This window comes from Psychrobacter cibarius, assembly GCF_904845955.1.
GTDB lineage: Bacteria > Pseudomonadota > Gammaproteobacteria > Pseudomonadales > Moraxellaceae > Psychrobacter > Psychrobacter cibarius_B.
In genome coordinates, this window is the sequence record NZ_CAJGYX010000002.1 from 1 (window position 1) to 57,671 (window position 57,671).

General features: G+C 42.7%; 52 protein-coding genes, 1 tRNA gene and 1 pseudogene (1 of these 54 running past the window's edge). 33 read left to right on the top strand and 21 right to left on the bottom strand.

Annotated elements, in window-relative coordinates:
* The first annotated feature begins 471 nt into the window (after positions 1-471).
* The 4 genes from thrS (at position 472) to rnr (ending at position 6,944) form a co-directional block, all read left to right on the top strand.
* Positions 472-2,406, top strand: a complete 1,935-nt coding sequence (gene thrS, locus JMV76_RS03410) for a threonine--tRNA ligase (RefSeq protein ID WP_087815146.1) — start codon at positions 472-474, stop codon at positions 2,404-2,406.
* Between the two features lie 23 nt (positions 2,407-2,429).
* Positions 2,430-2,933 carry a translation initiation factor IF-3 gene (infC, locus tag JMV76_RS03415; RefSeq protein ID WP_045447656.1) on the top strand — a complete coding sequence of 168 codons (504 nt, stop codon included), beginning with the start codon at positions 2,430-2,432 and terminating at the stop codon, positions 2,931-2,933.
* Positions 2,934-3,262: 329 nt separating this feature from the next.
* Positions 3,263-4,507, top strand: a complete 1,245-nt coding sequence (locus JMV76_RS03420; protein ID WP_045453830.1) for a toxic anion resistance protein — start codon at positions 3,263-3,265, stop codon at positions 4,505-4,507.
* Between the two features lie 142 nt (positions 4,508-4,649).
* Complete coding sequence (gene rnr, locus JMV76_RS03425; protein WP_201501654.1) at positions 4,650-6,944, top strand: ribonuclease R; 2,295 nt, start codon at positions 4,650-4,652, stop codon at positions 6,942-6,944.
* A gap of 87 nt (positions 6,945-7,031) precedes the next feature.
* Here the strand turns inward: rnr and JMV76_RS03430 are convergent, their stop codons facing one another.
* From JMV76_RS03430 to hisA, 3 genes are all read right to left on the bottom strand, one after another.
* A complete protein-coding gene (locus JMV76_RS03430) occupies positions 7,032-7,334 on the bottom strand; it encodes a hypothetical protein (RefSeq protein ID WP_201501655.1) in 303 nt (100 codons plus the stop codon).
* Positions 7,335-7,417: 83 nt separating this feature from the next.
* Complete coding sequence (locus JMV76_RS03435) at positions 7,418-9,091, bottom strand: mechanosensitive ion channel family protein (RefSeq protein ID WP_201501656.1); 1,674 nt, start codon at positions 9,089-9,091, stop codon at positions 7,418-7,420.
* A 63-nt stretch (positions 9,092-9,154) separates the two neighbouring features.
* Positions 9,155-9,892, bottom strand: coding sequence for a 1-(5-phosphoribosyl)-5-[(5-phosphoribosylamino)methylideneamino]imidazole-4-carboxamide isomerase (gene hisA / locus JMV76_RS03440; RefSeq protein ID WP_045447648.1), 738 nt, complete (start codon positions 9,890-9,892; stop codon positions 9,155-9,157).
* 1,113 nt (positions 9,893-11,005) lie between these two features.
* On the opposite strand from hisA, the gene JMV76_RS03445 reads away from it, so the two are divergent.
* From JMV76_RS03445 to JMV76_RS03510, 15 genes are all read left to right on the top strand, one after another.
* Positions 11,006-12,358, top strand: coding sequence for a Na(+)-translocating NADH-quinone reductase subunit A (locus tag JMV76_RS03445; RefSeq protein ID WP_201501657.1), 1,353 nt, complete (start codon positions 11,006-11,008; stop codon positions 12,356-12,358).
* Between the two features lie 5 nt (positions 12,359-12,363).
* The gene (locus JMV76_RS03450) at positions 12,364-13,599 is read left to right on the top strand and encodes an NADH:ubiquinone reductase (Na(+)-transporting) subunit B (RefSeq protein WP_055125672.1); all 1,236 of its coding nucleotides are present in this window, start codon (positions 12,364-12,366) and stop codon (positions 13,597-13,599) included.
* Positions 13,580-14,485: a Na(+)-translocating NADH-quinone reductase subunit C gene (locus JMV76_RS03455; RefSeq protein WP_201501658.1), complete on the top strand. Its 906-nt coding sequence runs from the start codon at positions 13,580-13,582 to the stop codon at positions 14,483-14,485. Before JMV76_RS03450 ends, JMV76_RS03455 begins: the two co-directional genes overlap by 20 nt.
* A gap of 1 nt (position 14,486) precedes the next feature.
* Positions 14,487-15,158, top strand: coding sequence for an NADH:ubiquinone reductase (Na(+)-transporting) subunit D (locus JMV76_RS03460; protein WP_055125671.1), 672 nt, complete (start codon positions 14,487-14,489; stop codon positions 15,156-15,158).
* Entirely contained in the window at positions 15,158-15,766 is a 609-nt protein-coding gene (nqrE, locus tag JMV76_RS03465; protein WP_011281361.1) for an NADH:ubiquinone reductase (Na(+)-transporting) subunit E, read from the top strand. Before JMV76_RS03460 ends, nqrE begins: the two co-directional genes overlap by 1 nt.
* Positions 15,767-15,889: 123 nt before the next feature.
* Positions 15,890-17,125: an NADH:ubiquinone reductase (Na(+)-transporting) subunit F gene (gene nqrF, locus JMV76_RS03470; RefSeq protein ID WP_201501659.1), complete on the top strand. Its 1,236-nt coding sequence runs from the start codon at positions 15,890-15,892 to the stop codon at positions 17,123-17,125.
* 207 nt (positions 17,126-17,332) lie between these two features.
* Positions 17,333-17,560, top strand: a complete 228-nt coding sequence (locus JMV76_RS03475) for a hypothetical protein (protein WP_201501660.1) — start codon at positions 17,333-17,335, stop codon at positions 17,558-17,560.
* Between the two features lie 204 nt (positions 17,561-17,764).
* A complete protein-coding gene (locus JMV76_RS03480; RefSeq protein WP_201501661.1) occupies positions 17,765-18,565 on the top strand; it encodes an SDR family NAD(P)-dependent oxidoreductase in 801 nt (266 codons plus the stop codon).
* Positions 18,566-18,707: 142 nt separating this feature from the next.
* Complete coding sequence (locus JMV76_RS03485) at positions 18,708-19,838, top strand: FAD:protein FMN transferase (RefSeq protein WP_227690073.1); 1,131 nt, start codon at positions 18,708-18,710, stop codon at positions 19,836-19,838.
* A 153-nt stretch (positions 19,839-19,991) separates the two neighbouring features.
* Positions 19,992-20,237: a (Na+)-NQR maturation NqrM gene (gene nqrM / locus JMV76_RS03490; RefSeq protein WP_045453840.1), complete on the top strand. Its 246-nt coding sequence runs from the start codon at positions 19,992-19,994 to the stop codon at positions 20,235-20,237.
* A gap of 433 nt (positions 20,238-20,670) precedes the next feature.
* The gene (locus JMV76_RS03495; protein WP_227690075.1) at positions 20,671-21,939 is read left to right on the top strand and encodes an MFS transporter; all 1,269 of its coding nucleotides are present in this window, start codon (positions 20,671-20,673) and stop codon (positions 21,937-21,939) included.
* A gap of 87 nt (positions 21,940-22,026) precedes the next feature.
* Positions 22,027-22,191 (top strand): hypothetical protein, encoded by a 165-nt coding sequence (locus tag JMV76_RS14740; protein ID WP_227690077.1) that lies wholly within the window; start codon positions 22,027-22,029, stop codon positions 22,189-22,191.
* Between the two features lie 45 nt (positions 22,192-22,236).
* Positions 22,237-22,851: an arylesterase gene (locus JMV76_RS03500; RefSeq protein WP_227690079.1), complete on the top strand. Its 615-nt coding sequence runs from the start codon at positions 22,237-22,239 to the stop codon at positions 22,849-22,851.
* A 12-nt stretch (positions 22,852-22,863) separates the two neighbouring features.
* Entirely contained in the window at positions 22,864-23,583 is a 720-nt protein-coding gene (locus JMV76_RS03505) for an ABC transporter ATP-binding protein (protein ID WP_201501664.1), read from the top strand.
* 19 nt (positions 23,584-23,602) lie between these two features.
* Entirely contained in the window at positions 23,603-26,248 is a 2,646-nt protein-coding gene (locus tag JMV76_RS03510) for an ABC transporter permease (protein WP_201501665.1), read from the top strand.
* Positions 26,249-26,429: 181 nt separating this feature from the next.
* Here the strand turns inward: JMV76_RS03510 and JMV76_RS03515 are convergent, their stop codons facing one another.
* Both JMV76_RS03515 and JMV76_RS03520 read right to left on the bottom strand, forming a co-directional pair.
* Entirely contained in the window at positions 26,430-26,876 is a 447-nt protein-coding gene (locus tag JMV76_RS03515) for a transposase (RefSeq protein WP_265090270.1), read from the bottom strand.
* 86 nt (positions 26,877-26,962) lie between these two features.
* Positions 26,963-27,268, bottom strand: coding sequence for an IS630 transposase-related protein (locus JMV76_RS03520; protein WP_227690081.1), 306 nt, complete (start codon positions 27,266-27,268; stop codon positions 26,963-26,965).
* Between the two features lie 127 nt (positions 27,269-27,395).
* Here JMV76_RS03520 and JMV76_RS03525 point away from each other — a divergent pair, with 127 nt between their 5' ends.
* The gene (locus tag JMV76_RS03525; RefSeq protein WP_201501666.1) at positions 27,396-27,812 is read left to right on the top strand and encodes a Panacea domain-containing protein; all 417 of its coding nucleotides are present in this window, start codon (positions 27,396-27,398) and stop codon (positions 27,810-27,812) included.
* Positions 27,809-28,105 (top strand): hypothetical protein, encoded by a 297-nt coding sequence (locus tag JMV76_RS03530; protein ID WP_201501667.1) that lies wholly within the window; start codon positions 27,809-27,811, stop codon positions 28,103-28,105. Before JMV76_RS03525 ends, JMV76_RS03530 begins: the two co-directional genes overlap by 4 nt.
* Here the strand turns inward: JMV76_RS03530 and JMV76_RS03535 are convergent.
* Positions 28,095-28,925, bottom strand: a complete 831-nt coding sequence (locus JMV76_RS03535; RefSeq protein WP_201501564.1) for an IS5 family transposase — start codon at positions 28,923-28,925, stop codon at positions 28,095-28,097. The two genes, JMV76_RS03530 and JMV76_RS03535, sit on opposite strands and share 11 nt — an antisense overlap.
* Positions 28,926-29,095: 170 nt before the next feature.
* On the opposite strand from JMV76_RS03535, the gene JMV76_RS03540 reads away from it, so the two are divergent.
* The 3 genes from JMV76_RS03540 to JMV76_RS03550 all read left to right on the top strand — a co-directional run bounded on the left by JMV76_RS03540 (position 29,096) and on the right by JMV76_RS03550 (position 31,875).
* Positions 29,096-29,545 (top strand): hypothetical protein, encoded by a 450-nt coding sequence (locus JMV76_RS03540; RefSeq protein ID WP_227690083.1) that lies wholly within the window; start codon positions 29,096-29,098, stop codon positions 29,543-29,545.
* A 466-nt stretch (positions 29,546-30,011) separates the two neighbouring features.
* Positions 30,012-31,343, top strand: coding sequence for a valine--pyruvate transaminase (locus JMV76_RS03545; RefSeq protein ID WP_201501669.1), 1,332 nt, complete (start codon positions 30,012-30,014; stop codon positions 31,341-31,343).
* 109 nt (positions 31,344-31,452) lie between these two features.
* Positions 31,453-31,875 (top strand): hypothetical protein, encoded by a 423-nt coding sequence (locus tag JMV76_RS03550; RefSeq protein WP_201501670.1) that lies wholly within the window; start codon positions 31,453-31,455, stop codon positions 31,873-31,875.
* 15 nt (positions 31,876-31,890) lie between these two features.
* Here JMV76_RS03550 and JMV76_RS03555 read toward each other — a convergent pair whose 3' ends face one another.
* The 4 genes from JMV76_RS03555 to hisB all read right to left on the bottom strand — a co-directional run bounded on the left by JMV76_RS03555 (position 31,891) and on the right by hisB (position 34,969).
* Positions 31,891-33,003, bottom strand: a complete 1,113-nt coding sequence (locus JMV76_RS03555) for a hypothetical protein (protein WP_201501671.1) — start codon at positions 33,001-33,003, stop codon at positions 31,891-31,893.
* A 98-nt stretch (positions 33,004-33,101) separates the two neighbouring features.
* Positions 33,102-33,476 (bottom strand): hypothetical protein, encoded by a 375-nt coding sequence (locus JMV76_RS03560; RefSeq protein ID WP_193008881.1) that lies wholly within the window; start codon positions 33,474-33,476, stop codon positions 33,102-33,104.
* A gap of 183 nt (positions 33,477-33,659) precedes the next feature.
* Positions 33,660-34,304 (bottom strand): imidazole glycerol phosphate synthase subunit HisH, encoded by a 645-nt coding sequence (gene hisH, locus JMV76_RS03565; protein ID WP_201501672.1) that lies wholly within the window; start codon positions 34,302-34,304, stop codon positions 33,660-33,662.
* Positions 34,304-34,969 (bottom strand): imidazoleglycerol-phosphate dehydratase HisB, encoded by a 666-nt coding sequence (gene hisB, locus JMV76_RS03570; RefSeq protein ID WP_227690085.1) that lies wholly within the window; start codon positions 34,967-34,969, stop codon positions 34,304-34,306. The genes hisH and hisB overlap by 1 nt, the downstream gene beginning before the upstream one ends.
* Positions 34,970-35,370: 401 nt before the next feature.
* On the opposite strand from hisB, the gene JMV76_RS03575 reads away from it, so the two are divergent.
* Positions 35,371-35,793: a hypothetical protein gene (locus tag JMV76_RS03575; protein ID WP_201501673.1), complete on the top strand. Its 423-nt coding sequence runs from the start codon at positions 35,371-35,373 to the stop codon at positions 35,791-35,793.
* A gap of 122 nt (positions 35,794-35,915) precedes the next feature.
* Positions 35,916-35,991, top strand: a tRNA-Phe gene (locus tag JMV76_RS03580).
* Between the two features lie 87 nt (positions 35,992-36,078).
* Here JMV76_RS03580 and JMV76_RS03585 read toward each other — a convergent pair.
* The gene (locus JMV76_RS03585; protein WP_201501674.1) at positions 36,079-36,447 is read right to left on the bottom strand and encodes a hypothetical protein; all 369 of its coding nucleotides are present in this window, start codon (positions 36,445-36,447) and stop codon (positions 36,079-36,081) included.
* A gap of 173 nt (positions 36,448-36,620) precedes the next feature.
* Here JMV76_RS03585 and JMV76_RS03590 point away from each other — a divergent pair, with 173 nt between their 5' ends.
* A complete protein-coding gene (locus JMV76_RS03590) occupies positions 36,621-37,121 on the top strand; it encodes a DUF4385 domain-containing protein (protein WP_045447616.1) in 501 nt (166 codons plus the stop codon).
* Between the two features lie 164 nt (positions 37,122-37,285).
* Complete coding sequence (locus tag JMV76_RS03595) at positions 37,286-37,987, top strand: phosphoglycolate phosphatase (RefSeq protein WP_201501675.1); 702 nt, start codon at positions 37,286-37,288, stop codon at positions 37,985-37,987.
* A gap of 45 nt (positions 37,988-38,032) precedes the next feature.
* Here JMV76_RS03595 and JMV76_RS03600 read toward each other — a convergent pair whose 3' ends face one another.
* Entirely contained in the window at positions 38,033-39,610 is a 1,578-nt protein-coding gene (locus JMV76_RS03600; protein ID WP_201501676.1) for a YifB family Mg chelatase-like AAA ATPase, read from the bottom strand.
* A gap of 370 nt (positions 39,611-39,980) precedes the next feature.
* Here JMV76_RS03600 and JMV76_RS03605 point away from each other — a divergent pair, with 370 nt between their 5' ends.
* On the top strand, positions 39,981-42,464 hold the full coding sequence (locus JMV76_RS03605; protein WP_201501677.1) for a penicillin acylase family protein: 2,484 nt from the start codon (positions 39,981-39,983) through the stop codon (positions 42,462-42,464).
* Between the two features lie 438 nt (positions 42,465-42,902).
* On the top strand, positions 42,903-44,444 hold the full coding sequence (hemN, locus tag JMV76_RS03610; protein ID WP_374190039.1) for an oxygen-independent coproporphyrinogen III oxidase: 1,542 nt from the start codon (positions 42,903-42,905) through the stop codon (positions 44,442-44,444).
* 279 nt (positions 44,445-44,723) lie between these two features.
* Here hemN and JMV76_RS03615 read toward each other — a convergent pair whose 3' ends face one another.
* The 6 genes from JMV76_RS03615 to JMV76_RS03640 all read right to left on the bottom strand — a co-directional run bounded on the left by JMV76_RS03615 (position 44,724) and on the right by JMV76_RS03640 (position 49,794).
* Positions 44,724-46,115 carry an esterase-like activity of phytase family protein gene (locus JMV76_RS03615; protein WP_201501678.1) on the bottom strand — a complete coding sequence of 464 codons (1,392 nt, stop codon included), beginning with the start codon at positions 46,113-46,115 and terminating at the stop codon, positions 44,724-44,726.
* A 164-nt stretch (positions 46,116-46,279) separates the two neighbouring features.
* Positions 46,280-47,140 carry an SPFH domain-containing protein gene (locus tag JMV76_RS03620; RefSeq protein WP_045447605.1) on the bottom strand — a complete coding sequence of 287 codons (861 nt, stop codon included), beginning with the start codon at positions 47,138-47,140 and terminating at the stop codon, positions 46,280-46,282.
* A gap of 15 nt (positions 47,141-47,155) precedes the next feature.
* Entirely contained in the window at positions 47,156-47,653 is a 498-nt protein-coding gene (locus JMV76_RS03625; protein ID WP_201501679.1) for an NfeD family protein, read from the bottom strand.
* A 184-nt stretch (positions 47,654-47,837) separates the two neighbouring features.
* A complete protein-coding gene (locus tag JMV76_RS03630; RefSeq protein ID WP_087816351.1) occupies positions 47,838-48,386 on the bottom strand; it encodes a porin family protein in 549 nt (182 codons plus the stop codon).
* Positions 48,387-48,595: 209 nt separating this feature from the next.
* Positions 48,596-49,138 (bottom strand): porin family protein, encoded by a 543-nt coding sequence (locus tag JMV76_RS03635; protein ID WP_045447596.1) that lies wholly within the window; start codon positions 49,136-49,138, stop codon positions 48,596-48,598.
* A gap of 110 nt (positions 49,139-49,248) precedes the next feature.
* A complete protein-coding gene (locus tag JMV76_RS03640) occupies positions 49,249-49,794 on the bottom strand; it encodes a porin family protein (RefSeq protein ID WP_201501680.1) in 546 nt (181 codons plus the stop codon).
* A gap of 306 nt (positions 49,795-50,100) precedes the next feature.
* On the opposite strand from JMV76_RS03640, the pseudogene JMV76_RS03645 reads away from it, so the two are divergent.
* A pseudogene (locus tag JMV76_RS03645) lies at positions 50,101-51,333 on the top strand (8-amino-7-oxononanoate synthase).
* Between the two features lie 74 nt (positions 51,334-51,407).
* Positions 51,408-52,217 carry a methyltransferase domain-containing protein gene (locus JMV76_RS03650; protein WP_201501681.1) on the top strand — a complete coding sequence of 270 codons (810 nt, stop codon included), beginning with the start codon at positions 51,408-51,410 and terminating at the stop codon, positions 52,215-52,217.
* A gap of 108 nt (positions 52,218-52,325) precedes the next feature.
* On the opposite strand, the gene dnaK is transcribed toward JMV76_RS03650, so the two are convergent.
* Entirely contained in the window at positions 52,326-54,269 is a 1,944-nt protein-coding gene (gene dnaK, locus JMV76_RS03655; protein ID WP_045447587.1) for a molecular chaperone DnaK, read from the bottom strand.
* Positions 54,270-54,461: 192 nt separating this feature from the next.
* Complete coding sequence (gene grpE, locus JMV76_RS03660; protein WP_045453889.1) at positions 54,462-55,061, bottom strand: nucleotide exchange factor GrpE; 600 nt, start codon at positions 55,059-55,061, stop codon at positions 54,462-54,464.
* Positions 55,062-55,515: 454 nt separating this feature from the next.
* Here grpE and JMV76_RS03665 point away from each other — a divergent pair, with 454 nt between their 5' ends.
* Positions 55,516-56,919 (top strand): alpha/beta hydrolase, encoded by a 1,404-nt coding sequence (locus tag JMV76_RS03665; protein WP_201501682.1) that lies wholly within the window; start codon positions 55,516-55,518, stop codon positions 56,917-56,919.
* A gap of 124 nt (positions 56,920-57,043) precedes the next feature.
* On the opposite strand, the gene JMV76_RS03670 is transcribed toward JMV76_RS03665, so the two are convergent.
* Positions 57,044-57,671, bottom strand: partial view of a metallophosphoesterase gene (locus JMV76_RS03670; protein WP_201501683.1) — the 3' portion only. Its footprint extends 515 nt past the window's final position; the window shows 628 of its 1,143 coding nt (coding positions 516-1,143); its start codon lies beyond the right edge, outside the window; its stop codon occupies positions 57,044-57,046.

Below are 57,671 nucleotides of genomic sequence, written 5' to 3' on the forward strand. Positions count from 1 at the left end.
CGCTTAAATAATGACTCAGCTTTAAACAGTATCTATCGATATTCATTAATTGTCATCTATAGCGTTGCCATTAAGAACTTACTTTAAGCTAAAATTTTGAGGCTCTATACTGACTTTTTGGCATATTTATCTGTTTACTGATAATTGCCTTCGCTGTGTCCTTAGCTAACTATGATTTACACTTCTTGATATTCTTACAGATAGCATCTATATATAGAAGCCGACCTAATCCCTTACTATCTAGTGTTGATACACAGTTTTTGCTATAATAGCTGACTTTATAATATTGCTTAATGGCATTTCTTATTGACCTTGATTATTCAACGGTTGATTGTTTGAAATTTTGCCTTTAAGTGATATCTATCTCTTATAACATATCATAGCAGTTGGATATAATTGACGCAGTCTTGCGGTTATATGATTGATGGTTGCAATCATCACTGCCAACGGACGCAAAAAGGTGAATAGATTATGGTAGCGATTACTTTACCCGATGGTAGCGTAAAAAACTTCGAAGGTAGTACCACCGTCATGGAAGTGGCACAAAGCATTGGTGCAGGATTGGCTAAAGCGACGGTCGCCGGACGCGTAGATGGTCATCTAGTTGATGCGCACGACCCTATCGCTCATGATGCTAAGGTTGAAATCGTGACACCAAAAGATGATGACGGTGTCGATATCATTCGCCATTCTTGTGCTCACCTATTAGGTCATGCGGTTAAGCAGTTATATCCTGATGTAAAAATGGTGATTGGTCCCGTTATTGATGATGGTTTTTATTATGACATTTATAGCGAAACACCATTTACGCCTGAGCATATGGCAGCCATTGAAAAACGCATGATGGAGCTAATCAAGCAAGATTATGACGTTATCAAAAAAATAACGCCACGCGATGAAGTCATTAAAATCTTTGAAGAACGTGGTGAAGACTATAAGCTTAAGCTGATTAATGATATGCCAGGCGAAGAAGCCTTTGGTCTCTATCATCATCAAGAATATGTCGATATGTGCCGTGGTCCACACGTGCCGAACACCAGATTTTTGAAAGTATTCAAACTGACCAAAATGTCTGGTGCATATTGGCGCGGTGATGCCAAGAACGAGCAACTGCAACGTATCTATGGTACAGCATGGGCGGATAAAAAAGATTTAAAAGCCTATATTCAGCGTATCGAAGAAGCCGAAAAACGTGACCATCGTAAAATTGGTAAAGCGTTAAATCTGTTCCATATGCAAGAGCAAGCACCCGGTATGGTGTTTTGGCATGCGAATGGTTGGACGATATATCAAGTACTTGAGCAGTATATGCGTAAAGTACAGCATGATAATGGCTATGAAGAAATTAAAACGCCACAAATCGTTGATCGTAGCCTGTGGGAGCGTTCGGGACATTGGGGCAACTATGCTACCAATATGTTCACGACTGCCAGCGAAAATCGTGATTATGCGGTAAAACCAATGAACTGCCCGTGCCACGTGCAAGTCTTTAACCAAGGCTTGAAATCTTACCGTGATTTGCCATTACGTATGGCAGAGTTTGGCTCATGCCATCGAAACGAGCCATCAGGTTCACTACATGGTTTGATGCGTGTACGCGGCTTTACCCAAGATGATGCTCATATCTTCTGCACACAGTCGCAAATCCAGCAAGAAGTCGCTGACTTTATTAAGCTAACCCTTGCCGTTTATGAAGACTTTGGTTTTGACAATATCATTATGAAACTCTCGACTCGCCCTGAAAAACGGGTTGGTAGTGATGAGTCTTGGGATTTTGCCGAAAAAGCTTTGGCCGATGCATTAGATAGTTCAGGTCTTGATTGGGCTTATCTACCAGGTGAAGGTGCATTCTATGGTCCGAAGATTGAATTTAGTTTAAAAGATTCTTTAGGTCGCGTCTGGCAGTGCGGTACGATTCAGGTTGACCCAAACATGCCTGAACGCCTTGACGCAGAATTCGTCAATGAGCAAAACGAGCGCGAAGTACCTATTATGTTGCACCGTGCCATCTTAGGTTCATTCGAGCGCTTCATCGGTATATTGATTGAAAACTATGCTGGTTGGATGCCCGTTTGGCTAGCGCCGCAACAAGTGGTGGTGATGAATATCACTGATAAACAGGCAGATGCTTGTGAAAATGTGGTCAGCGAACTCAAAAAGTCAGGTTTGCGAGCTATTAGTGACTTGCGTAACGAAAAGATTGGATTTAAGATACGAGAGAAAACATTAGAACGCGTTCCCTATATGCTAGTATTAGGGGATAAAGAAGTCGAATCGGGCAGTGTCAATGTCCGTACTCGTGAAGGTGAAAACCTTGGCGTGATGAGTGTTCCAGAATTTATTACATTAGTACAGACCGCTGTCAGCGACAAAGGCCGACAGACCCCAAAAACAGATGAGGAGTAATACCTATTAAACAGTCAAACCGTTTGAACATCAACGAAGATATCACAGCCAAAGAAGTCCGTCTCGTTAAAGAAGACGGCGAACAGATGGGCGTGGTCGATATCGAAACCGCGATGAAAGCGGCACGTGAAGACAGTCTAGATTTGGTCGAATTGGTTCCTGAAGCCAAACCGCCAGTATGCAAAATCATGGATTATAAGCATTTCCTCTATGATCAAAAGCAAAAGGCGAAAGAAGCTAAAAAGAACCAAAAGCAAACTCAGCTAAAAGAGATGAAGCTGCGTCCTAGTACTGAAGAAGCTGATTATCAGGTTAAACTGAAAAAAATCGTCAGCTTTTTGGAAGACCAAGACAAAGTTAAAATCAGTATTCGCTTTCGTGGCCGTGAAATGGCGCACCAAGAGATTGGTCGCAAGCAGCTAGATCGTATTATCGAAGATACTGCTGAGATTGCTAACGTTGAGCAATATCCTAAGATGGAAGGTCGTCAGATGGGTATGCTGCTTGGGCCAACTAAGAAAAAGTAATCTGTTTATTAGATGGCTGTTAGTCAATATAGATATGTATAACCTTAACCATCAATATACTGCGGGATATTGATGGTTTTTTATTGTGTACATAGATACATAGATACATATCTCTTTTAAATATGTTTAGTCAGATATAATTGGCTGACTCTATTTTACAAAACCTACCTTCTCAACCATTTGATTACGCGGTAATCTAAAGGTCTGTTTTATATTTGCTAATCAGCATTTATTAAAAATTTCTAGTAAGTGTATAAAAATAACGTATATCACGACCATCAGAGTCGTTGACAAAAACACTACTTTTATCCAATATTGAAGGAAATTTCATGCAAGAATTGACCCCACCAGAAAATGCAACGACGCCAAGTATTTCTCTAACCGCGCCTGAACCTGTGAGAGAAATACAAAAAAGCGAAGCAGATCAAATGGTCAAATTGGATGACAGCCAAATCCCCGAGCTTGATGCCAAGGTCGATGCCTTTGTTGATCATGTGATTAACAATTCTGTACACAGCGCTGAATTTCAGCAAAATGTGCAATCGATTCACAATCTCGGCACCAAAGAGATTCGTGAATCAGCCCAAGTGTCTAATCGTATGCTTGATTTACCCGCCAAAAGTCTCAATGACAGCTTGTTTGATAATTCCCCTATCGCCAAGTCATTGACTGAGTTGCGCGGCATCGTCGAAGATTTAGATCCCAGTAAAAAAGAGCTGACCAGCTCGCGTAAGTTATTCGGTCTCATCCCATTTGGCAATAAAGTACAGGATTACTTCCGTCAATACGAATCTGCACAGTCGCATATTAATGCGGTTGTTACCAGTCTATATAATGGTAAGGATGAGCTGCTCAAAGACAATGCGATGATTGAGCAAGAAAAAGTCAATATGTGGGAGCTGATGCAATCCATACGCCAATACGTTTATGTCGGCAAAAAAATCGATGAGCAGTTAGAACAAAAGGTTTATGCGATAGAAGCGACCGATCCCGAAAAAGCACGCATTATTAAAGAAGAGATGTTGTTTTATGTGCGTCAAAAAAACACCGACTTTTTAACTCAGTTAGCCGTGAACGTGCAAGGCTATTTAGCGCTCGATACCATTCGCCGCAATAACTTAGAATTGATAAAAGGCGTTGATCGAGCCACCACAACCACCGTATCTGCATTACGTACAGCGGTCGTGGTTGCACAAGCAATGACCAATCAAAAACTGGTGCTTGATCAAATTACTGCTTTAAATAAAACCACCAGCAGCTTGATTGAATCGACCTCAGCGATGCTAAAACGTCAGTCAGGTGAAATCCATGAGCAAGCGACCAGTAGCAGCATTGAGCTTGATAAATTGCAAAACGCTTTCAATAACGTCTATGATACGATGGATATGATTAGCAATTATAAAATTGAAGCGCTAGAGAACATGAAACAGACGGTCAATACTTTGACTACTGAAGTCGATAAGGCTCAGAAATACTTGGATAAGTCTAATCAAACAACAGTACTAGAAGTGTCGAAAGAGATAGACAGTAAGAAGATAACCAATAGATCAAGTACAGTCGATATCGACATTTGATTTGTTTTTAATAGTTGTTGCCTATTACAGGTGGCCACTTCCTGCTACCAAATACACTTAAGACAATTGACGCAAGATATTGCAACGTCGTTCGTGTTAAGATAGTCATTATTAATAATTTTAAAAATAGATACGGTAATTTATGAGTTGGAACGATCCAAACGCCTCAAGTGAGGCAAAAAGATATGACAATCCTATCCCTAGTCGCGAACTGATACTCAGTACGATTAATGAGCATGGTGAAGTCACGCATCAACAATTGGCAAAAGCCTTTAATATTGATGACCCAGACCAGTTTGACGCTTTAGGCAATCGCCTAAAAGCCATGGCACGCGATGGACAAGTAAACCGCGACGGTCGTCCTTATCGCTATCGCACGGTGACCAAGCAAGATGTCGTCAGAGGTACAGTTTCTGCACATCCTAAAGGCTTTGGCTTTGTATTATTAAGCGATATGCCAGATTTGTTTTTGCATGAAAAGCAAATGCGCTGGGTTTTCAACGGTGATACCGTAGATGCAGTCGGTACATCGACAGACAATCGTGGGCGCATAGAAGGACGTATCGTCGATGTCGTTGAACGTCGCCAAAACAACTTCATTGGTACATTAGCGCGTGATGAAGATGGCTACTGTGTCGAGCTTGGTAGTCCAAATAATCACCAGCCGATTACCGTCACTGAAGAAAATGTACAAGCGATGAATGCCAAGCAAGGATCTCCTGTTAAGGTTGATGTTATTGATTGGCCAAATCAGCATGAATTTGCAACGGGTAAAATCACCGAAGTACTGTCTGATGACAATGATCGCGAACTGATTATCGAAACCACCTTACTCAATTATGACATCCCATCAGATTTTAGCGAAGCAGCACTGAAGCAAGCCAACGATTATCAAGAGCCGACTGAAAAAGATTTAAAAGGTCGTACAGATTTGCGTGATTTGCCGCTGGTGACTATCGACGGTGAAGATGCACGTGATTTTGATGATGCCGTATTTGCCGAAAAACGCTCTGGTGGCAACTATCGTGTCTTAGTGGCGATTGCTGATGTCAGTTATTACGTTACACCAAACTCGCCACTTGATAAAGATGCCTACGAGCGCGGTACGTCCGTATATTTCCCGCATCGCGTGATTCCAATGTTGCCAGAAGTACTCTCTAATGGTCTGTGCTCACTAAATCCTGACCGTGATCGTCTTTGTATGGTCGCTGATATCAAAATATCGCGGGCAGGCAAAGTGACTGGTTATGAGTTCTACCCTGCTGTCATGCACTCACAAGCACGCTTAACCTATAATCAAGTGAATGCTTATCTTGAGAATCCAGAAGATAAGAGCGTACCTACCTCTCTCACGGGTAATAAAGACGTCAAAAAATCTGTCGATACCTTACATCAATTGTATGAGCTACTGCTGAAAAAGCGTGAAGAGCGCCATGCAATGGAGTTTGAGACGGTTGAGACCTACATTAAGTTTAATGAGAAAGGTGGTATCGAAGCAATCCTACCGCGTACTCGCGGTGATGCTCAAAAACTCATTGAAGAATGTATGCTGCTGGCCAATACTTGTGCAGCGAACTTTGCACTCAAGCATGAGCTTCCTGTCTTATATCGTAACCATGACAAACCTGATGGCGAAAAATCAATGCGTATTCACGAATACGCAAAGAACTTTGGTTTAAGCTTCCCAGAAGAAAATCCAACGCAAGCCGATTATCAGCGCATTATTGAAGCCACCAAAGACAGACCCGATGCGATTAGTATCCACAGCATGCTGTTGCGTTCAATGATGCAAGCAAACTATGCACCTGACAATATCGGTCACTTTGGGCTAGCTTATGACGAATATAGCCACTTCACCTCGCCGATTCGTCGTTACCCTGATTTGATGCTGCATCGTGCCATCAAAGCAAAAGTGACCAATACTCAGCAGCCAGTGATGGACTTTTCTCTTGAAGCGGCTGGCACGCAAACCTCAGATACTGAGCGCCGTGCCGAAAAAGCCTCACGCTATGTAGAGTCTTGGCTCAAGTGTCACTATATGAAAGATCATGTTGGTGAAGAGTTCGAAGGTGTGGTTACTACAGTCACAAGCTTCGGTTTGTTTGTTACCTTGACTGACTTATATATCGATGGTTTGGTTCACATCTCTAATGTCGGTGATGACTTCTTTGTTTACGATGAACAGCAACAACAGCTGATCGGTAAAGACAAAGGGACATTGTTCGGACTGGGCGATCGCGTTAAAGTGAAAGTTGCTGGCGTCAATATGGATCTGCTACAAATTGACTTTGATTTAAAAGCTAAATTGCAATCTAGTGAAATGAATCAAACGAAGAGCGCGCCTTCTAAGAAAGGCACTGAGAAGAAAAGTACTGATAGAAGAAGCCCCGCTAAAAAGACTGGCAGCCGTAGTAAAGGTGCAAGTAAGAAAAGCTAGTGTTAGCAAACACTTCAAATAATAAAAAGGCCAACGATGACGTTGGCCTTTTTTGTGCGTGGTATTTTATAACAACTATTTAAATCATTATTGCGTATTACTCATCTGGTCTAGACGTTCCTTGTCTGCTTCCTGAGCCTGATCTATTTTCGCGGTAGCATTATCGAGAATGGCTTTAGGTTGTTTGCCAAGTGGCTGGCTTGCGACATCTACTGAGCCACTTTCTACATCATCCGTATTTGGTAACGCTGTATCGGGAGATTGCTCAGATCCTGCGTCACTTATGACTGCTTCTCTATCTTTCTCACGTTGATTGCCATTAATGAGGTTAAAACCTAGTAACGCAACCATGCCCACTAGGGCGAATATAATCAAGTGTTTCATTTGCATAAAAAATGTCTCGTATTTGAATGATAATCAGATATACGTTTCGTTGCATTTTTTATGCCTAGTTTTTGGCAGGTTTTTGCAAATTATTCTTGCGGGCTATTATTATTCAGTAAATCAGTCTCGTCAGAGCTTTCTGCAATTTCCTGTTCAACTTTTTCCATGAGTTTGTCGTCGGGACGAGCGTTAAGCACCTCATCAGCATTACGACCTTGTAAAATCAATTTGGCACGAGCCTTTGCTTGTTTTTTGTCCTTGTCATCAACGCTATTATCTTTATTCTGGTTTTTATCGGTCACTTTGGGCATGATTGGCGTAATTGTCATATCTGACTTAGCACTATCAGTGTTAGCGTTAGCGTTAGCGTTAGCGTTAGCGTTAGCGTTAGCCTGCATATTCTCAAATGCTTTTTCTAAGTTACTATTAAAACGCAAACGATAAATCGGTTCAGGCAAGCTGAAGCCTTCATTTTCTAACGCATGCTTGGTCTCACGAATGGCAATACTGCGTGCTTTTGAGAAATCCGTATCTGATTGATCCACCCAAATTTGAAATTCTAAAATAATATTAGAGTCGCCAACATTGGTAATGACAGCCACTGCTTTTGGCTCATCTAAAACGAATGCTAATGTATGTATCGCATCCAGTCCGACCTTGATAGCCGCTAATGGATCATCATTGGCATCAACGCCTAACTCAAAGGTAAATCGACGTTCTGGATTTTTGGTGTAATTTAAAATCGTTGCTTTAAATACTTCAGCATTAGGAATGCGCAACTGATTGCCATCTAAGGTCATTAGAATAGTCGCACGTGAGGTTAGCCGTACTACAATCCCCTCTTGATTATTAATCAAAATATGATCACGTGCGCGAAATGGTTGGCGAATACTGAGCATGAGCGAGGCAATGTAATTCTCAATAGTGTCTTTAACCGCAAAACCAACGGCAATACCGATAACGCCTGCACCGCCAAGCAAAGTGCCTAAAATGGTTTCGGCGCCTATCAAACTCAGTGCAAGAATCAAACCGAAAATAATAAAAATAACTTTAACGGTTTGTGACAGCAATTCGGCGACAAACGGATTGGGCGTGAGCCGTTGCCACATTTTTTTGCGATTAGACAGCCAACTACCAAACCATGTCACCAATGCAAATAGGACAATGCCGACCAATAGGAGTGGCAAGGCTTTGACCAGATTTTTGGCTTGTGCTTTAAGACCTTGATAAACGGTAGTGACATTGTCTTGAACATCAAGGGTACGATCAATTCGATCTTCGACAGTGACCACATCTGTCAGACGGTTGGTCAAATTAATGGCTTGTTGCGCTTTTTTCTCGTTCGGCGTCTCTCCGGTTAAGGTGACAACACCTTGCGTAACGCTGACATTGACAGCCTGCAGACCTTCTATTTCAGAAAAAATACCCTGAATACGTTGACGAATGTCATTGTCTTTTTGCGGAGTAGGAGTGGTTTCGATTTGCGCATTATTGGTGCCCTCACCACTGATTATGGGTGGTGGCGCTGGTTCAGGTATGACCACTGGAGATGCTGAAGCTTCCTCTTCTGATGTCGCATCAAGCAAAGGTTTATCAGCTGCCGGATTTTCTGCTGTATCTATCCCCAATGCAGTGGTGATACCAGTCACCTCTTCACCGGCCGCATACACTGGAAAGGCAAAAAGGATGCTTAGTAACAACAGCATTTGACCGCACGCTTTTATAAAATCGCGCATCGTTGAACGGTCAAAGTGAGTGTTCATAAGCATCCTTTGCTTTTTATAGATTTTCGTACTCATCTTTCTTTACTAAATGTTCAATAATCATTAACTGTCCAAATAAACTTGTGCCTCGCCCAAGTTTAACGTGCCTTCATAGATTGCGCGACCAGTAATGATACCTTCAATACAATCGCCATAAGGTTTCAGCAGTTCGATATCTTTCATATTGGTCACGCCGCCTGAGGCAATCACAGGCAAGCCGCCTTCACGTGCTAAATTGACAGTTTGTTCAACGTTGACGCCTTGCATCATGCCATCGCGGTTGATATCGGTGTATACAATCGACGATACGCCAACATCTGCAAAGCGCTTCGCAAGCTCGGTCGCCTTGGTATCCGTCACATTTGCCCAGCCATGAGTGGCAACCATGCCATCTTTAGCATCGATACCTACAATGATATGACCCGGAAATTCGCGGCAAGCTTCTGCGACAAACTCAGGATCTTCGACCGCTTTTGTACCAATGATGATATAAGTCAAACCAGCCGTAATATATTGCTCAATGGTGTTCATATTGCGCACACCGCCGCCCAACTGAATAGGCAGATTCGGATACGCTTTAGTAATATCATTCACCACTTGTCTATGAACGGGTACGCCGTCAAATGCCCCATTCAAATCAACCAAATGCAGTCGACGTGCACCTTCCTCTACCCAGCGTGCTGCCATGGCCACTGGATCATTAGAAAAAACCGTATCATCCTCCATACGGCCTTGTTTTAAGCGGACACATTTACCATCTTTTAAATCAATAGCCGGGATAATGACAGGCACAGCACACATATAGCATTCCTTATAAAGCACAACAATAAATATATTTAGAAAAGTAAATTTAAAAATCAGAGTGTATTGAACGTTCAACACCCTCTAAACACGCATAAAAACATCAGTCAAAAGTGACTTAATATATAGATAAATCAAAAGCTATCCATGATAGACCCGAAATCCACTTCGATAGATAGCAATGACCATAAAAAAACTGTCAATCATAACCATAAGTTTTAATACATTGAATCACTGGCAACATTAGATAAATTCAATTACTGACTGGCAATTTTAGGTCAATTTAGCGTATAATCCTAGGTAAATTTTTATTTGTTTCTATGTGATAGTAACCATGCGCTGCGCTTTTTATTGGGTCATTTATGGCTTAGTGTTGCATAGCGGTCAGGATGAGTCGAGCAGCAGTTCAGTGCATCTTTTTGATGTTGGCTGACATATTGCTAAGAAGGGTTATATTAGAAATTTCAACTGGTGGCCTCTAAACAGTCTACTCTACAGCACTAAACTCTAATGACGCCTCTTTCTTTTTTATAGTCTCTATCGTATCTCTATCACTAGCTAACTATTTTAGAACAGTCATTACTAGCTGTATAGCCGCTTATTGATGTGAGTGAAATCTACTTAATAATGGCTTCGCTAGTTTGTCTATCAACCAGTTTATCATCTATTTCGATAGATCATCTTTTGGCTATATTCTTATCTAATTGCGTATCTATTAACAAGATACCAAACCGATAAGGGTGGTCAATTGCGCTGGTGTTACAAGCTTTAATTTTCAATGAAACGTATGATAGAGCTATTGTCTACACAATCATTTTCGCTAAAGGCTTGAACGATTGCGTTTGATTTGATGGTTTTAACATACACCTTGGTAGCCAGTCGCCACTTTGGTCATTCGAATAAGACATTAACGTGTTGTTAAGGAGTCTAAGGTCAGCGTTAATACTCTTACTAGTAGTTATGATCATGCGTTATTTTTAGAGACCCTTTGTCACTATCCTACTATAGGAAGAGAGACGTGGGGGCTTTATTGAATGACGCAGATGTTCATGCTACCGATATACCAAACAGGACGTCTGGTATCGTTTTAGACTATGGACTAAGTTTTCGCTTATGATTACCATCAAAAAAGGTTTGGATTTGCCCATCACCGGTGAATCATCCCGCGAGATATCTGAGCACCAACCGACACATGTCGCCGTTATTGGCTATGATTATGTGGGCATGAAGCCCACGATGAATGTCAAAGAAGGTGATATCGTAGCAAAGGGTCAGCCCGTTTTTGAAGACAAAAAACGAGTTGGCGTTATCTATACTGCCCCTGCTGCTGGTAAAGTCGTCGCGATTAAACGCGGTGAACGTCGTGTGTTTGAGAGCCTTGTGATTGCGGTCGACCCAAACGGTGAAGAAGTAGACTTCGAGCGCTATGACTCCCAGCAACTTGCTGACCTAGACGCTGAAGTTGTTGAAACCCAACTGCTTGCCTCTGGCGAATGGACCGCGTTTCGCACGCGCCCTTATAGCCGTGCGCCAGAAATCGGTGCCCGTCCTCATGCTATTTTTGTCACCGCTATGGATACCAATCCATTAGCATTTGACCCAATGCTGCTGATTAACGATCAGTTGCAAGCGTTCAATGACGGACTTGCTGTCTTATCGACACTCAGCCCCAAGACCTTTGTTTGCCATCATGGTGATGCCCAGTTGACGCCAGTTGCCAAAACGGCGGCTAATAATGTCACTGAGTATCATAGCTTTGCTGGTAAGCATCCTGCTGGTCTGGCTGGCACGCACATTCACTTTTTGCACCCAATCATGCGCGGTGTGACCGTATGGACGATTGGCTATCAAGACGTGATTGCGATTGGTAAGCTATTCACCAGCGGTCGCTTATATACGCGCCGTATCATTAGTTTGGCAGGTCCTGCGGTCACCAAGCCACGTTTGGTGGCTACTGAGCGCGGTGCTGATATCGCTGCTCTGACCAAAGGACAGCTGGCGGCTAGCGAGAACCGTATTATTTCCGGTTCGGTGTTGTCAGGTCGCAAAGTGTTTGGCAATACGGCTTATCTTGGTCGCTTTCATAACCAAATCAGTGTGCTGCCTGAAGGGCGTGAACGTCCAGCGTTCCATTTCCTAAGTGTCGGCACTAACCGCTTCTCTAAGCTGCCTATTTATATTTCTAAGTTTTTTGGTAATAAGAAATATAACTTTACGACCACGAGTAATGGTTCACCGCGAGCGATGGTACCTATCGGGGTTTATGAAGAGGTCATGCCGCAAGATTATCTGCCGACACAGTTACTACGGGCATTAATTGTCGAAGACATGATTAGCGCCGTAGATTTGGGCGTGCTCGAATTGGACGAAGAAGATTTAGCATTATGCACCTTCGTATCTCCTGGCAAATATGAATTCGGTGATATTTTGCGTGATAACTTGACGCGCATTGAGCTGGAGGGCTAACCACGATGAAATTTTTACACAATATGTTCGATCGTATGGAGCCGTCTTTCACCAAGGGTGGCAAACACGAAAAATACTATGCTATCTTTGAGATGTTTGATACGTTTTTGCGTCAACCAAGCTCAACCACATACTCAGCATCACACGTACGCGACGGTATCGACCTAAAGCGTATTATGATTACCGTATGGTTATGTACTTTCCCAGCCATGTTTTGGGGTATGTACAACATCGGTCATCAAGCACTAACGGCGATTGCAACCCTTGGTTTGCAGCCTGAAGGCTGGCGTACCGTTATCACCAGTATGGCAGGCTATAACCCAGACAGTATCTGGGCAAGCTTCGTTTACGGGGCGATGCAATTTTTACCGATTTATATCGTCACCTTTGCGGTCGGTATTCTCTGTGAGATTATCTTTGCTGTAGTGCGCGGCCATGAAGTCAACGAAGGTTTCTTTGTGACCTCAGTGCTGTTTGCGCTTTGTTTACCACCAGATATTCCTTTATGGCAAGTTGCCCTCGGTATTATCTTTGGTGTCGTAGTCGCAAAAGAAGTGTTCGGTGGTACGGGTAAAAACTTCCTAAACCCTGCCCTATCGGGTCGCGCATTCTTATACTTTGCTTACCCTGCCTATATGTCTGGTGACTCAGTATGGACAGCTGTTGATGGTTTCTCTGGTGCGACGCCACTTGGTCTTGCCGCGTTAGGCGTAGTTCCTCAGGACTTCGTCGACGTCTATGGTAATGCAATCACTTGGGGTGATGCGTTCTTAGGTAATATGCAAGGCAGTATCGGTGAAGTATCAACACTGGCTATCCTAATGGGTGCCGTCGTTCTACTTTGGACGCGTATTGCTTCATGGCGTATTATGGCAGGTTGTGTGGTAGGTCTGATTGCTACTTCTCTTGTCTTTAATATGATTGGTTCTGAAGACAATATGATGATGAACTTGCCGTTCTATTGGCACTTAGTGATCGGCGGCTTTGCCTTTGGTGCCGTGTTTATGGCAACCGATCCTGTATCAGCTGCGCATACCAATAAAGGTCGCTGGGCTTATGGTATCTTGATTGGTTTTATGACGGTATTGATTCGCGTCGTGAACCCAGCTTTCCCAGAAGGCATCATGCTGGCCATTTTATTCGCCAACTTATTTGCTCCATTGTTTGATTACTTTGTGACCCAAGCAAACATCAAACGCCAAACAGCTCGGAGGGTTCGTTATGTCCAAGCCCAAAAGTAATAATGCGAAAACCATCAGTGTGGCATTGACGCTATGCTTGGTGTGTTCCGTCTTAGTTTCAGCAGTAGCGGTTGGTCTAAAACCTGCTCAAATTGAAAACGCACGCTTAGACCGTAACAAAAACATCTTGGTCGCCGCTGGCATGTACGATGCCGAGTCTGATACAGCAGATGATGTTGCTGAACGTTTTAAAGATTTCGATGTCGAAATTATTGACTTAAGTAAAGGCAGCTACGTTGATGATGAAGCGCTAAAAGCCGCTGGCATCCCTGATCGTAATGCTTATGACGCAAGCCAAGCGACTAAGAATAAAGCACTGAGTGAAGATTTAGGCAACAATGACCCTGCTGGTATTGGTCGCAAGCCTAAATATGCCAAAGTCTATGTTAAAAAAGATGACGCAGGCAAACCTGAAATGGTTGTTTTGCCGATTCAAGGCTATGGACTATGGGGCACTATCTATGGTTTCTTAACCCTTGAAAGCGATATGAATACCATCAAAGGTATCAGCTTTTATGAGCATAAAGAAACCCCAGGTCTGGGTGCTCGTATCGAAGAGCCAGAGTGGCGTGCGAAGTGGAGCGGTATCCACTCATATGACGAAAACGGTAATGTTGCCACTGGTGTGACCAAAGCGGGTACACCAAAAGAGAACTGGGTCGATGGTATCAGTGGTGCAACCTTGACCGGTCGCGGTGTCAGTAACATGATTCAGTTTTGGTTGGGTGAGCAAGGTTATAAGCCTTATTTAGATACGCTACGTAAAGAGAGTGGTCAAGCGATTGACAATGCAGCAGATACAAAAGCTACGCAATCAACGCTGAGCGCTCAACCTGAAACCGAACTGGCAGCCAAGCGACCAGTAGCAAACGGCAAGGAGGCATAACATGGCTGACACTAAAAGTATTTTAACCTCGCCTATTTTTGATAATAACCCCATTGCCCTACAGATTCTTGGTATCTGTTCGGCGCTGGCTGTCACCACAAGCATGGCCAATGCCATGGTAATGTGTGTGGCGTTGACCTTAGTCACGGCGTTTTCAAGCTTCTTTATCTCGATCATTCGTAAGCAAATCCCTTCAAGCATTCGTATTATCGTACAGATGACCATTATTGCTTCCTTGGTTATCTTGGTCGATCAGGTGCTAAAAGCCGTTGCTTATGATGTGAGTAAAGGCTTGTCGGTCTTCGTTGGTTTGATTATCACCAACTGTATCGTGATGGGTCGTGCCGAAGCATTTGCCATGAGCAATCCACCAGTGCCAAGCTTTTTAGATGGTATTGGTAATGGTCTTGGCTATTCTGCGGTTTTGCTGTTTGTTGCGACTATCCGTGAGCTACTTGGCTCAGGTACGTGGTTTGGTATTACCATCCTACAGCCTGTCACTGATGGCGGTTGGTATATTCCAAACGGTCTATTACTGTTGCCACCGTCAGCATTCTTTATTATTGGTTTGTTCATTGCCATTATCCGTATCTGGAAACCTGAGCAGGTTGAAGACGCTGAATTTGTAATGAAGCCGCAGTCTAAAGGCATGGCACATGGAGGCGGTCACTAATGGGACATTATGTTAGTTTATTTATAACCTCAGTCTTTATTGAGAATATGGCGCTGGCCTATTTCTTAGGTATGTGTACTTTCTTGGCCGTATCAAAGAAGGTTTCAACCGCTATTGGTCTGGGTGTTGCCGTGGTCGTCGTGATGGCGATTACCGTACCGCTAAACAACTTACTCTTTCAGTTCATTCTAAAAGATGGTGCGCTGGCATGGGCAGGTTTCCCTGATATCGACTTAAGCTTTTTGGGCTTGCTCAGTTATATCGGCTTGATTGCTGCGACCGTACAGATTCTAGAGATGTTCCTCGATAAGTTCGTCCCTAGTCTGTATAACGCCCTTGGGGTGTTCTTGCCACTCATCACTGTAAACTGTGCCATCTTAGGTGGTGTACTGTTTATGGTGGAGCGTGACTATAATTTCGGCGAATCTGTCGTATATGGTGTGGGCGCAGGCTTTGGTTGGGCATTGGCGATTACCGCATTGGCCGGTATCCGTGAAAAGTTAAAATACTCAGACATTCCAGCACCGCTGCGTGGTCTTGGTATTACTTTTATCACAGTTGGTCTAATGTCACTTGGCTTTATGTCTTTCGGCGGTATGTCAATTTAGACCGCTAAGCTTAACAGCCTATTTAGCGATTTGACCTATTTAATTCATTTATTCGGTAGGGGTTCAGGAAACACGCAATGACGTCTTTTCGCACCCCTACTCCATAGATTAAGGATACCTACCATGGATTACGCTACGGCGATTGGTGGCGTTGCTATGTTTACCTTGATCATCATGGGCCTCGTTGCCATTATTTTGGCGGCGCGCTCAAGACTGGTCAGTTCAGGCGATGTTACCATCCATATCAATGATAATCCCGATAATGACGTCGTGACCCCAGCAGGCGGTAAATTACTACAAACCCTTGCAAGCGAAGGTATTTTCTTATCTTCAGCCTGTGGTGGCGGTGGTACTTGTGCGCAGTGTCGTTGCCGCGTTATTGAAGGGGGCGGCTCTATCTTGCCCACCGAAGAAGGCTATTTTACTCAAGGCGAAATTCGCAATCACATGCGTTTGGCTTGTCAGGTAGCCGTTAAGCAAGACATGAAAATCGAGATTGACCCTGAGTTTTTTGATGTACAAAAGTGGGAATGTGAAGTTCTCTCTAATGATAACGTTGCTACCTTTATTAAAGAGCTGGTCCTTAAAATTCCAGATGGCGAAGAAGTGAACTTCCGTGCTGGTGGTTATGTACAGTTAGAAGCGCCACCGCATGAAGTGCATTATAAAGACTTTATCATTGACGAAGAATACCGCGAAGACTGGGAAAAATTTGGTATTTTCAACTATGTCTCAAAAGTTGATGAGCCAGTTATTCGTGCTTACTCGATGGCCAACTACCCTGAAGAAAAAGGCCTTATTAAGTTTAATATTCGTATCGCTAGTCCACCGCCACGCGGTCCTGACGGTATTCCACCAGGCAAAATGTCATCATGGGTATTTAGCCTAGTACCTGGCGACAAAGTAACAGTTTCAGGTCCTTATGGTGAATTCTTTGCCAAAGAAACTGAAGCTGAAATGATTTTTGTTGGTGGTGGTGCAGGTATGGCACCGATGCGCTCGCACATCTTCGATCAGCTTAAACGCTTACATACTAAGCGTAAAATCAGCTTTTGGTATGGTGCACGCTCTATCCGCGAGATGTTCTATGTTGAAGATTATGATCAACTAGCAGAAGAGTTTGATAACTTTGAGTGGCATGTGGCTTTGTCTGATCCATTACCAGAAGACAATTGGGAAGGTCCAACCGGCTTTATCCATAACGTGCTACTTGAAAATTATCTGAAAGACCATCCAAACCCAGAAGACTGTGAATACTACATGTGTGGGCCACCGATGATGAATGCAGCGGTCATCGACATGCTACACAGCTTAGGCGTGGAAGATGAAAACATCATGCTTGATGACTTCGGCGGTTAAGTGAGTAACTAAGCAAGTGGCTACGTAAAAAAGTATTCTAAAGTGATAAATAAAAAAGAGTCTCAATTGAGGCTCTTTTTTTGTTTCTAAAACCTTACAATATTAGGTGTTTATTGTTATTATTGAATAATGATTGGTTTCTGAAACTATTGTCAGTTTTAGTTAAACAACAGCTTAGTATCTTTAAATTCAATAAAAGGTTTTAATATGAAAATTAGTATATTTACAAGCGTTCTTGCTTCTATTCTAATATTGTCAGGTTGTTCAAGTGCTCCTAAGTCAACTTGGAAAAAAGCAGGAATATCTCAACATGATACACATAACGCTATACAAAAATGTAAATATCAAATTGGCATAGCGAAGGTAAACAGTGAAAAAGAAAATAGTTTATTTAGTTCCTGCATGGAATCAGAAGGTTACCGCTATACAAGTTAAAGATTAGCTGAAAGATAACTCCTGTAATATGATTAAATTATCTTTAGTTAAGATTAAGGGCATCTTGTTAGATGCCTTTTTTATTGTTTGAAATTTAATATATGATGGAATTCAACCCATAGATTCAAAATAGAAATATTTTTAAGCTAAAAAACTATTGGCTAAAGTGTATACAAAACTTCAATTATTTAAGAAAGGATTCTTATGAAAACCAACATTAAAGATTTGACCATTTGGATTACTGGTGCTTCTAGTGGTATAGGCGCAGCATTAGCCATCGCCTTTGCCAAACGTGGTGCCACCATTATTTTAAGTGGGCGTGATGAGGCAAAATTAGTAGCAGTCAAAAACCGCTGTAAAAACAGCAAAAACCATTTCATCATCCCTTTTGATATCACCGATGCTAAACAAGCAAAAGACGCGTATAAGACAGCTAAAGCTCAAGCTGGAAAAATTGATTGGCTTATTAATAATGCTGGCATCAGTCAACGATCGCTTATTATGGAAACCACTGAAGAAGTTGAGCGCCAAATTATGGAGATAGATTATTTTGCGCAGACACGTCTTACTAGACTGGTATTGTCAGATATGGTCACACAAGGTGGCGGCAAAGTTGTCATGGTATCGAGCGTCGCAGGTTTATTAGGCACGCAATATCGCGGCGCTTATGGAGCAGCCAAAGCCGCACTTCATATGTGGGCAAACAGTCTGCGTGCGGAACTGCATGAACAAGGCATAGAGGTGGCGACGATATTTCCAGGATTTATTCAGACCAGTATTTCTATTAATGCCTTGACTGGTGATGGTAGCGCGCAAGGAACGATGGACGAGGCAACCAATAAAGGATTAACCACAGCTACCTTTGCTAAACAAGTTGTCAAAGCCCTGATTAAGGGTGAAGAATATATCATCGTGGCAGGCACTAAAGAAAAACTGGCGACCACAGTCAACCGCCTATCGCCACCAAAACTATATAAGCTCATCCGTGAATCAAAAGTAAAGTAAATCTAGTCGTTTAAGCCACTAGGTTTTAAGTCGATGATTGGCGTTATGGGTGACAAGGGGTGTAAAATAGGCCACGCTAATAGAACATGCCACTCACCCTTTTGCCATAAAAGCTATTGTGATTAATATGAAAACACCAATAATGCAAAAATTAGCCCCACTCTCATTGTTTAACAAATCGATGAAAACCACTTTATTGCCAGTTATGGCTATCAGTGCTGTATTCAGTCTTAGTGCTTGCCAGCAAACGCCAGATTATGATTATCTCAGCGGTGAGACTATGGGAACGAGCTACCATATCAGTTATCAGCTACCTGCGGATGCAGATGAAGCGGCCATCCAAGCGTCGATTGATAAGCGCTTGCAGCAAATCAATGACAGTATGTCTACCTATCAAGCAGACTCTACTATCTCTCAGTTCAACCAGTTAGGTAAAGACATCCCCCTCACTATCGATGCAGATTTTGCTCACGTGCTTGATGTGTCACGAATCGTCTATCAGCAATCTGGTGGCGCCTTTGATCCTACCGTCATGCCATTGGTAGAGACTTGGGGCTTTGGTAGCACCATGACCGTTGAGCGCTTGCAAAGTCCGCCAACAGCACTTGAGATTGCTCAAGCAAAAGCCTTGGTAGATTTTGAGAGCATCATACAAAAAGAGCAGAGTATTTATAAAACCAAAGATGGCGTCGGGCTTGATTTCTCAGCAGTTGCTAAAGGTTATGGCGTCGATGTGATTGCCGATGTGCTCAGAGATGACTATCAAATTCGCAACTACATGGTAGAGATAGGGGGTGAGATTGCAACCTCTGGGGTCAATAACCAACAGCAGCCGTGGCAAATTGCGATTGATGCGCCTATTGAGGACAGTACGGTCAGCGAGCGTCAGACAATATCAGCGATTCGTCAACCCATCAATACCGATAATCAGATGTATTTGGCAACTTCTGGCAACTATCGTAATTCCGTCATATTCGATGGTCAGCGCTACAGTCATACGATTGACCCAACCACTGGCAAGCCTATAGCGGGCGGCGCACCATCGGTAACCGTTGCAGCAAACTCAGTTGCCTTGGCAGATGCGTGGGCAACCGCCCTCACTGCGATGCCTTATGAAAAAGCCCTTGCAACAGCCAAAGCACAAGATATAGCTGCCTTGTTTGTTGTCTTAGCTGACGAGGCAAAGGCGACGGGTTCTGATAAGAATACTGACCAGTGGCAAGTGGTACAAACACCAGCGATGCAAGCATTACGCGCTGACAAACAGCCTTAGAACTTAGTCTCAATAGAGCTTAGTCGCAATACTGTAAACGGCTCGATAACCATCAACGATCCATACAAAAATTTGCTATACTGGTTTTGCTATACTATTAAGGTATTACCCTAGTACATAGCCACACTATTTTTAAAAATCGAGGTTTCCTCTATGCTTAGTCAATTGCTTCCCATGCTTGCCATTACCTTTACCGTATTTGTTCTGTTCTTTATTTTTATGGGTATCGGTTATATGGTTAAAAAGAAGCCGCTTAGAGGATCTTGTGGCGGCGTTGCTAAACTAATGGGTGATGAAAATTGCTCGTTTTGTGGAAATGATCCCAATAAGTGTGATTCAATCGTGGCAGAACAGCAAGAAAACGCTCTTAAAGCCGCTCAGCTAGGCAGACCTGTATAAACTAAATTTTATAAATACCGCGTTTGTTACCATACGCTGGTAGTATTTACCTAACATCTGTTCTTATAATAGCGTCTAGTCCTTTGAAAGGGACTGGCGCTATTTTTAGTTGTGCCAGCCGCGACGTATCTAGTTAGCATCGCTTTAAGATATCTTGGATATAAATACGGCACGTGCAAGGCCTGTTAATAATAGTAGACTAAATAAATCTAATACCGTATCCAGTTGATAGGCGATTGAAGATAAGCGCGCTTTCAAAATGGTTACTCATATATCTTGTATTCTGCAAGTAATCTCTAGTTCTAATTTACGATTCTAATTAATGATTTTAGTCACCGTCTAGGTGCGTTTTCTTTGGTGTTATTTACAAGCGACGATGCTTCGGCGCTGTTTAATGACGTGTCCTTTTTCTTATTCTAATAGTCGTGCTGCTATGTCTACCTCTACTGATTTGCCACCTGATGTGCCATTACAGTCTCATTCAGATACGCCGTCACCGTTTGAGCTGCCCTCCTCACGCTTCACTTTTTGGCTCATTTTATGTGCCATGATTTTGCTCGCCACCAATATGCGTGCGCCTATTGTTGCTCTCGGCTCTATTGCCCCTGTTGTACAAGATGCCCTCAATATCTCTGAGACGCAGATTGGTTGGCTAGGAGCAGTGCCCATGCTGACTTTTGCGGTGGGCGCACTGATCGCGCCAGCCATTGGTAAGCGTTTTGGGCTTGAGAATACGCTCATTGCGATGATTGCGTTATTAACGATTGGTATGATGATTCGTACCGTTATTCCCACTTGGTCTGGGTTTTTGATTGGTACGTTATTGTTGACGTTGGCTATCGGCTTTGCGAACACCTTAGCTGCCCCTGTTATTAAACAGCTTACGCCCAAGCATATTCCACTCATAACAGGGCTATTTAGTCTAACGATGACGGTGACGGCAGGCATCGTCGCCGGAGTTGTACTACCATTATCTGAGCAAGTGGGTTGGCAATGGGCACTAGGTGGGTGGTCGCTATTGGGTATTTTTGCGATCATTATTTGGATATTTTTGCGATTGCGGCTTGGTTCGTCTAGTCATCAAGCCATTGTGCCACCTACCTCTGGAGCGTCTGACATCTCCATGTGGCGTACACCTTTTGCTTGGCAAATTGCGGTATTTATGGGGCTGCAATCACTATTATTTTATACTGTTGCCAGTTTCTTACCCTCTATTTGGGTCAGCAAAGGGCTATCCGCAGTGCAAGCAGGACAAATGGCTTCAGTGTTTCAGTTTATGGCGCCAGTCTCTATTTTGAGCCTGACGTGGCTGATCAATCGCGGCCGCCCTATTCAGGCGCTGGCGGTGTTTGCAGCGGTGCTGAATGTTATTGGTATTTTAGGAATCAATTATTTATCTACCGACCTCGCTTGGTTGTGGTCAGGTCTGATGGGCATTGGCTGCTCCGCTATTTTCACCTTGAGTATGATGCTGTTCTCCTTACGTACTTATACGACCAACCAATCTAGTGAGCTGTCTGGTATGGCGCAATTCGTCGGTTATTTGATTGCGTTTTTTGGTCCCTTAGGGACAGGTTGGCTACATGAAGCGACTGGCAGCTGGGATTTACCCCTATTCATTATGCTCATTTTGATGGTTATCAACGTCGTCATTGCTTGGGTAGTGAGTCGTCCAGTGATGGTCGATGGCAAAACGCTGTAATATCAAAAACTACAGTAACCTTAGGATAATATTGGTGTCTGTCTTATTTTGCTACACTGGTTTGATTGCTTATAGGACAGAATAATCATGATGAATTTATCCATTCGTTTCGCTCGACACTTACCAACATTGGCTATTTTAACAGCCGTAATGGCGCTCGGTGGTTGCCAAAAACCATCTGAACCTAGCACCGATATCGGCATGCAAAACAGTACTCAAACTGCCGAACCTCAAACGACAAAATCTGAGTAACCGGCAACATCCACTGCACAGCAAGCGCCATTAACGATCTTGGCATTGGGCGACTCTCTGACAGAAGGTCTTGGGGTGGATAAAGATGACAACTATCCTGCTCAGTTAGAAGATCGTCTGCAAGCAATGGGTTACGACAATGCCAAAGTTATCAATTCAGGATTGAGCGGTGAAACCAGCACGGGATTGGTCAATCGCTTAGACTGGGTGTTGCAAACTAAGCCTGATGTGACGATTTTGACTATCGGTGCTAACGATGCCATACGCGGTATCGATGTGGCGACAGTTGAAGCCAATATTCGTACCGCGGTCAAACGTCTAAAGGATAATGGCAGTATCGTCATTTTGGGCGGCATGCAAATCTATGACAACCTTGGCTCTGAGTATGTGAAGTCATTTGCAGCGATATATCCTCGCGTCGCCAAAGACATGAACGTGACGCTGATTCCTTTCTTCTTGGATGGTGTGGGCGGTGATCCTGCGCTCAATCAAGCCGATGCCATTCATCCGACTAAAGAAGGCTACGCAATTATCGTTAATGACAATATCTTGCCTATCCTAGCGCCTAAACTAGAAGCGCTAAAAATAGCCGATGCAGACAACGCAACTGAAAATGCTCAAGATGAAACGACAAAAAATACGATAAATGAGACTACTTAACGAGACACTGTAATGACATCATCACCTTCGATTGCCGCTTCAACGCCACAAGCAGATTATAAAAAAGAAGTCCTACTCACCGCCTCACAATTAAACAAGACCGTGCAAGTCGGCGAGCAAACCCTATCAATCATTAAAGATGTAGATATCTATGTCAATGCTGGCGAGTTTGTGGTCATTATGGGCAAATCAGGCTCAGGTAAATCTACCTTACTAGGATTACTGGCGGCGCTAGATTATCCAGACAGCGGTACGGTGTCGCTAGCAGGTCAAATGCTCAGTAGTCTTGACGAAGATGCTTTGGCGGTGATTCGTCAACGTGATATGGGCTTTGTCTTTCAGTCGTTTCACCTACTGCCAACCTTGACAGTAGCCGAGAACATCGCCTTTCCACTTGATATTGCCAGACGTCCAAACCCAGCACGAGTAGACGAGCTTATTGACGCCGTTGATTTGGGTCATCGACGTCATAGCTTGCCCAATCAGTTGTCAGGTGGTGAACAACAGCGCACAGCGGTGGCACGAGCGCTAGTATCGCATCCAAAAATCGTATTCGCTGATGAACCAACGGGCAACCTCGATGAGCAAAATGCAGATCAAGTCATGCAGTTGCTATTGGACTTACGCCAACAGGTTGGTTCAGCACTGGTGGTCGTGACCCATGACCCTGCACTTGCCGAGATGGCAGATCGCGTCATCACCATGCATGATGGTCGAATTGTACCTACATGAATAACTGGATTGTATCTTAATGAATCGTAAGCCCACAGACAATAAACCACCAGCTGATACAAAAAAGACTGATACCAGTATGCATCAAGCGTCCAGTTATCCTAGCGGCATTCTCAATCAACTATTTACCCGTACCTTAGGTTTTCAAACACTCGGCTCTCAAGCACTCAGCCGTAGTTGGTGGCAGCGCTGGGTATATCCGGTATTGTTTCTACTGACATTAACCCTGTCGCTTGCAACTTACCTAACCCTCGACTCTGTGCAGCAGTCTGTTGATCGCTATATCAATGACAATCAGCGCGCGCTCGTTGGTGGCGATTTAATTCTAAACAGCAAGCAAGACTGGCCAAGTGAAGTATTGACGCAAGTAGAAACAATCCCCGATACGCAGACGGTGTATGACTATCAGTTTAGCGCCATGCTGGTCAATGATGAGCAAACCTTGCTTGCCAGCATTAAAGCGGTCTCGCCGTCGTATCCCTTATACGGTAAAGCGGAGCTTGCCTCAGGACAGCCGCTGTGGGAGCAGCTAACCTCTGACAGTGTCATCGTCGCGCCAGAAGTGCTCAGTAGTCTACAGGCCAATGTCGGTGACCGTATCACCATTGGCGATGCGCAGTTCACAATAAGTGATGTATTGACCAAAGAGCCTGATCGTCCGCTGACCACCTTTGGGTTTGGTGGACGTGTCTTAATGCATGAGGACTCACTCGCAGCGACCAATCTGTTGGGTCAACGTAGCCGCATAAACTATCGTATTGAGATGGCAGGCGACCCAAAGCTGATAACCACGCAGCGTGAACAGCTTACAGATATTCTGACCAATTACCCTGATATCGAGCTCTCTGACGCAGAGTCCGCAGATACTTCGGTCTCGCGTATCTCTGATAATGTACTGATGTTTTTAAAATTATTGGTCATCGCAGTGTTGCTACTTTCTGCGGTCGCCATGTACGGCGTCATTAGTGCGTTTGTCACCAAGCAGCAGTCTAGTAACGCCATTCGCTTGGCATTAGGTGAACCGCTTGGCTCACTCAAGCGCAGCTACTATCAACTGCTTATCGTCACGACTGCCATTGCTTGTGTCGCCGCGATTATACTGAGTCTAGGTTTGCTTAAAATTGGTCAGCCGTATCTGGTGGCTATCTTGCCTACCGATGTTGGGCTGTCCATCAATCTAATCAGTGCAATTAAGACTATTGTGATTGCCTTGGCCCTAACGTTGCTGATTGCGCAGCGTGGTTTGAGCGCGCTTAACACCACCAAACCCGCTACCCTACTCAATCAAGGTGCGAGTACGCAAACGCAAAACTTGCCGTGGTATCGACGCGTGCCGCTACTGTGGTATGGCTTGGTGCTGGCAGGGCTATATGCCTTCTTTGCTTATGAAGTGGGCTCACTGACATTAGGTGCACAGCTATTGGGCGGCTTGATTGGCTTTGTGGCGATATTTTGGCTATTGGCGCGTGGGTGGCTCTGGCTACTTAACAAGTTGGCGAGCAATACCAAAGTCAGTTGGATGCAGCGCATTGCCATTCATAACCTTGCACGTAAAGGTAACCAATCTGCTTTGTTCTTTGTCACCTTATCGCTATCGGTGGCGGTGCTGACGCTCATCACCACCCTAAATCACAGTATCAACGCGCAGTTTATCAATGCCTATCCCGAAGACGCACCCAATCTGTTTTTGCTCGATGTGCAGAGCGATCAACATGACGATATTGATGCGATCATTGAAACACCTGTCACTTATTATCCCGTCATTCGTGCGCGTGTAGAAACGGCGAATGACGTACCGGCAAAAGATATTGAGCCTGAGGATGGCTTCGATGATCCTACGCGAGTGTTTAACTTAAGCTACGCAGATACGGTCATGGAGACCGAATATATCACTGAATCACTCACGGATGACGCGCTATACACCCCTATCGATGCGACAGATGAGCAAGTCAAACCTTTGTCTATCTTAGACACCGCTGCCAGTATGCTCAATGTCGGTATGGGTGATCAGGTACGATTTAATATTCAAGGGATCGAAATCATCGGGCAGATTACCAGTATTCGAACGCGCTATGAGCGTGGCCCAAGCCCGTATTTTTACTTCTTGTTTGGGCCGTCTGTGCTGTCCGCTGCCCCGCAGATTCAGTTTGCTACCGCCCACGTACCAGAAGATGCAATTCCAGAGCTACAAGGCAAACTGGTACGTGAGTTCCCTGCTGTCACCACGATTGACGGCACTGCTATTGCGAAGCAAATCCAAGAGCTAGTGGTACAAATGAGCCGCTTGGTCTATGTGTTCACCTTGCTTGCCCTGCTCACTGGCGTCATGGTGCTGATCAGCTCGCTACTGTCTACCTCACAAGATCGTATGAAAGAGAGTGCGTCCTTCCGATTACTGGGGATGCAAAAGCGTGACTTGTATATGCTCAATATCTTAGAGCTAGGTGTACTTGGTATTAGCGCAGCGACCTTTGCCGTGATTATAGCCACTGGTGGTGCTTGGCTGGCTGTTACTCAGTGGTTTAATCTACAGTTTAGTATGCCGTGGGCAAATCTGGCTATGGGTGGTGCAGCGTTAGTCGTATTACTGTTTGCCATTGCCATTATTTACGTGAGATTGGTGATTGGACGCGGGATTATGGCAAGGGTAAGGGCGATGGTTTAGTTGTAGCTATAGTCGGATATAATAACGTCTACTTCTTGTTTTTACAATTTTCGACTATGCACTGTGTCATATATTACGGTAACATGGTATCGGAAGACAAATGTCTTGAAAAACGAATCTATAATTGATTGGAGGTTTAAAATGAAGCTTTTGAGATTAAACCCTATCGATATTGCTATAGTCAATCCAGAATAAAATTGGTACAACCCATATCATGAAACAGCTTAGGTAAATTATTCTCCATCCACCCTTGTCGTAGAAACTTAGCCTGTGCCCATTTTTTTTCAATAGGGTTTAAATCAGGGCTGTAAGGCGGTAGAAATAACAAGCGATGACCATGCCTGTTGAGTAATCTCTGAACGCGTTTATGAAAGCTGGCGTTATCCATGACGATTACGCATTTTATTTTAAGACTTGGTATTAGCGTGTTTTTGCACCAGTTGTAGAATATGTCGCCATTGATATTCTTTTCGAAGTAATCAAGTGCAAATAACGCTTTTTCATATAAGGCACCAATAACATTGGTGCGTTTTTTACCTTGCCAGTTATAGCTATCGATGCAAGGGGTACCAATAGGTGCATAGCCATGAGAGCGGATGGTCTCAGCCTCGAAGCCACTCTCATCCATGTATACAATTGAATAGCCTTGAGCGATGTAGTCGCCCAGTTTACTTAGATATTTAGCTCTGTTTAATGGGCAAGCTTTTGGATGCTCTAAGGTCTTTTTTGACTGATACCAAGACGTTTTAAAGCGGCCTCGATGCCCGACTTACTACAGCCAAAACGCTGTGCTCTCTCGTACATGTAATCGTCTGGATGCTGTTCAACATCTTTTAATAAAGCTTCGTTAGGTATTTTACTGGGTGGTTTATTGCGAGTGAGTTTAATACTAGGATCTTTGAGCCAATTCTGTAGCGTGGCCTTACTAATGTCATAAAATGCACAAGCTTGTCTGATACTCATATCTTGTTGTTCGACACTTTTAATCACTTGAGCACGGAAGTCTGCTGAATAAGTCATAATCTTTTTACTTTTCGCTTGTTTTAAAACTACTGTACCACTTTTATAAAATATCTACTATAACTATATTGTTTGGCGCCATAGAAACGAAGATCATTTTCTAACTCATCTTAAATTACAGAAGATTATGTATTATGTTGTTGCTAAATACCTAAAGGATAAAGGTAAGCTTTTATTTGAAGACCCTATATATAAATGGCAATATGGGCCAGTTATAAAGCCTGTATACCATCAATTTAAGCTTTTTGGTAAATCAAAGATAAAGGAACCTGTTAGTTATTTATCGTCTGATTCTAACTATAGTGGTAAAGGTGATTTTACTATCAATTTTGTAGATCCCGAAGAAATCTGCGCTACTTTAGATAGTGATAACGAATTCAAAAATGTAGTATTGCATGTATTAAAGGAATTTCAATATTCTACAGCTTTTGATTTAGTTGAAAGAACTCATGAAGAGTCGGCTTGGAAAAATTTTGAATCTCAAATTTTAAATGGTATAGAGCTTACGTATTCAAAAGATGAATTAAAGTCAGCTAATATATGAACACCAAAGTTACCTCTGGAAACAATCAATTTATTGAAGCTATTGTTAGGGCTTATTTGCTTGTATCTGAGACCGCGCCTGAAGATTTAGATAGTCATGCAGAAAAAATTGTTAAACTGATATTATCTGCTTTTCAGAATGAACTGAAATCTAACCAAGCATTTAGCTTACCCTATAAAGATATAACAGATGTTATATTTTACAGTGACAGAAATCTATACAGCGATAGTATCTATAATTTCAGTCAAAATATAGAAAACTGTATTAGACCTCTTGCAAAAGTCAGATATTAAGCTCAAGATTTACCAGTCCTGCGAACAGCTTCATTCTTAAATCATAACGTTGACGTCGATTACGGTAGCGTTCAGCCACAATTTTGAATAGCTTAATCAGCCCTATTTTATGCTCAACCAGAATACGACATTTTGCCAAATATTGATTGGCCTGTTTGCAAAGCGCTAGCAACTCACCGCCTTTTGGTTTCTTAAAGGGGATAAAGGTCTGATCGTGTAGCTTGGCTATACCTTGATAACCGCTGTCTGCTAGATAGCTGGTGTTTTTAGGCAGCCAATCAGGACAAGTTTGTTTATAAAGACTAAAGTCATGTACTGAACCGTTGCAGGTTTGCACATCCAATATCAGTCCTGTTTGCCAATGTACGATGACTTGCGCTTTTAAGGTATGTTGTTTCTTTTTTCCACTGTAGTACTGTTTTTGGTTTTTTGGCCGTTCAATGGGCGTTTCGGTGGCATCAATGATGACTGCTGACCAATTGATATCCTCAGGCTTACCGTGTGGCAGTTTTCGTGGCAAATCAAATCTGCCTGAGTGGATAAGGATGTCTTCTACTCTTCTGACAATGCGACTGGCAGAGGACTCATGAACGTTGAAGTCCACACCAATATGATAAAGGGTTCGGTATTCACGCCAATAGGTCAGTGCGAGTAAAATCTGCGCCTCTAAGCTAAGTTCACTTGGACGACCTGATTTGGTCTTGGAAGCTTCATGCTCTTGCATGGCTTCTAGCATTTTCTCAAAAGTGGCTTTGTGGATGCCAGTATAACGTTTAAAACCTGCATCGCTCTGTTCAAGTAGTTTGGCTATATTTGGCATATCTTTTAAATATTTAGGGTTCAGTTATAGTCTTTGAGTCTTGAAACTACTTTTGCAAGAGGTCTATTGAGCATCATTATAATATAAGTTCAGATAAACATCATAATACTAAAAAAAAGTATGTGAAACGTTTTATGCACATAAATGATAAGTTAATTGAGCATACTCTCTTGGCTCAAGCTCAAAGAGACTATATTAATTCAACTGTCAAAAAAACTAATGAATTAGCTATAAGCATTCAAGATTTAGTAGCTGAAGCGAAACTAACAGCAAACAATGCTAAAAACACTGCAGAAAAAGCTGAAGAAACTTATAGATCAATGTTTGCTAACTATGTAACTATATTAGGTGTTTTTACTGCGATTATTGTTACAATATTTGGAGGTCTCAATGTAGTTGGTTTGGTAATGAATAACAACTCAATAGGCATTCATTTACTTTTTATTCTTATATCAGTTATTTTTTTATGTTTAAGTACTTTATTATACTTCTTAGCTAATTTAATTGTTTGGATAACTAAAAGCAGAGAAGTTCCGTTAAATTTAATATTTATTACTATAGTTATATCTTGTTTAATAGTAATTATTTTAGGCTTTATGAAAATTTATTTTAATATATAGTAAAACCTTTATTTTTTAATTAAAACTCAACCAATATTCTTAATAAAAAAATTATACTTTCTTTCTGACAGAATAATTATATTTTTATTGTCAATATACCGTCATCTCTTATCGAAACAAGCTTTTTAGCCCTTACTGTAGCGGTAGCTTGGTAGGCTGTAGCGCTTACAGTACATTGCAAAGGAATGGTCGCTCGGAAGTTGGAACGCTACCATTCTTAAGTGCTGTGCGTCGCATAGTGCCTACTGCAAGTGCCAAGCAGGATTAGCTACAAAACCTCAAACGCCTTCTATTCATTTAGCAGGCGTTTTTTTACTTCATAAGCTGTATAGACATATAAACCCATATCCGCCCTGCACTTTGCTTATTTATTGGGGGGATTACCTAGCCCTCATTTGCTATACTAGCCTAACTTTATCGATTAAATCACCCCTTATAATACCCTTCCAAACAGCATGGTAGCCTTATGAAATTCTCAAAGTTCGGTCAAAAATTTACCCAGCCCACTGGCATCTCACAATTGATGGACGATTTGGGCGATGCGCTCAAAAGCGATCAGCCTGTCAATATGCTGGGCGGTGGTAACCCTGCCAAAATTGATGCCGTCAATGAGCTATTTTTGGAGACGTATAAAGCGCTTGGCAATGACAATGATGCAGGAGAGGCCAATAGTAGCGCGATTATCAGCATGGCGAACTACTCTAACCCACAAGGTGATGCGGCATTTATCGATGCCTTGGTTGGCTTCTTTAACCGTCATTATAATTGGAACCTAACCTCAGAAAATATCGCCCTGACCAATGGCTCACAGAATGCATTTTTCTATCTGTTTAATCTATTTGGCGGCGCTTTCGTTGATGAAAGCAATCAAGATAAATCAAGCGAATCTATCGACAAATCCATTCTACTGCCATTGACCCCTGAGTATATCGGCTATAGCGACGTGCATGTCGAAGGTCAGCATTTCGCAGCGGTATTGCCACATATCGATGAAGTGACTCATGACGGCGCAGAAGGCTTCTTTAAATATCGTGTTGATTTTGACGCTTTAGAGAACTTGCCAGCGCTGAAAGAAGGCCGTATCGGCGCGATTTGCTGCTCACGCCCGACCAACCCGACTGGCAACGTGCTGACCGACGAAGAAATGGCGCATTTGGCCGAGATTGCCAAACGTTATGACATACCGCTTATCATCGATAATGCCTACGGTATGCCCTTCCCGAATATCATCTATTCAGACGCGCATTTGACGTGGGATAACAATACGATTCTGTGCTTTAGCCTGTCTAAAATTGGCCTGCCCGGTATGCGTACGGGTATTATCGTAGCCGATGCTGAAGTGATAAAAGCAGTCAGCGCGATGAATGCGGTGGTTAATCTAGCGCCGACACGCTTTGGTGCAGCGATTGCCACGCCATTGGTAGAAAACGATCGTATCAAGCAGTTAGCCGATAATGAGATTAAGCCTTTTTATCAAAAGCAGGCGACCCTTGCCGTGAATCTGTTAAAAGAATCTTTGGGTGATTACCCGTTGATGATTCATAAGCCTGAAGGCGCGATTTTCTTATGGCTATGGTTTAAAGACTTACCGATTACCACAGTTGAGCTATACGAGATTTTAAAAGAAAAGGGCACGCTCATCGTACCAAGTCAGTATTTCTTCCCTGGTGTCGATATTAGCGATTATCAGCATGCGCATGAATGTATTCGTATGAGTATCGCGGCTGATGAGCAGACGCTAACCGATGGTATTGCAGCGATTGGTGAAGTGGTGCGTGAGTTATATGATGGTCGGTAGGATTTGCAAGTGAGCTGAGAATTATAGTTAGATCTAGTGTAAAAGTATTCGAAAGTCTCTACGCCAGTTACAGCCATCACATTATTTTAGGAATAATTAAATGAGACTTATGTCAGCTATAGTCTTACTTCTAATGTCTGGTTGTAGCGCTGTACATTCCGATGACGCCAACTATAAAGTTTTGATTCATGGCAATGAGGAATGCAACTATGACTATGGTGTAGAAGACTTTTGCGACGAATATAATCAAATATCCTATAAAAATACTGACAAGACTGTCAATTTTGATAAAGATAAAGTTTTAGTGTTTCCGGAAGATAACTTTGGTTATTTAGTTGTTATAAACCCAGAAACTCAAATAGCTTATCCTTTTGGATACTTAGTTAATTATAAAAAACTAATTTTTTCTAAAAATTCTAACGAATTCTGTATAGAGGGAGATATCTCCGCTTATCGTGATGAGGATAATGGATACTTCTGTTTTGAGTTTACTGAAAACAACTTTGAACGTATTTACGATGCTACTCGCTAGTATTTAGCCTAACAATTATAAATCCACCTTTATCCTAATATATTGGAATTTATCATTGAGGCGCCCATCTTCTTCCCAAAAATTAAGGCTATGGGTAACCGCTAGATACAGGTAGCCATCTCTTGCCCAAAATATGTCTCTTGGCTCCTCCATAGGCATCCAATGTCTAAAGCCTGCACCCATAATCGGGATGATGTCTGTTCCCTTAATTCTATACAGCTCTAGATCGGTGTATTGCTCATATGGATTGGTATAGGCTGAGATGATATATCTTTTATTGGGCGAGATATGAGGATAATCTATAAACGTCTGCGTCGTCTCACCCGAATTTTTATCAATCATCTTATAGTCACCGCTTTCCCAGTAACCTCCACTGACCAAATACTGATTTAACGGGGCAATCTGACCTACGTACTCAAAAATCTGATACCCATCATTATCTACATTCTTATCAGTGAACCTTACTACCTTGCCAGCGGTTGCAATTGATAGAACACCATTTCTCTTTTTAATACTTTTATCTTTTGATAAAAAATCAACAGCAAGTGGACGTTTCTTCTCAAACAAAGCCTTATCAATTAGCTCTATTTTTAGGTAATCGTTAAGTGCTTTGCCATTTTCAAAAGTCTCATAGTCTTCGCCAATGGATAGATATGCTAGTATGTTTAAATCTTTGGACGTTAGCGAGGCAGGTATAGTAGAACCCGTTTGCTCTTTTCTCACAAAGACCTTTTCCCATTTGACAGTATCAGTCTCTACAACGCCGTCATTGTCCTCATCATATTCTCTACGAATTCTGTCTTGCACCGCATACCAATCCTTTCTATCTTCAATGACGTCTAACTTCTCACCAAAGGCATAGCTTTTCACTTTTCGAGCAGCACCGCTTGGTAACTGACGTGCGATTGCCCCATCTTTTGCCGTCACATAAACGTGTTTCAATACAGTCGTATCATCGTAGTCAATCTCGATACCATCACGATTGTACTGTGCCAAAAGTGCTGCCGATATGGGTTTATTGAGGTCAATGATGACGTTTTGACTTGCCACTGCTGAATGATAGCTAAACATCGTTAGACATAGAATAATAGAAGAAAAAATGTAAGTAGATATTTTAAATGAAGACATAATATGGTCTGCTATATATTTTATATTATGAATTTTACACCATAAAATCCTACTTAAGTTTACTTTTTTGATATCTGAAATAAAATTACTTCGGAATATTAGCGCTGCTTTAAAAGTTTAGTAGACGGATTGAATGAACTGAATATCTTCGTCCACTTATTCAGCGCATAGAGCACGTAAGGCAGCAGGCACGTATTAATCAAATCACGGAGGCTTGCGACCAGCTGTTCGTGGCTTAAGCCCACCATGCCTGACGCTTCAATCGTATTTCGATTATCTAAATACTCGCCCAATAAAGCAATGCCCGTCACGACGACTAAAGCCATGAATGATCTGATGCTTTGGTTTTTAATGATAGGACGCAGCACAAGCAGACACAAAAGGTAGATGCCGACGCCGACATAGATATGTAAGGCATCTTTGGCAAGTCCAGATACTTCAATAACATTGATTTTAAAAGCGGTAAAATCCACTAGAGTATTCCAAATATAAGCAAGTAGAAAACGACTGAGAGTATCACTAAATCATGATGGCTAAACTATAATAGCTAAAGAGTGGCAGCTACAAAGTGAGGGCTGAGCATAAAAAAGGCAGATTATACAATTGATAATCTACCTTCTGCTAAATTAAATATTCACTTCACGGTTATCAACTACTTACACATCCCACTCAACGAAATTTTTCAACAACTGCAAGCCAGCAGTATGACTTTTTTCTGGGTGAAACTGGGTGGCAAATAAATTATCTTGGATGACACTGGCACAAAACGGTTGACCATAGTCACATATCGCTGCCACTTGTGAGCTATCAGTAGGCTCGCAATAATAGCTATGTACAAAGTAAAAATGCGCATTGTTTTGAATACCATGCCACAGCGGATGGTCAAAATCCATACCGCTAATGGTATTCCAGCCCATATGCGGTACTTTTATAGTTGCGCCCTGCTCGTCTTTCCACGTAGGGTCAAATGCTTCTACATTACCGTTTAAGATACCCAAACAGTCTGTACCACCATTTTCAGCGGACTGCTCAAACAATGCCTGCATGCCCACACAAATAGCCATGACAGGCTTATTAAACACCGCATGGCGTATGACGTCATCAATCCCTGCTTCATGCATGCCAGCGATACAGTCACGCATAGCACCGACACCGGGGAAGACAATCTTATCTGCCGCAGCGACAACCTTAGGATCATTGGTGATAGAGACTTCTGCCCCTACCACTGACAAGGCTTTACTGGCGGAATGCAAATTACCCATGCCATAATCTAGTAGCGCTACTTTGGTTACTTTAGCCATTAAAACGCCTCTTTAGTCGATGGCAGAGTATTGAGTGCACGCTCATCATATTCACAAGCCATACGTAACGCACGAGCAAACGCTTTAAAGGTAGATTCGATTTGATGATGGCTGTTTTTACCTTTTAAATTGTCTAAATGCACCGTCATCCAAGAATGGTTCACAAAACCATAAAAGAATTCACTAAACAGGTCAACATCGAAATTACCGACATGCGAACGGGTAAATGGAATGTCCATGTGTAAACCCGGACGTCCTGATAGATCGACGACAGCGCGGGTTAATGCCTCATCAAGCGGTGCATAAAAATGCCCATAACGACGAATGCCTTTTTTGTTGCCCAATGCCTTGTTAAATGCTTGTCCAAGGGTAATACCAGTGTCTTCAACGCTATGATGGTCATCGATAAAGGTGTCACCGTTGCATTTAATCTCTAAGTCAAACAAACCGTGACGCTTGATTTGATCAATCATATGATCCAAAAACGGCACGCCAGTATCTACAACCCCTTGACCCGTACCATCAAGATTGACAGTACAAGTCACTTGGGTCTCAGCAGTAATGCGCTCAACGGTCGCAATACGTTCAGGGCGACCATGTAGATTTAGGTTTTTTGGTGCATTTTGCTCAGGTGTATCAGCAGTCGTCATTGCATTGGCTGTCATGGCTACTCTCTATCAGTTTTTATCAGTGAAAAGCGATCAATAAATAAGGCGAAACATGTCTAAATATTTTACTAGTGTCTGGGTCAGCGCTAGCAAAAAATGTATTAGAAAATGATATATACAAAAGATATCAAGGTATTAGGGTTTGTACGTACTAAATATCATCTAGCCTCATCATAGCAAACCCTAACATTTACTGCCACGACCAAGCGGCAAACCACGCACAAAATTACCTCATTCTGCTAAAATAGTGTGTTCAGTATTATTAATCATGACTTGCACTGACTTTTAGATATCATATTCTACAGCTCACTTTCTATGACTTTGTGCCGTGTTATAGCTTTGTGCTGTGTCATACTGCTACTTTATACGATAGAAACTCTCTGTTTATAGGAACTGCTATGCCTTTAGAAGCGATCGCCATTAATAGCTTGGATGCACCACTTATCAAAAAACCTGCGCGTGACAATGAGCTAGCAGAGCGCTTGCAGGCTTTGTACGATAGCGATGATGCGCAGCCTGATGGTATCGAGGTATTAAATATCGTTGAGCAAGGTTTTAAGCGTGGTCAGTATCTATACGTCGGTATGTTTAATGATAAACCTATCGCCGCTGTTGGCTGTTTTGATGATGGGCAAACCGATGCCAAGCGTTTGCAATATTTAACGGTGCATCAGCAAAATCGCGGTCGCGCGATCGGTGCTAAGTTTATCAAACTGGTCTATGATGCCGAGGTCAAAAAAGGTGTGCGTGAGTTTGTCCCTGTCGATGCGGATATCCATCGTATTATGAGCGAGTATGATTTACTGCGTGTTAAAGACTAAATCGAGAGCAGAAACTGTTAATTTTGCTAATATTTGATTATTTATCGTCTTTTATCTTCTATTATGCAAAAACTACTTGACAGCAACGCCTATATTTAGTTTAATAGCGCCTCAACGAAGACGGCTCGATAGCTCAGTCGGTAGAGCAACGGATTGAAAATCCGTGTGTCGGCAGTTCGAACCTGCCTCGAGCCACCATTCGTCTAAGCATTCTAAAAAGCCCCGAACAGTAATGTTTGGGGCTTTTTTTATACCTGTATTCCGTTCTGAAATAAGTCTAATAGCTTATGACAAACGTCTTCTTAATAACACCTCGCAACGTTCACGCGAGTCTAAGTCATAAACCGTCGCGCGGTAATCGATACCATGGCGTCCTTCAAAAAATATCACTCTATCGCCCACTGCTAAAAAGCAAGACGTGCGCGCATCATAAATGAAATCATCAATCACGAACGCCAAATCACGATCTATCTCGCGTACCGTGTAAGTTTCTCCTTGCGGAATCAACCGCTCAAACCATGCGCTATGGGCAACATTGGTGCTTAACACGCTGATGAGCAGCAGCACCAATATCACAAATATACTTTTTAACGACATCGTAAAAGTCGAGCCAGCTAGACTGATTATATTGAGGATGTTTTTATTAACTGTCATAACTTTAACCTACTCAGACCTGCTCAATGATTGATTCTATTCGCTATGCTAAACGCTTACTGTCACGGTTGCATAACATTTTTGTGCTGTTTTTTAGACAGCGGCGCTCAGTATACTCGATAGTATTGATAATGATAAATTTGACAGATGACGAATACTAATAGGGAAAAGCGATGAGAGCGTTCGATTACGATTTGGATTATAAAAACCTAGATTTGCGCGCGCAGCCAGAGCTGTATCGGGTCGGTCGCGGCGAGCAAGGCGTATTATTGGTAGAGCCGTATAAGTCTGAAATCCTGCCACACTGGCGCTTTGCGACCCCTGATATTGCGCTTGAGAGCAGCGAGACAATTTATCAGATGTTTTTAGATTATCTGGCGGCCGATGACTTTGTGGGTGCTGACATGGCGCGCAAATTTATTCAAATGGGCTATACCCGCGCCCGTCGTTACGCCAATCACAAAGGCGGCAAAAAATATAAAGGGCCAGTGCCCGATGATAAAAAAGGTCAAAGCGGCGCACATGGTCGTGAAGAATTGCCACGACAAATCGAAGACCCAGTCAAAGCAGAGTCAGCGCGCATATTTAAACAAAAATGGGACGAGTGTCGTGAGAACGAAGATTATTTAAGAATGAAAAAGGAACATCGCGAACGTTATAAAGAGGTTGAATAAGCATAAAATATATCAATGAAAATTATCCTCAGCCTGAAAAGATAGAAATATTGATAATGACAGACTGTTAAATAATTGAATTCATGATTTGCTGTGCTAAGGTAATGAGGGCTTGGAGCTAATACTCCAAAAAAGTATAAAATTGATAGCATGGGCAAATAATAATGACTGTAGGTATTAAGCAACTTTTGATTTTTGATTTTGATGGCACGCTCATTGATAGTGTGCCAGATTTGGCGGATGCAACTAACGCAATGTTAACGACACTTGGTAAAGAAACCTATCCGATTAGCACCATACGTAATTGGATAGGTAACGGCTCAAGATTGCTGGTAGAGCGCGCACTAGCAGGTAAGGTAGACGTGTTAGAAGGCGAGTTGACGGTCGAGGAAGCCAATCACGCAGAGCATCTGTTTTTTGAGGCTTACAAAAATCTCAGTGGTAGCAAAACCGTTGCTTACCCAGATGTCGATAGCGGACTAAAAAAGCTAAAAGCAGCAGGATTTACGCTGGCGTTAGTGACCAATAAACCGATTCGTTTTGTACCAAAAATATTGCGATCCTTTGGCTGGCAGGACTTATTCAGTGAAGTATTAGGTGGTGATAGTCTCTCAACTAAAAAGCCTGATCCAGCACCGCTACTGCATGTCTGTAAAGCGTTGAACGTCACTCCAGAACAAGCTGTGATGATTGGCGATTCTAGAAACGATATCTTAGCCGGACAAAACGCCAATATGGATACGCTTGGCTTGTCTTATGGCTACAACTACGGACAAGATATCCGTGAGCTAAACCCTACCGAAGCCTTTGATAATTTTGCGGCATTAGTAGAATATATTTTCAAAAATTATAAGATAGACAGCTAAAATTTGAACATTAGAATGATTCATTTAAGCCATTCTTTGAAATCATTATTTGCTCCGATAACTGAGCGCCTCAGACACATGAGCGCTTGTAATATCGATACTGTCAGCCAAATCAGCAATGGTACGCGCCACTCGCAATACTCGATGATAACCGCGTGCCGATAAATTCAGACGCTGCTGAGCGAGCTGTAATAGTTGCTGTTCGCCCTCTCCTAGTTGGATATATTTATCAATTTCGCTAGGGCTAAGCTCATTATTGACCTTTTGTTGCCGCTGCATCTGATGTTTATGTGCGGCAATAACTCGAACGCGCACTTGTTCGGAGGTTTCGCCAGCTTGAGCATTTTGCAAGTCAGCAATTGGCAGCGCAGGTACAGTGATATGCAAATCAATGCGATCAAGCAATGGACCTGATAGTTTGTCTTGGTAACGTTTAATCTGTTCAGGTCGGCAGCGACAACGCCCTGAGGTATCGCCATCATAGCCGCATGGACATGGATTCATGGCAGCGACCAATTGGAAATTTGCCGGAAAAGTCATCTGCGAATTGGCACGGCTAATAGTGATCTGCTTGGCTTCTAATGGCTGACGCAATACCTCAAGCACACTCCGATCAAACTCTGGCAATTCGTCAAGGAATAATACGCCTTTATTGGCAAGGGTAATTTCGCCCGGTTTTGGTCGTGAGCCACCACCCACCAAAGCCACGGCTGATATAGTGTGATGAACTTGCCTAAATGGTCTTGTCCCATAATCGTAATCGCTGTCTGCCACTGAATAAGTGCTGGCAACCTCTAATGCATCTTCATCACTTAAATCCGGCAATATGGTCGGTAGCCGCGAGGCCATCAATGTCTTACCCGAACCGGGAGGCCCTGTGAACAACAACGAATGACCACCAGCAGCGGCAATCTCTAAGGCTCGCCTCGCATGATGCTGTCCTTTGACATCAGCCAAATCCACTTGATAGCCAACATACTGCTGCGCTGGACTGGGTTGTACAACGTCCAAAGATTCATAGGCTGCGCTTGGATTGGCTAACGACTGTAAGTGGTCACAAACTGTCTTTAAGCTTTGCGCGGCTAGTATCGTCACGCCATCCACACGGCTGGCCTCAGCACCATTATCAATCGGTACGATAAGCTGCGGTGTTTGTGGTTTTTGCCGTGGCTCGATCAGCTCTTGTTCAGTGATATTTGCTACCTGCAATACTTTGGACGCTAGCGCCTCAGCTTTGATCGCTCGTGCCACCGCTAAGCTGCCTGTCACTTGCCGTAAATTCCCATTGAGCGCTAACTCACCGATAAACTCAAACCCTGATAATACTTCTGGATCCAATTGATCACTGGCTGCCAAGATTCCGATAGCAATCGGTAAATCAAGACGCGCGCCATCTTTAGGCAAGTCAGCGGGAGCTAAATTGATAGTGAGACGACGATTAGGAAATTGAAAGCCAGAGTTCAGAATCGCAGAGCGTACACGGTCTTTACTCTCACGTACCGCCGCCTCAGGCAAACCGACAATGGTCAATGCTGGCAACCCTTGTGACAGATGCACCTCAATAATGACCTTGGGCGCATGCAGTCCGACGACTGAACGAGTATAGACTTGAGCAAACGACATCAGCATTTTCCTAATATAGGGAATAATTGATAATAGAGCATTATGTATCAGTGCGCAAATGTCGTGTTTTATTGTCTCATTTTATTTACTAGCATAATTATCAACAGTTGTTATATGATAAACGGATGCTCTTTCGCTCAGTCTTATTCGGCTATGCTGCTCCAAAGATTATCCAAAGATTCTCACACCTGTTAACCATGTTATTAACGTATTGAGTAATTTTAATCGCACTACAAAGCATTAAAGATTAGCAAGAGTATTGGCAATAAAAGGATTTTATTGATCATATAAAGTTTGCTGGCGGCTTTTTGCTGCAGATTTATATAACACCTACTTTATATAATACCCACTACCATGGACGGATAAACTTATGAGCATAAAGATGCATAATCGGCGTGTGCCCACACTCACGCTACTGACAGTAGCAGTATCCTTAGGACTGTTCGGCTGCTCAGACAGCGACAATAGTTTCAATGACGATGATGTCATACCACCTTCCACTAATTATGAAGCCGATATTCAGCGTACTGAGTTCGGTATACCGCACATCACCGCAAAGGATTACAAAGGCCTTGGTTATGGCGTCGGTTATGCATTCGCAGAAGATAACTTCTGCTCACTAGCACGTGAAGTTGTAGTCGCTAGCGGTCAGAGTATGCTGTATCTAGGCGCTGACGGTAATTTGGCTAGCGATGCTTTTTATACGTGGTACAACACTGACAAGCGAAAAGCTGAATTTTTAGCAGCTCAAGACCCTGAAGTCATTGATGCTGTGACAGGTTATGCAGCAGGCTATAGCCGTTATCTACGTGATAAAGGCGTGGCTAATATCGATCCTGCTTGTGCCAATGCTGAATGGGTACGAGAGATTACTCTAGATGATTTATTGACGGTCTACGGTAAAGCCAATCTACGTGGTGGCTTATCTAATTTTGTCGGTCCCATTGTAGCAGCGGCACCGCCCTCTACTTCTGGCATTCAGGGTAGCTCAAGAATGCGTAGTGTTCCAGTCGCAAACCCTGTCGTAGAGTCAGCACCTGCATTCAATATGGATACGATTAATGCGATGAGTGGCGGTAGTAATGCCTATGCCTTTGGTAAGGAGGTGACTGGTACTAATAGCGGGGTCATGTATGGCAATCCACATGAGCCATGGGATGGCGTCCAACGCTTCTATCAATTTCACTTAACGATGCCAGGTGAGCTGGATGTGATGGGCGCGGCTCAACAAGGTCAGCCTTTCCCTAACATCGGTTTTAATAAAGACGTGGCATGGAGCCATACCGTATCCACTGCCAAACGTTTTACGCTTTATCAGCTGAGCCTAGTTGACGGAGATCCTCTCAAATACAATTATACTAATAGCGCTGGTGTGACTGAGCAGCGCGATATCGAAACCGTTCCTGTCACTATTCAGCTACCAAATAATCAGACGCAGGTTCACAATATTTATGTCTCACAATATGGACCTATGTTAGCGGTCAATTTACTCAATGGTCAATTACCAGCATGGGGCGCTAATAATCTAGCTTATACTATCCGTGATGCCGCCTCTGAAAACCCAAGAGCACTCAATCAGTGGCGTAGTATGAATAAGGCTACGAGCGTTGAGGACTTAGTCGATAGAATGCAAAGCGTCCTTGGTCTTGGGTTTGTTAATACTATTGCTACCGACCGTAATGGTAAGGCACTCTATGCTGACATCTCAACCGTACCAAATGTGACCAAAGCTAAGCTTGAAGCTTGTAGTAGTGCTGCATCTGGCCCCTTCCTTGGTGCTTTAATTGCCGCTGACTTGCCAGCACTGAATGGTAGTAACGCTGCCTGTGAATGGGGAGTTGATACAGACTCACCGCAAGCAGGAATCTTTGGGCGCTCAAACTTACCTTTCTTGATCCGCGATGATTATGTTGCTAACTCGAACGATAGCTATTGGTTAAGTAATTTAGAGCAACCACTGACTGGATTTTCACCGCTCCTACGTCGTCGTTTAACCCCCTTCTTAGGTGCTAGTCCAGCAGATGGTGTTCCATTGCTTATGCGCTCACGTATGGGACTGGTTCAAATACAAGATCGATTCAGTAATAAAGATAACTTGGGCGGTACTAACTTCAATTTAAACAATATGCAAGAGGTCGTCTATGGTAACCGCAGTTATGTCGCTGAGTTGGTACTCGACGACGTATTAGCAGATTGTCGAGCGAATGCTAGCATGCCTTTGACGGGTGGCTCTACTATTGATGCAACCAATGCTTGTAATATCTTGAGTAATTGGGATCGTCGTAATAATTTAGATAGTAAAGGCGCTCATGTCTTTAGAGAGTTTTGGCGTAATGTGGATTTCAATGAAACGACGGATACGATATTCAGTGTTAAATTTGATGCAAAAGACCCAGTCAATACGCCTCGTGGTTTAATTATTAGTGCGGATACACGTACTGCTTTAGGAGATTCCATTAAGTTCTTCCAAGATAAAAACATCGCTCTTGATGCGCCTTTATCTGACTTGCAGTATATCGTTGATGCTAGTAAAAACGGCGAGCGTATTGCTATGCATGGTGGCTTTGGTCGTGAAGGTGTATTCAATGTTGCAGAAACGAGAGGCACAAGCGCTAATGATGGCGCAAACTACCTCATTAATTTTGGTCCAACATATATGCAAACCGTTACCTTTGATAGCGCTGGCCCTGTAGCAGAAGCCTTACTAGGTTACTCGCAAGCTTCTGATACTACTCGACCGTTCCATCGTGACCAGAGTCGTCGCTACTCAGCTAAAGAATGGATTCGCTTACCCTTCAATGCTAATGACGTTAGCAAGCAAGCCGTTGGCAATAAAATCCAGCTAAAAGAATAAGTTTGACGTAACTTGAATTAGTGATAACTTAAATTAGTGATAACTTAAATTAGTGATAAAAAGACCTCAGATATATGCTGAGGTCTTTTTTACTTTATGGAAGCAATCTGTTTGAATATCGTCGATGCATCATGATGCCAGCACTTAGCCAGCTAACCGCAAGAGGGGTATAAGTATCATTGCCAAAATCAAATGGACTTATCATAGACAGTTTGTATGTAAGAAAACTCGCCGACCACCCCACTGCAAACAAGGATTTGTTATACTAGTGCTTATTGATGGCTATCAATTTAGCAGCAGATAGCGCTGTGAAAATTATTATTGATAACAAAGTTATTATGGTTATTAACGATCTATCAAACACCTACTGGCTTTTAAATATTTGGTCGTTAGAGATGTAAGAACAGTAATACTCAAGGTCAAAACGAGGAGTACCGCATGACAGAACATTCAGAATCAAATACTCAGCAACCTTACAATCGTGCAGGAGAGCAACCGACCACGACACGCCCTGTTATGCAATCAGAAAGTCCTTATGCCAGTACGCGTGGCAGTATGACGAGTAAGCAGCTACCTGCCTTTGATGAAGCTATTATTAATAAATACAATCGTTCAGGACCACGTTATACCTCCTATCCGACCGCTTTAGAGTTCTCACCCATCTCCGATGGTCTTGAGGCAAAGATCCTTCAAAACCGTGAAGCTCGTGCACCACTGTCTTTATATTTTCATATTCCTTTTTGTCGTCACCTCTGCTATTACTGCGCTTGCAATAAAATTATTACCAAGAAAAATAGCGACTCAGGCGATTATTTACAGTATTTAATCGCTGAGATTAAGCACAAACGCCGCCTGCTATCTGTCCCAGAAGGTAGTAGCAAACCCCTCGTTAAACAGCTGCATTTGGGTGGGGGTACGCCAACATTTTTGCGTGATGAAGAAATGGTTCAACTGTGGCAGTTCTTACAAACTCAGTTTGAATTCTTACCTGAAGACAAAGGCGATTACTCTATTGAAATTGACCCACGTGAGCTGAGTGGCGAGACGTTAAAAGTATTGCGTAACCTTGGCTTTAACCGTGTCAGTTTAGGTGTACAAGACCTCGATGAAACGGTACAAATCGCCGTCAACCGTGTACATTCAGCAGAGCTCATTGAAAATTTGTTAAATGAGGCGCGTGACTTAGGTTTTCATTCTATCAATATCGACCTAATTTATGGTTTGCCGCATCAAACACCCGCAACCTTAGATAAAACGGTGCGCCGTATCATCGAGATGGCGCCGGATCGCTTGTCAGTATTCAATTACGCACACTTGCCAGAACGTTTTAAGGCCCAGCGCCAGATTAAAGAAGCTGATTTGCCAGACCCAGCAGCCAAGCTTACAATGCTTGGCAATACCATCAATACGCTGACCGAAGCTGGCTATCAATATATCGGTATTGATCACTTCGCCAAGCCTGATGATGAATTAGCCGTGGCGCAGCGTGAGGGCAAACTGCATCGTAACTTTCAAGGTTATACCATCATGGGCGATTGTGATTTATTGGGCTTCGGCGTCTCCTCTATCAGTCAAATTGCCAATGCCAATACCCGCTATATTCTGCAAAATGATACAGATTTATCAGTTTATCAAGCGAGCATCGATGCTGCACAAAGTAACTCGGCTGCCATGCCTGCGGTAAAAGTCATCAAAACATCTATCAAAGATCGCTTGCGTGAATATGTGATTATGAATCTACTCTGTCACGACTATATCGATTTTAAAGACGTCAATCAAAAATTTGGTATCGATGCCATCACTTACTTTATCAATGAGATTCAACAGCTTGGCGCCATGCAAGAAGACAAGCTCATCGATATGGATGCGGCTGGTATTCGCGTGCTACCAAAAGGTCGATTATTAGGTCGTAACGTCGCCATGGTATTTGATGAATATCTTGAGAAAAAACATAAGAATCGTTTCTCAAAAGTTATTTGATTGAGTTGTTCCATAAATTAAAAGCAGTCATAAAAAAGACCTCAATTGAGGTCTTTTTTATGGTGTTTAATAAAGCTAATGATTGACGAAAAATACCTCTAGGGCGTGTCCTCATTTCAAAAATGGTGATAAAAATGAGATAAATTGCAGTCAAACGAGGAAAATAGCACAGATAATATCGGGATATTATCTGTGCTATTTAACGATGTTTGGCAAAATTTAGCCATTTTTAGCCCGTTTAGATATGATCAATTGAATTAAGGACATGCCCTAGCCTACTCAGTAGCCATCACCACATTCAGAAGGCATTACCATATATAGCCTATTTGCATCTTCTATTGTTTTTTCACTGTCCAAATATTTTTGCTCAATTGTGCTTTTAGCGTTGGCAATCATTGAATCCGTCATCGCAAAGTCATCGTCATTCATTAGACCCAATGAGCCGTCTTGACGCAACCACAAACCTTCTAACTTATCATGCGGATACTCTACAGTCGCGAGAACGTCGACCACCAAGGTTTTCTTGACTGGCTTGATTGCCAGTTCCTTAAGCAATTGCCAATTTTTTTCATCGGCTGCAATAAGCTGCTCAAGCGTTTGTCCATTGATCGTTAAACCCAATACATGATCTTGCTTGATATTATCTGTATTTAAAATATTCTCAATATCAGTCGCCTGCGAGAGATCAATTTTATAAATGAGCTTTTGCGCAGACTTGTCTTGTAGCGGAAATTTGCGATCATGTTCAATCAAATAAAAATCGTGATTGTTAATCGCAACGATACCCGAAGTCACATGATGAGCATGATCGAGACGATACAAATACTGTGCTATTTGACCAGAGTATAGATTGATAGTGACGATGCGCGTCAAACTGGCGACACGACCTGACTGATCAGGGTTGTCCATAGAAGACTCCATAATACCCACCAGTGTGCTCTGATCTGGAGTAATCGTTAATGCTTCCATACCACGATTTGCACGACGTTTGGTAAATTCTGCTGGTAGTAAAATCGGCTGACCATTAGCCATCACATTATTGCGCTGATCGCTCGCAAAGGCATTAATACGCTCAATCTCCACCCCCTGCGCATTATAATGAACCAAATGAGGACCATACTCATCACTGATCCAAAAACTGCCATCTGTGAGCGCAGCAAGACCTTCAGGATCTAAACCATTGATATCGTTTTTGATAGGATTGGTCACTGCATCAAAAGGTAGATTGGGATTCATGGTCATTGGCTGGCCGTCGACATCGTAAGGGACTTCATTAGTTCCGCCGAGTGCTTGTGGATTCGGTAGCCCAGAGATAGGATTGCCATTTGCGTCCTTTAGCAGTATCTCTTTGATCTTAATAATTTGCCCGGTTGCTTGTAGCTCAAACAATCCGATGCGCGGTGTATAGTCAGGTACTAAAAACTGTTTACCTTTGCCTGCACTACCTTCGAAATCCGCATTGGGACCGCGATCAGTGAGCACATAAAATTGATTGGCATTGGTTGGATGAGCCGCTGCATCTGAGCCAAAACCACCCCCTCTAATCTCAAGCTTCCTCTCAGGAGACGCAGCATTGATATGCGTATCATCGAGCACGGTATATGGTAGTGCCGTGCCTTGGATAAAGTTTTTTATTTTAATAATTTCTGTATTAATACTTTGTATCGTCATTTTTTATCCCTGATATATATTTTATTCTTGTTAAACGAACCATATGAGTTATTTATTAGATGTAGCATTCAGCACAATTGACAGTCGAAAAAATAGCCAGCGCCTAATAAGCTCACTGACCATTTTAAGAGTTAATGCTATAGCACATGATTACACATTATTTATTAAACCTTAAGCTTGTCACCCACCATACCTTTAATGGTACTTAAAATATCAGCAGGTAATACCACCATTTTGGCATTGTCAGACTCTGCCAGCTCACGAATCGCCTTAATATATTGCTCACCAAGTAAGTAGACAATAGGCATCTCTTCCTCGCCCATTGCATTAGTAATCAAGCGAATAGACTCTTCAGAACCTCTCGCCAATACCACTTGTGCTTCGGCATCACGACGTGACGCCTCTAAACGTCCATCTGCCTCTAAGATCGCAGCTTGCTTTTGACCATCAGCACGAGTCACTGTCGCACGGCGCAGACGCTCTGCCGCTGCCTGCTCTTCCATTGATGCTTGCATCGTTTGCGATGGATTAATATCTTGAATTTCTACTGTCTTTAGGGTGATACCCCAGTCCGCAATATCTTCTGATATCGCATGCTTTAGCTTCATTTTGATTTCATCACGGCTAGATAATGCACTATCAAGATCCATCTCACCGATAATTGAACGTAGTGACGTCTGCACCAAATTACGAATACCATATTCATAATCTTCAATGCCATAAACGGCCTTATCTGGGCGCACGATATTGATATACGCCACGGCGTTGGCAATAATAACGACGTTGTCTCGCGTAATGACCTCTTGTGAGGGAATATCAAGAACAATGTCTTTGGTCGTCACTTTATAAGCGACATCATCAACGAAAGGAATAATAAGGTTGAGACCCGGCTCTAGTGTTTGGCTATATTTGCCCAATCGCTGCACCACCCACTTATAGCCTTGTGGCACGATTCGAACGCCTTTGAAAACCGTAAAGACAACCAGTGCAACCAAAACCACCATGACAATGCTAAAGCTTTCCATAATTCATCCTTATTATTATAATTGCATGTCTTTATTAATCGCTGCCTGCGATTTCATACTGCTCACAATCAGCTCATTACCGACAATATCGGTCACCACCACTCGATCGCCGACCGCCACCGGCTCACCCGTAGTGCGGCACATCCACTCCGCTGCCCCAACAATAGGAACACTGAATCTGACAGTGCCCGCTTTATCTGGCTGCGGCTGGACGATAATCATGCCAGTTTCACCAACGATAACACTACCACCCAAGCCTGCTTTGGTGCGATCTACTGATAAGGGTTTAATAAACTTGAACCATGCCAACAAGAATATGGCAGAAAGCACCAACCAAATAATAATTTGCACAGAGACAGAAATAGGCAATAGCCACGAAAGCGCGGCAACGATGATGGCAGCAGCACCAAACCAAAGGCTGGCGAATGTCGGCACAAACATCTCAATGATCAGCAATATAAAACCTAAGACTAACCAGTGCCAAGGTTCAATCATCCACAGCATCTCCATCATCACTACATTCCCTATCTTTATCATTCTAACTTTTAATGTAGCACATTTTTAGTATTAATAATTTCTTAAAAATCATCAATATATGGCGTGTATACTTCGAAAAATATTAGAAACACATATTAAAACTTAGAGCATAAAAAAACGACCGCCAAAGCGATCGTTTCTTTTTTCTTTAATCAACTTATTAAAACTTAATGTGAGCACCTAAAGTCAATAGAGTAATATCTTCAGCGACATAATCATATTCAGCTTCAACGCTCATGCTAGGGTTAAAGTTATAACCCAAACCAATACCACCAGCAACACCACTATCGCTATCGCTTTCACTAATAGTGTTTCCAAGTACGTCACTTAAAGACGCATCAATCTCAGCTTTAGCAAACCCTAACTTACCTTTGGCATATAAACCAGTATTAGGGAATTGATAACGGTAAGTACCGTAAGCACCATAAGTTTTAAGGTCATATTCACCTTTAAGAAGTCTGGTACCTGTATCAATATCAGTGTCACTAGAGCCTACATATTCAACTTCAGCACCAAAGTTAGGATCAAAGTTATAACCAGCATAAATACCATAAGCAGTAGGATCATCTAGATCATCAGCATCTACCATGAACTTACCAGCTTTTACACCAACATACGGCTGACCTGCATAGTTAACTGCCGCTTGCGCGCTGACACTCAATAAAGAGCCAACTGATAGGGCGATCAAAGCTTTTTGTAAAGTATTCATATATCTTCCTGTTAAATAAAACTAAAAATACCATCTGAATGAAAATAACAGAGCATATAAGTTAGCTGAACTATTGTCGAATTCGAGATATTAACAGAACCTTATTTCGAATGCACTCTTTTTTAATGACGCTTACAGTGCTTTTTATCGTACAAAAAAACGCACCTCAAAGGGTGCGTTTTTTAGTTATCATACTGCTAATCAAAAACTTAGAATTTTAGCTGAGCACCAACAGTCATTAGATCTGCGTCGCTACCTAACATGTCATATTCAGCTTCGACACTGAAGTTTGGGTTAACCGAATAACCAAGGCCTACACCACCTGCAAGGCTGGTATCGTCGTTAGAAATGGTTTTTCTGTTAGAGTCTTCAACGATATAGTTACCTTCGATTTCAGTCTTAGCAACACCTAATTTACCTTTGGCATATAGCGCAGTATTTGGGAACTGATAACGATAAGTACCATACGCGCCATAGCTCTTGGCATCGATATCACCGTTATAATAATCGGCATCGCCTGAACCTACATATTCTGCTTCGATACCAAAGTTAGGATCAAAGTTGTAACCACCATAGACACCATAAGCAGTTGGCTTGTCAGCACCGTTTACATCTAGGTCAAACTGACCGACTTTTACACCAACGTATGGCTGACCAGTGTAACCGTTGCCATAAGATACGGCAGCTTGTGCACCCATGCTTAATAAAGAACCAGCTGCTAATGCAAGTAACGTTTTTTGTAAAGTTTTCATAGTATTCCCTAGGGTTATATTTTTAATTATTTGTCTATAAGGTATCTGGATGAGAAAAAATTATTATTGCCATCTTCTCTCACTCGTTTAGCTGATAAATCGTTTTGGCTTTAGAACTTCAACTGAGCGCCAACAGTAAGTAGTTTGGCATCGACATCACTGTCCATCATTGAGTATTCAGCTTCGACACCAAAGTTAGGATTCACTGAGTAACCAAGACCTACACCACCAGCAAGACCTGTGTCGCTGCTAGATCTCGAAACTTTGACTGGGCCAACGGTGTAATCACCTTCTACTTCAGTTTTAGCAACCCCTAGCTTACCTTTGGCGTATAAGCCAGTGTTTGGGAACTGGTAGCGTGCCGTACCATATGCGCCATAAGTTTTGGCATCAAGATCACCGTTTCTGTAATCAGCATCATCTGAACCTATATACTCTGCTTCGACACCAAAGTTTTGATCGAAGTTATAACCACCGTAGACACCATAAGCAGTTGGATCATCTGCATTGTCGACATCTAGATCAAACTGACCGACTTTGACGCCGACATACGGCTGACCAGTGTAACCGTTGCTATAAGAAGTAGCGGCCTGTGCGCCAACAGTTAACAAAGAACCAGCTGCTAGTGCAAGTAGCGTTTTTTGTAGAGTTTTCATTATTAGCTCCTTAAAATCAATTTGGACAAACAAGTTATCTATTTATATTGGCTTTTATAGCCCTATCGCCTTGTTTGCTAACGATGGGTATATAGTAACAAACTATTTCAAGTCGTCTGTCAGTGTTTGATGGTATGAGAGTTAAGATTTGCAAGTATTTATCAGTGCTTGGGTACAAAGGCAAAGATATGAAATCTTTTGTTACAACCACTGAGTTTATGCAATAATCCCTACTCATTTCATCGCCTTTCTAGCAGAAATAAGCATAAAACAATAAGAGAAACCGAATATTTTGAGGTAAAAATAATGACTGGACGTATAACTAGCCGCCTACAAGAAGCGCTTACAGTACTCAAAGCCACCCAACAATATCGTCAATTACCCAATCTCCAACATCATGGGCAATACGTTATTAGCGAGGGTAAAACCTTACTCAATATCGCCAGTAACGATTATTTGGGCTTAGGCGGCGACACCGAATTACAAAACGAATTTCTCAGTCAACTAACACCGCTATCAGTCGCACAAATACCTAAAATGAGTGCGACGTCCTCACGCTTGCTCACTGGAAATGATGTACAGCTACAAGCGCTAGAGTCTGAGTTGCAGGAATGGTATCAAACCGCTGTTGGCAAACGTGATATCTCTGCCTCAAAATCGGTGTTGGTATTGAATAGCGGCTATCATGCCAATCTTGGTATATTGCCAGCCCTCACAGCATTGCCAGTCAAAACACTTGTTCTGGCTGACAAACTGGTACATGCCAGCATTATCGATGGGTTGCGTTTGAGCCAAAGCAAACTTGTCAGCTATCGTCGTTATCGTCACAATGATTATGAACATTTAGCGACGTTTATTGAGCAAGCAGCGCCAGACATTGAACGCATCATTATTGTCACTGAGAGCATCTTTAGTATGGATGGTGATCGTGCGGATTTATGTCAACTGGTACAATTAAAGGCTAGCGATGCTCGTATCGAACTGTATGTCGATGAGGCTCATGCCATCGGTGTATTAGGTCATACAGGATTGGGGCTAGCGGAAGAAACATAGACATTGGCTGATATTGACTATTTGGTCGGTACTTTCGGTAAAGCGTTTGCCTCGGTGGGTGCTTATATCATGTGCGATGATGTCGTCAAGCAATGGCTAATTAACCGCATGCGTCCACTCATTTTTAGTACTGCATTACCCCCTATCAATCACGCATGGACGCGATTTATTTTAGCAAAAATGCCAATGCTAAATAATCAACGGGCGCATTTAGCGCGGTTGTCTACCAAGCTTAGTCAAGTCATCGACCCAAGATACCGTGTGTCCCAGAACACCCAGCATCCACACTATGACTCACCGATTGTGCCTTACATCTTGGGTGAAAATGCCAGCACGCTTGCCAAAGCACAACAATTGCAAGCAGCAGGTTTTTACGCCCTTCCTATCAGGCCACCCACTGTGCCTACAAACACCGCTCGTATCCGTTTGGTGATGAATGCCAAGCTGACAGATGAAGACTGCGAACAATTGATAAGACAATTATAACGCTGTTGTTATACATCAGCGACGTCAGTCCTGCTATCGATTGATAATTGGCTCACTTGGATATAATAAACCGTATGAAAACACTCGCCACGCCTGATAACTTTAGCACCAGAAAACAAACCATCGCTCGTCATTTTGCCAATGCCAGCGACTATGATCAGCATGCCAATATTCAGCAGCAAGTCTGTCAATATTTAATAGACAAACTCACCCACACTGAACACGACAGTGTGCTTGAAGTCGGTGCAGGAACCGGTCAAATGACCCGCCTACTCGCAGCACACATTCAAAGTCAATATTGGCTAATCAATGAATTATGCGCTGAACAAGCGGCTACTTTACAATCCATATTGCCCAATGCTGACATAGCAATTGGCGATGCTGAAACGATGGACTTTGAGGATGAGCATAGCTTGATAATCAGTGCCAATGCTGTGCAGTGGTTTGATGATCCCTTAAACTTTGTTGCGCAATCAGCACGCCGTTTGCAAGCTGGAGGTCAACTGCTGTTTAACACTTTTACGCCAAATAACTTTTTGCAAATAAAAACTCTAACGGATCAGGGTCTTCACTATCCCGATATCATTGAGTGGCGATTGGCACTAATTAGTGCGGGTTTTGAGAAAATTGAACTGTCTACTCAGCGTTTCGAGTTACCGTTTGCCAGTCCTTACGCTATCCTAAAACATATGAAATTGACGGGCGTATCGACCAATCAGACGCAAGTAAAAGCCAACAGCACCCAGCCCTTTATGTGGACCAAGGCAAGCTTGCAACAGTTTGAGTCTGATTATTGGCAACATTTTTCGGCGCAAGATGACGACGGTCAGCCTATCGTTCATTTGACTTATGAAGTACTGATAGTGAGTGCCTTTAAATCATGAAGACAAGATATAGAGTGGTAGGATATTTCTTATAAATAGCAGCCATAAAAAAACGCATCCCGAAGGATGCGTTTTTTGTTTTAACTGCGTTTAATTACTAAATCACAATTATTTTTTGTCTTCGTCTACTTCAGTAAACTCAGCATCAACGACGTCATCATCAGCTTGGTTGCTATCTGCTGCATTGTCCGCGCCTTGTTGGAACTGGCTTGGATCCATACCCTCGCTACCTGCGCCTGCATCAGCATAAATCTTCTGACTAACTGGCAAGAAGGCATTGTCTAATGCTTCAAGCTTGGCTTTGATGTCATCATGATCATCTTCTTTCATTACCGCTTCAAGCTCAGAGATAGCAGCTTCTACTGTTGATTTTTCTTCAGCAGTTACCTTATCTTCAGCGTCTTTCAACGCTTTTTGTACCGCATGAATACGACCATCTGCTTCGTTACGAACTTGCGCTAAGTTAGCGAATTTTTCGTCTTCTGCAGCATTGGCTTCTGCATCACGAACCATTTGCTCGATTTCTTCATCCGTCAAGCCAGAATCTGCTTTGATCTGGATGCTTTGCGCTTTACCCGTACCTTTGTCAGTTGCTGAGATATTCATGATACCGTCAGCATTGATGTCAAAAGTAACTTCAATTTGCGGTAGACCACGTGGTGCTGGTGGAATATCCGTCAAATCAAAACGACCAAGCTGTTTATTTTGGTTAGCGATTTTACGCTCGCCTTGATAAACCTGGATGGTCACAGCTGGTTGGTTATCTTCAGCCGTTGAGAATACCTGTGATTTCTTAGTAGGAATCATAGTGTTTTTCTCAATAACTGGTGTCATGACACCACCCATCGTTTCAATACCAAGCGTTAGTGGCGTCACATCAAGTAGCAATACGTCTGTTTTTTCACCAGACAATACCGCGCCTTGAATCGCAGCCCCTGCCGCTACTGCTTCATCAGGATTCACATCTTTACGTGGCTCCTGACCGAAGAACTCTTGTACTTTTTGCTGTACCAGTGGCATACGAGTCTGACCACCAACTAAGATAACATCATCGATGTCACCAATTTTTATGCCAGCATCTTCAAGCGCAATCTTACAAGGACCCATGGTACGTTGTACCAACTCTTCAGTTAAGCTCTCAAGTTTTGAGCGACTGATAGTGACCACCAAATGCTTAGGACCATTGCTGTCTGCAGTAATATAAGGCAAGTTCACCTCAGTACTTTGGGCACTTGATAACTCAATTTTCGCTTTTTCTGCCGCTTCTTTTAGACGCTGCATCGCCAATGAGTCACCTTTCAAATTGACATCTTGGTCTTTTTTGAACTCATCAACCAAATAATCAATCAATGCTGAGTCAAAGTCTTCACCACCAAGGAATGTATCACCATTGGTTGCTAGTACTTCAAACTGCTGCTCGCCATCAACGTCAGCGATTTCGATGATTGATACGTCAAAAGTACCACCACCCAAGTCATAAACAGCAACCGTGCTATCGCCTTGCTTCTTATCCATACCGTACGCAAGAGCCGCAGCTGTTGGTTCGTTGATGATACGTTTTACATCAAGACCCGCAATTTTACCCGCGTCTTTTGTTGCTTGACGCTGTGAGTCATTAAAATAAGCTGGTACGGTTACAACCGCTTCAGTAACAGTTTCACCAAGATAGTCTTCTGCTGTTTTTTTCATTTTTTTCAAGATTTCAGCAGAAACCTGTGGTGGTGCTAATTTTTTACCATTAATCTCTACCCATGCATCACCGTTATCTGCTTTGGCGATTTTGTAAGGTACCATGCCGATGTCTTTTTGCACGACTTTGTCATCAAAACGACGACCAATCAAACGCTTAATCGCAAACAACGTGTTGTTTGGATTGGTGACCGCTTGACGTTTGGCTGACTGACCCACCAAAATTTCATCGTTTTTATAAGCAACGATAGATGGTGTTGTACGAGTACCTTCAGCATTTTCGATGACTTTGACTTTGTCACCTTCCATCACTGCGACACACGAGTTAGTCGTACCTAAATCAATACCAATTACTTTACCCATAATTATTTGCTCCTAATTTGTTTTAAGTATTTATCTATTCAGACCGTGGTTGATCTCTTGTTGCTATATATATCGGTTTACTTATGGATTTTTTCAAGTCAATCATCATGCAAAATTTGTCTTTCGTGTGACTTTTTGTGAAAACCCTTAATAATAGTAGGGTTTAGCACATTAAAAATCCAATTTTTAGTACTACTGTCCAACACGTACCATGGCTGGGCGTAATAAACGACCGTTCAAGCTATAACCTTTTTGTAATACAGTACCGACAGTATCAGCTTCCGCTTCTTCATCGATACCGACAGCTTCATGCAGATCCGCGTTGAATTTCTCGCCTTGTGGGTCAACCATTTCGACGCCGTTCTTATTTAATACATCCAATAACGCTTTGTGCGTCAGTCTCACCCCTTCTGTAACAGGGTCATCGGCATGGGCGCTTTCGATGGCGCGTTCTAAATTATCGACCACTTCTAATAGCTCTTTGGCAAATTTCTGCAAGGCAAAACGCTTACTCTTATCCGCCTCTTGCTCCATGCGTTTTTGTGCATTGTAAGCTTCGGCATTGGCACGGGCGGTGACTTCTTTAGCTTGCTTCACTTCACCTTCTAGTTCAGCGATGCGCGCTTTAAAGGTGTCGAGATCGATTTCATTTTCGATGGTCAGCTCTTCACCTGAGTTATGCTTTGGATCAAACTCTTTCATGGTTTCTTCTAAAATACTGTCACTGTGTTCAATATTGTCATGCGCCACATTTTGCTCAGGCGATTCGTGGTTGGTATTTTGCTCGCTCATGATAGCTCCTTAGAATTTTAATAATGACAATTTATATAAGAGGCAACAAGCTCACTATTTGCTAGGGATACTGTGCTCTTATTAAATAATTAACCCGTCTTACACATTGTTGTTATGAGTACCTTCTACTAGCTGTTTGATAAAGGTGATGAAGGTAAATTTCAAGCCTAAGCCAAGGGAATTTTTCTAATTTACAACAAATATTGCCTAAATCTATATTAAAGTGCTCAAAACAGAATTTCATAGGTGGCAAATGGCTATCCATGTTGGTTAACACAAGCTACAAGAAAGCAGTACTTATTCCAAAAAACTTACCGTTGGTACATAAGCCATTACCAAACAATACTCAACTTTATTTTTGATTACTCTATTATTGCTACAAATAGTATGGCTCATGTCAAAGTAAACGCTCATATATGACAACGCATACTGACAATCCTTAACGAGAAGTGTTATGTCTAAATCAACCGTGTTATCAATCAACGCTCTATTAAATAAAGCGCTGATGACGATAAAACTCGCATCAACAGATCGTATAGATAATGGTATAAGAGAAGAAAATGGCACTCAAGAGAATCGTTTGACCGCCAAACAAAAGGTGCTTAGCTATAACCCGTTGACGACTTGCCAGCCGCATACCTTGCACTATGCCATGAAAGGAGTCGGCTATCTGCCAACGCCACTATTAGAGAGCTTGGTTGGTTATTTGAAAGGACCTACCTCAAAACAATATCTGCACGCCGATGCTCACCTGCGTTTGATTCTCGCGGTGAATAGTAAGCTTAAAACGCCTCTTGAGCTGACACCAATGCATGAGCTGCGCGAAAGGTTCGCTACTGACGCCGTGGCGATGCAAGCGCCGCAGGTATGGCAGCAAGCAAGTGACAATATCATCGGCAACATGAAGCGATTTACGAAAAAAAATCAGAAGCTTGTGCATTGGGAAGACAAAGTGATTGCCAACGCTGATGATGGCGATATGACCATTCGCTGTTATCAATCAGACGTGAGCTCTCATGGCTTAGGGTTCAAAAAAGCGGATACTCATAATTCTGATGAAACAGTGCTGTTATATTTTCATGGGGGTGGATTTTGTATTGGTGATGTCAATACCCATCATGAATTTTGCCACGCGGTTTGTGAGCAGACGGGCTGGCCGATAGTCAGTGTTGATTATCGCTTAGCGCCTGAGCATCCCGCACCAGCCGCATTAAAAGACTGTATCACTGCTTACGCTTGGCTGGCTGAGCATTGCCATACCTTAGGTGCTTTACCCTCGCGAATCGTGCTAGCAGGCGATAGTGCTGGCGGCGGATTGTCCACTTTGATTGCTCAGCAACTTACTGCGCCCTCGCAAGTCGCATGGTCAGATCTGGGCAGTGCAGGTCAAAAAATGTTCGATTTATTAGAGCGCTTACCAAAGCCACTTGCACAAATGCCTTTATATCCTGTGACGGATATCGAAACGGATTATCCAAGTTGGGAGTTATATGGTGAGGGATTATTATTGGATCATGCCGATGTGGCTGTATTTGATGCCGCTTGTTTAGATAACAGCCCCTTGCCACGCCAGCATATCCTTAACTGTCCGATGCTTGGTGATAATAGTAAAGTATGCCCGACTTATATTGTCGCCGCAGAATTAGACGTATTACGTGATGAAGCATTTGCTTATGCAAAGCAATTAAAGGTGCATGGTATAGCAGTTGAGACTCATACCATTCTGGGTGCGCCGCATGGTTTTATTCATTTTATGAGTATTCATCAAGGTATCGGACAAGAAACAGGCGATATTATTAAAGGGTTTGCGAGTTTTGTGCGTGACGTTATCAATACCCAGTCACAATTAGCGGCATAGTTATCAATACAGTTGTATAAGAGAGTGCCTGTTTACTTATAAAATAGAATGGCACTGCCACTATTTAAACGTTACCTTTTTAAGCATTGTTTTCTTAAATATTGTTTTCTTAAATATGACTTGCTTAAACGTTATCTCCAACCTGACCATTCACAGTGATTAGCCAAATCTCTGAGCGCGAACCCAAGCGAAATGGAATGCCCCAAAAGCCGTAACCAGATGACACCACAAAGTGTCCTTTGCCAATGGCTTCATAGCCATAACCCAAGCAGTTGATGGCACTGACAATGAAGTTGGCGGGAAATATTTGACCGTTATGAGTATGCCCTGAGAGCTGTAAATCAATCGGCATTTGACTGTGCTCAGCAATATCACTTGGTCTATGATCTAGCAGTATTACAGGCTGTGTAGTATCAACTTGAGCCAGTAGATCGGTTGTGGCTACCCGCTGTCTTTTATGGTTATCAAAACGCCCAACCAGCCAGATTGGTTGACCTTCATGCTCGATACCGATTACTTCATCATTTAATAACTGCACGCCAGCAGCACGCAACGCTTGGACAATCGGCTGCTCATGCCCGTATAAATCATGATTACCTAAAGTAGCATAGACCCCATATGGCAGGCTTTCGCATAACTCCGCCAAGTTTTTTGCCATATTATAATCAGTAAATGCTTGCGTATTGTCATCCATAATATCGCCTGGCATCAGTAATATGTCGGCTGTATTTTTTACCATAAGATGATGCAGC

What these genes read in the sequence shown, in the direction of transcription:
- JMV76_RS03525 (WP_201501666.1), top strand. Translation starts at nt 27,396, where the DNA reads ATGTATTATGTTGTTGCTAAATACCTAAAGGATAAAGGTAAGCTTTTA.
- dnaK (WP_045447587.1), bottom strand. Translation starts at nt 54,269, where the DNA reads ATGGGTAAAGTAATTGGTATTGATTTAGGTACGACTAACTCGTGTGTC.
- JMV76_RS03625 (WP_201501679.1), bottom strand. Translation starts at nt 47,653, where the DNA reads ATGATGGAGATGCTGTGGATGATTGAACCTTGGCACTGGTTAGTCTTA.
- JMV76_RS03600 (WP_201501676.1), bottom strand. Translation starts at nt 39,610, where the DNA reads ATGTCGTTTGCTCAAGTCTATACTCGTTCAGTCGTCGGACTGCATGCG.
- JMV76_RS03545 (WP_201501669.1), top strand. Translation starts at nt 30,012, where the DNA reads ATGAAATTCTCAAAGTTCGGTCAAAAATTTACCCAGCCCACTGGCATC.
- hisB (WP_227690085.1), bottom strand. Translation starts at nt 34,969, where the DNA reads ATGACAGCCAATGCAATGACGACTGCTGATACACCTGAGCAAAATGCA.
- JMV76_RS03615 (WP_201501678.1), bottom strand. Translation starts at nt 46,115, where the DNA reads ATGACGATACAAAGTATTAATACAGAAATTATTAAAATAAAAAACTTT.
- JMV76_RS03635 (WP_045447596.1), bottom strand. Translation starts at nt 49,138, where the DNA reads ATGAAAACTTTACAAAAAACGTTACTTGCATTAGCAGCTGGTTCTTTA.
- JMV76_RS03575 (WP_201501673.1), top strand. Translation starts at nt 35,371, where the DNA reads ATGCCTTTAGAAGCGATCGCCATTAATAGCTTGGATGCACCACTTATC.
- JMV76_RS03520 (WP_227690081.1), bottom strand. Translation starts at nt 27,268, where the DNA reads ATGACTTATTCAGCAGACTTCCGTGCTCAAGTGATTAAAAGTGTCGAA.
- JMV76_RS03550 (WP_201501670.1), top strand. Translation starts at nt 31,453, where the DNA reads ATGTCAGCTATAGTCTTACTTCTAATGTCTGGTTGTAGCGCTGTACAT.
- JMV76_RS03420 (WP_045453830.1), top strand. Translation starts at nt 3,263, where the DNA reads ATGCAAGAATTGACCCCACCAGAAAATGCAACGACGCCAAGTATTTCT.
- hemN (WP_374190039.1), top strand. Translation starts at nt 42,903, where the DNA reads ATGACAGAACATTCAGAATCAAATACTCAGCAACCTTACAATCGTGCA.
- hisA (WP_045447648.1), bottom strand. Translation starts at nt 9,892, where the DNA reads ATGTGTGCTGTGCCTGTCATTATCCCGGCTATTGATTTAAAAGATGGT.
- JMV76_RS03535 (WP_201501564.1), bottom strand. Translation starts at nt 28,925, where the DNA reads ATGCCAAATATAGCCAAACTACTTGAACAGAGCGATGCAGGTTTTAAA.
- JMV76_RS03485 (WP_227690073.1), top strand. Translation starts at nt 18,708, where the DNA reads ATGCAAAAATTAGCCCCACTCTCATTGTTTAACAAATCGATGAAAACC.
- JMV76_RS03495 (WP_227690075.1), top strand. Translation starts at nt 20,671, where the DNA reads ATGTCTACCTCTACTGATTTGCCACCTGATGTGCCATTACAGTCTCAT.
- nqrE (WP_011281361.1), top strand. Translation starts at nt 15,158, where the DNA reads ATGGGACATTATGTTAGTTTATTTATAACCTCAGTCTTTATTGAGAAT.
- JMV76_RS03555 (WP_201501671.1), bottom strand. Translation starts at nt 33,003, where the DNA reads ATGTCTTCATTTAAAATATCTACTTACATTTTTTCTTCTATTATTCTA.
- JMV76_RS03585 (WP_201501674.1), bottom strand. Translation starts at nt 36,447, where the DNA reads ATGACAGTTAATAAAAACATCCTCAATATAATCAGTCTAGCTGGCTCG.
- JMV76_RS03455 (WP_201501658.1), top strand. Translation starts at nt 13,580, where the DNA reads ATGTCCAAGCCCAAAAGTAATAATGCGAAAACCATCAGTGTGGCATTG.
- JMV76_RS03515 (WP_265090270.1), bottom strand. Translation starts at nt 26,876, where the DNA reads ATGGATGAGAGTGGCTTCGAGGCTGAGACCATCCGCTCTCATGGCTAT.
- JMV76_RS03595 (WP_201501675.1), top strand. Translation starts at nt 37,286, where the DNA reads ATGACTGTAGGTATTAAGCAACTTTTGATTTTTGATTTTGATGGCACG.
- JMV76_RS03435 (WP_201501656.1), bottom strand. Translation starts at nt 9,091, where the DNA reads ATGAACACTCACTTTGACCGTTCAACGATGCGCGATTTTATAAAAGCG.
- JMV76_RS03605 (WP_201501677.1), top strand. Translation starts at nt 39,981, where the DNA reads ATGAGCATAAAGATGCATAATCGGCGTGTGCCCACACTCACGCTACTG.
- JMV76_RS03665 (WP_201501682.1), top strand. Translation starts at nt 55,516, where the DNA reads ATGTCTAAATCAACCGTGTTATCAATCAACGCTCTATTAAATAAAGCG.
- JMV76_RS03480 (WP_201501661.1), top strand. Translation starts at nt 17,765, where the DNA reads ATGAAAACCAACATTAAAGATTTGACCATTTGGATTACTGGTGCTTCT.
- hisH (WP_201501672.1), bottom strand. Translation starts at nt 34,304, where the DNA reads ATGGCTAAAGTAACCAAAGTAGCGCTACTAGATTATGGCATGGGTAAT.
- JMV76_RS03505 (WP_201501664.1), top strand. Translation starts at nt 22,864, where the DNA reads ATGACATCATCACCTTCGATTGCCGCTTCAACGCCACAAGCAGATTAT.
- JMV76_RS03460 (WP_055125671.1), top strand. Translation starts at nt 14,487, where the DNA reads ATGGCTGACACTAAAAGTATTTTAACCTCGCCTATTTTTGATAATAAC.
- JMV76_RS03475 (WP_201501660.1), top strand. Translation starts at nt 17,333, where the DNA reads ATGAAAATTAGTATATTTACAAGCGTTCTTGCTTCTATTCTAATATTG.
- JMV76_RS03640 (WP_201501680.1), bottom strand. Translation starts at nt 49,794, where the DNA reads ATGAAAACTCTACAAAAAACGCTACTTGCACTAGCAGCTGGTTCTTTG.
- JMV76_RS03620 (WP_045447605.1), bottom strand. Translation starts at nt 47,140, where the DNA reads ATGGAAAGCTTTAGCATTGTCATGGTGGTTTTGGTTGCACTGGTTGTC.
- grpE (WP_045453889.1), bottom strand. Translation starts at nt 55,061, where the DNA reads ATGAGCGAGCAAAATACCAACCACGAATCGCCTGAGCAAAATGTGGCG.
- JMV76_RS03445 (WP_201501657.1), top strand. Translation starts at nt 11,006, where the DNA reads ATGATTACCATCAAAAAAGGTTTGGATTTGCCCATCACCGGTGAATCA.
- JMV76_RS03590 (WP_045447616.1), top strand. Translation starts at nt 36,621, where the DNA reads ATGAGAGCGTTCGATTACGATTTGGATTATAAAAACCTAGATTTGCGC.
- JMV76_RS03630 (WP_087816351.1), bottom strand. Translation starts at nt 48,386, where the DNA reads ATGAATACTTTACAAAAAGCTTTGATCGCCCTATCAGTTGGCTCTTTA.
- nqrF (WP_201501659.1), top strand. Translation starts at nt 15,890, where the DNA reads ATGGATTACGCTACGGCGATTGGTGGCGTTGCTATGTTTACCTTGATC.
- JMV76_RS14740 (WP_227690077.1), top strand. Translation starts at nt 22,027, where the DNA reads ATGATGAATTTATCCATTCGTTTCGCTCGACACTTACCAACATTGGCT.
- JMV76_RS03450 (WP_055125672.1), top strand. Translation starts at nt 12,364, where the DNA reads ATGAAATTTTTACACAATATGTTCGATCGTATGGAGCCGTCTTTCACC.
- JMV76_RS03510 (WP_201501665.1), top strand. Translation starts at nt 23,603, where the DNA reads ATGAATCGTAAGCCCACAGACAATAAACCACCAGCTGATACAAAAAAG.
- nqrM (WP_045453840.1), top strand. Translation starts at nt 19,992, where the DNA reads ATGCTTAGTCAATTGCTTCCCATGCTTGCCATTACCTTTACCGTATTT.
- thrS (WP_087815146.1), top strand. Translation starts at nt 472, where the DNA reads ATGGTAGCGATTACTTTACCCGATGGTAGCGTAAAAAACTTCGAAGGT.
- JMV76_RS03650 (WP_201501681.1), top strand. Translation starts at nt 51,408, where the DNA reads ATGAAAACACTCGCCACGCCTGATAACTTTAGCACCAGAAAACAAACC.
- rnr (WP_201501654.1), top strand. Translation starts at nt 4,650, where the DNA reads ATGAGTTGGAACGATCCAAACGCCTCAAGTGAGGCAAAAAGATATGAC.
- JMV76_RS03530 (WP_201501667.1), top strand. Translation starts at nt 27,809, where the DNA reads ATGAACACCAAAGTTACCTCTGGAAACAATCAATTTATTGAAGCTATT.
- JMV76_RS03430 (WP_201501655.1), bottom strand. Translation starts at nt 7,334, where the DNA reads ATGCAAATGAAACACTTGATTATATTCGCCCTAGTGGGCATGGTTGCG.